The sequence below is a fragment of the Pseudomonas sp. UTLPPB19802 genome, assembly GCF_059730225.1.
This window is the reverse complement of the sequence record NZ_AP048545.1, coordinates 5,585,378-5,643,048: the sequence shown is the minus strand read 5'-3', so window position 1 is coordinate 5,643,048 and position 57,671 is coordinate 5,585,378. Positions and strand designations below refer to the sequence as shown.

Genomic DNA, 57,671 nt, shown 5'->3' with positions numbered 1-57,671 from the left:
TGCCCTGGGCAGAAACGTGTCGTTGTTGCGGATCGTTTCCAGCAAGCGCAGGACATCGTCGGCGCTGCCATACATACCGGCCCCTGCAGAAGGAAAGGCCTGTGGGGTGAAGACTCTTGATGGAGCGAACCGCACGGACACCCCAAACCCCTCCGGCATTGGCACGTCCAGGTTGTCGCTCATACGCAGAGGTTCCGGGCTGGCATTGACATAAGGCGTTGCCAGGCGTTCAGGCTCAGTGCTGACGAAACCGGTGTCGTGCAGACCCAGGGGTCCGGTGACCAGTTGCTCGACCGCTCGCGCCAGGGGTTCGCCGGTCGCACGCTCGATGGCGGCCCCCAACACATCAAGCGACAGCGAGTAGCGCCAGGCGCTGCCCGGTGCATAGAGCAGAGGCGCAGCGGCAAGCCGGCGCAGATTCTCATGCAGATCGAAATCGACCAGATCCATACCGTCGGAAATACCGAGCGTGTGATAGAGCGTGCCGAACTCTTCGGACAGGACATAACTCAGCCCGGCGGTGTGGCTCAACAGTTGGTGGATGGTCAGCACCGGTGTGCTGCCATCGGCCAGCTTCGGCGTGAAATCCGGTAGCCAGCGGGTGATCGGGTCGTCCAGTTGCATCCGGCCAGTGGCGACCAGTCGCAGCACGGCCACGGTGACGATGGGTTTGGTCACGGAAGCCAGACGGAACAGACTGTCCTCTCGCAAGGGTAGGTTCGCCTCGCGATCGGCCAGGCCATGGGCGCGACGATAGAGAACCTGGCCGTGCTGCGCGACGATGGCGACCGCTCCGACGATGCGCTTTTCAGTCAAGGCTGCTGCGAAGATCTGATCGAGCCGTGTGGGTAGCTTGGTCGCGTTGATGGTGTGCAGATGGTGTGAGGTGTTCATGGGGCGAGTCCTTTCGAAGAATGAATCCTGGCACCGTCAGCCCCATGCGGGTCTGCCGGCAACGTCTGAGTAGCCTTAGGGTTTCTTGTTCAGGGTACAGGAAAACGTGAGAAGTACCGCCGGGGGTAGCTCGGCGTTGGATCCGAATACGCTCGCAGCAACGGGGTCGAGGTCAGCATCTGCACCGTGGTGCTTTCACACAGTTTTTTGCACAGGAGGACGTGGCGTGAGGCCCTGTAAGGTACCACCGCCACAGCCATTACTCAGCAGCCAATATCCTTCACTAGCTTTCCGCGAACCGGCTTGAGCGCCGCCTGTTCAGCCGCCGACAACGTCGTCCAGACCTTCAGGCCGGATCGCTGCTCGATCTCTTCAACGGTGACCTGGTAGTTGCAGAAGTTGGCAGCCCGAGGCGTGTCCTGATCCATGATGAAGGCTGCAAATGTCCCCTGTGTTGGCGTGCTGTTGGTGAAGATGATCTTCCAGTAGCCGCTGGGGATGGTGTGCTGCTTGGTGGTGCTGGGAAGGGTACCGATGTAGCGCTCGTACAGCGTGCCGGTCAGCACGTACACCGAATCAATCCCCGCCTGCTTCACCAGCGTCCGTTCCTTGTCTTCCAACCGTGCCCAAGCACCTTGGTTCAGGTCACTCTTTTACGGGGTTATGTTGGACAGGTAGTTCAGCGTCTGCCAGTCACTGACGCCTGCCATGGAGGCGAGGTTCGCCTGGTGCCCGCGGTCGGTCTTCAGCGTTTCATTGGCCAGTTTGTAGTCCGCATCGTCCAGGGTCTCGCCAGCAGGAATGTCTGGATCGGTTTTCCAGTTGCGGGGGCGATTGGGGTAGGGCGTGTCCTTGGTGACGCGATACGCCACCCACTTGGCAAACTTGGTCTGCGCATCGTTGTTCAGCGTGTAGGCCGTCCTGACCAGCGTGACGTTGCTGCCGCCGGTAGGGCAGCCCACCGAGCAATTGTCGATCTGCGGCGCTGCCCCCGTGACCTGAGGCAACGGAGTAGGTGCTGACTCGGTAGGGCGACGCGTCTCAACGGTCGAACAAGCGCTGACCAGCGCCAGCAGCAGGTAGAGGCCGGCTTTCTGTAGATTCCGATTCACGATGAAGCTCCATTGACTTGAGATGCAGGAAACCATTCGGCGGTGCCCAGGACAGGGCTGCGCGATAGTAAACCAACATCGTCAGAATGTTGCCTGTCGGCGTGTGAGCAGGGGTGTCACATCAGCGGCGACCACCTATGGACCTTACCAGAGCTGCGACCCAGTCCTGGACTCCCGAGGTAAATACGGCGGCGCCTGTCCAGTTTGAACCACGCAAATGCCAAACGAGTCTGATAGAGTTCGTTAGTACCCCTAAACATAAAAACCACTCCGTAATTGAGACACCCGCAATGAGCACAGAACTGAGCGAGGAAGAAATGCGCCTGGCGCTTTTCGGTCCCTCCACTCCAGTCGCTGAACCAATCGTTTCACCAGTACCTGAAGTCGAGTTCAAACCAACACCGAAGCCGGTACCAGTTTCGGCGCCAACTGCTGCCTCCAAACGCCGCCCTACCTCAAAGCCACTCTCTCCGAAGCTGCGCGTGATCCTGCATGCCACGAAAGAGTTCGAAGGCAAGGTCGAGGTCCTCACCTATGACGCCAACACCCTGAGCACCTTCACGGCCGAGCAGGAGGCCAAGGCCGAAGCGAAAAAGAAGAGGTTTCGATATTTCGAAGTGGTGTCGATCAAGCCGGTATGACCGGAAGTCTATCCATCCGATGTTCCAGGGCAGAGAGTGTCCCTTCAGCCGATCCTTCAGGACGCAGTGCATTGCGCCCACAACAACCTTTCGGAGTTCCAGGGATGGCGAGACTTCCCCTTGTCGAAGTGGATTTGAGTCACGCGGCAAGCTCCGATGAGCTCCACACTCTCTTGAGCGAGGCTCTTGATTTTCCCGGATGGTACGGCTGTAACTGGGATGCCTTCTGGGACGCTATAACCGGCCTGGTCCCGATGCCCTTGAAACTGAAAATCTTGGGTTGGGAGCGCTTTTCCAAGCGTCTACCAAACGATGCCAGATTGCTCAAAGAATGCCTTGATGACATGCAGGCGCAATACCCTGACGAAGCATCTGACGTCGAGTTCGGTTGAACCGCTGGCAGCCCCACCTCGCCAAACATCATCATGTTCTTCATCACGTCCATTGGGAGCCCCTGTGGCCATCGACACACAAGCCATCTCTGTATTCCGCGTGCTGCCTCAGACTCGTCTCAACGAAGAGGCCTTCGATTACTACCCCGTCTGGTCGGAGCGCTACGACTACGAGGAGATCGATGACGTCGTGCGCTGGGGACTGGATCGGGACGAGGTGCTTCAGTTGTTTAAGATGAACGCTGTCGGCGGTGATCACTGCGTTTACACCCTACTGGAGTCCAATCCATTTCCGCCGCGGATGCGCCTGTTCGTGCGCGCCACGATCGAGACGGCTGACGGACGATTGCTCAAGGGCTACGTGGTGAATGAGGACGCATATTGCCTCACGATCTTCCATGGAGGTGAAAGCTTCCACTTCAGCACACATCCATTGCTGAAGGATTTGAACCAGCAGCACGAGAGGGCACTACTGGACTCCCTTGGTACAAAGCTCCAGGTCTTCCCCGTCAGGTACCACACCGACTTCAACGACACCGAGGGCCAATTGATTGCCGGGGCATTCCGATATGGCGGGCAGATCGATTCGGTCGTGTAGCGAGTCCGGGATGGAAGTCCATGGACCCTGCTGTCGGCATTCTGTAGCCTGCCTGGAGCATGGAACCGAACACGGACAACAGCCCCGCAATGAACCGCCTGACAATCGTTCAGCACATCTCCAAGTACATCACCGAGCCTTATCCGACGTTTGCCATTGATGGCCTGCCGTTTGAGGTCTGGCTACCACAGCAAGATCCGGATACGGAAATGGATCTGGTTAGCGCGCATTGGGGAGTCGATCTCGATCATGAGGTCGAGCTGATCTGGGATCGTAGCTATTCAACAGCTCCAGGCTGGAAAACGCTTGTTCCATTGCTGATATGCTCGGAGGATTTGGATTTCTGTTGTGCTGTCGTGGTGACAGAGCAAGTTGCGGATCAAGACCGCGTTCATTGGCAGCGGTTCGGGGTCGTGCGCAGCAGCATACGGGATGCTGACCCTGAGGTAGATTGGTTTGAGGGCGTACCTTCAGTTTCGTTCGAACGGGCGGAGTACATGAACGCCCTGAACAGTTTTCGCAAGGTCATCGGCCTCAAGCTCGACTGGTACGACTAGAGCGGTAGTTGTGAGGTTTTCTGCTGACATCCGATATACCGTTCTTTCTAAGCATACAAACGGTGGCAATCTACTAGAACGAGCAGATTTTTGTATGGGCTGGAGTTGATATCGGCTTAAAACATGAGCAAAAGTAATATTCAGGATTGCATGGCGGACATGCTAAGGAAGAACATGGAACGGCTTCATAATGAAAATGACCTTGAAGAGTTTCTACTGAAACAGCGCAATCGTAAAGTCACGATTATCTCTGCCTTTGCTTCTGGAACAGTGACGCTCTTGGAGTCTATCGCCACGGCCAACGACGTCGAAGTGATTGTCGGCACCATCAACGCTTTCACTTCACCGACGTTCATTGACGAAGCCAAGGAGTTTCTGAAGCAAAATCTCTGGGTCGATTTCCGGGGAAACGCCAGCATCCACTGGAAGCTTTACCTGATTTCTCCTAACAGGGTGGTGATTGGGAGTGCAAATTTTACTAAGCAGGGCGTGGGTATGGGACGAGATACCTGCGTGGTGATTACGAGTCGGGATCTGTACAACGACTATCAACATCAACTGGCAGTACTGAAGCAGGATAGTCAGGTCATGATGGCCGGATCTCCCGGCTTTGATGAAGCACTTGAGGCTCACCGCGCTCAGCATATCCGCAATCAGGCAGCTTTACAGATAGCGCAGCAGGCATCACGAAACGCTTCGGGAAAACGCGGGAGCAGGGTGCTCTCCTTCGAAGCTTGGGCAAAGCAGGGCTTTCTCACCATTCCGCTGTTTGTCTGGGAGGTGAAGCATATGCAAGCGGCTAAGGATGAGGCGTCCAGAATCATGCATGACCAAGATTCTGTAACCCGGCAGATCGCTGAAAGTAATAAGAAACGTACTGTTTCCGCAGTGCGTCCATACAGAGATTTCCTCACCGAGGAGAGCGGTGAACTGAGACCTCCGTTCGACCCTAATACTGTGGTGCTTGCAACAAAGCCGAACGGTGCGTACATGCGCTTCATGCAACTCGACGTCATTGTGAGAAGTGTTCAGTTCGGACTTGACTTCATGATCGAGCGCCGCAAAACACGGTACACCCAACCTTTCGAAATTACTCCTGCGATCAAAGCAGCCATCGTGCGTCTCATCAAGAAGGGGATGTGCAACAGCTATGCAGTTCCCGTCGAGGCGCTTCAGGCAGAGCTTTTCAATGGCTGAGTTGACCCTATGTCGCCGATAATCCTTCATGCATGAGTGACTCTAGCAACAGGTCTGATGCAGCATTGGGTCGGATGTCCGGATCTAGTTACATACTGCGGCAAGTTTGCGGATCCTGTCCCAGGAAACGATCGCCTTCTCTCTGAATGATGTCCCACTTCAGGATGCTTCTGCTAAGTCCCTGGTGCGGTCTTGGTCGCGTTGGCTGAGCAGACGACACAGTTTGTCGGGCTATGTTGGTAGATGGCGTCAAACGTCACAGAGTCCTCCATCACCAGAAACCTGTTCGCTTTCATTGGATTCTGCGTAGTGCTGAAGAAGGGCTACGAGTTCTAAAGCGAGAAGCCGTGTTCCGGCTTCCCGCTTTTCACGCGCCTGTGCGATCAGTTGCAGGCGCTGACCGCCTGTCCACCCAGGACCTGGTCCATCCTCAACTGCGCCAGCTCAATCAGGTGCACCACGCCCATCGCCACCTTGCGATTGGGGCCGGTCTGGTTGTCGGCGTTCTCATAGGCCGTGGCTGCGGCCGACTGCAGTATCGAATTGATGTCGACCAGAATTTCCTCCTGGTTCAGTGATGGGCACACGCACGGCGGTGTCGCAGCAGGCGGAGGAGGCGGCGGAGTGGGAGCCGGGCCTGCATCAGGACCCAGGTTGTAGTGGGACAGCGCCCGGTCGGCGATGCGGGAGTCGATGTTTGAGACGTTGGGTTTTGCTGGTGGATTGGGAGTTGCTTTGAACATGATTCGATAACTCCAAGTGCTTGATTGGGAGCTATCACCATCGCTGCTAAACGAGAGGTGGCAGCCGTACGCGGGTTAGCAGACCGGTGCACTTGGAAACCGGCGCGCCCGAAGACGCCCCGCGCACGACCACCATAAAGACGAGGACCGAAGAGAACCCTCTCAAGGTGGTGTTTTGCGCAATCTAAGTGCAAGACAGGCTGCTAAACCCGATCACTGATGAGCAGTGACGAGCCGAAGACTAGCGGTGGAGTTGGGCGCAAAACAAGCACTTGGAATTGTCTCGGAAATTTCACTCAAGGGAAAGAGAGTTGTCTTGCCGCTGACTGAATGATCCGCGTTTTATTGCTCTTGCTGCCAAATCGATTGTTATTTGGGAAAAGTCCTACAAGCCCCTGCAGGAACCCTCTGCCAAGCTGACCTGAGCGTCGTACCGAGAACCTGTACGGCGAGTGAAATCTCAATCAGGAGCTTCGAAGCATGGCTGCCAAAACGAAGAAAAAGGGACTTGTCTATCGGCTGGGCTACGCCTTTGGTTGGTGCTCTGGGCGTTACCTGCGGTGCGAGGAACCGGTGATCCGCTGGGCGCTGAAAAAAGGCATGCCCGCCACGTTGGCGAGCATTCTGTGTGGGGTAATCAGGTTGTCGTTGATCGGTGCTTTTCTGTACTTGGCGTTCTGGGCTGTGGTCGCAGTAATTTCCCTATTTGCAATAAAGGAAATGATTTCTACCGGATCTGAGGGTGAAGATGCAGGGGTAGTGGAAAGTTTTGATACGGATAATCTATTTCCTGATCCTTACTCTCTCGAAAATATTAATGACCCTGCATTTCACCGAAATAATAATTAGGCTACTTGCGGTTATTTTTCAGGGTTTTCCTCAGATTTCTTTCTACTATGTCCTTTCCTCTGCTGGCGTACAGCAGTGGATTACTCGCACCCTCAGCTAGACCCTTTAGAAATTGACCCGTTTGGAGACCTGCCCAGGTTAATGAGGTCATCCAGAGTGAAGGCATCAGAAGAAACATTGCTCCCATCACAATGCCCAGCAGGAAGTCAGCCTGTCCGTTGTTCAATCCCATCAACGGGTTCAGATTCGCGTGAGGCGAGTTAAGCCCGTAGAGAGCATTGAATATCGTGCTGTCTACCCATCGCGCCAGTTGGAACCAGAAGTCGACGAAAATCATTGCGAACTGCACCACCGAGACGGTGATTAGCACCTTCAGGTCGTAGCAGCCAAGCACCAGTGTCAACGGTATGCAGATCACTAGCGTCATCTTTAGCAGGGCCATTACCATTGGAAGTGCCTGGCGCAGCACATCCATCGCTGGCATGTTCGTCATTGTCCCTACCGTCGTCCCCACCGCCCCAGTCACCCGCGCCGCAAAGTCCGTAACCGAAGGACCAACCTGGCCGCCATAGTCGGTATAGACCTGACCCTGCGTCATCTTCTGGTTCGTCGGCGATATCACCTGCCGAATGATCGCGTCGTCCACCTTCTCCTTGCCGGCAGCGCTGGCCCAGCTTTCAAAGCGCTCCAGCAGGGAGCGGTCCACCTCGGCAAGCACCCGGTCTCTCAATCCCTTTCCCAGGTCATTCCACCACTGCTTGCACAACGGGTAGCCACCACCGTCTTTCGCCTGGGTCAGGCCCGCGTCCCGGTCCGCGTGGTAGGGCCATTCGGTCTTTGGGGTCTTGGAGTGATAGGTGTCGTAGAAGCCCGGCGTCTCCAGGAAATACCGCGAGCCAATCCAATTGATATCGTTGGTCTGTTCCTCGGTCAGGGGCGGGCGCTTCATGAACAGCTTCGCCCTGGAATAGCCGTAGCAGTCGTTGGTGAACTCGGACAGTTCCTGAGCCAGCAGCGGATTCTTCAGCCGGGCGTTGTTCACCTGCATGCGCATCTGCCGCAAGTCGGTCCCGCAGGGTATGGCCGCCACTGCGGCGCCGCTCACGGCCTTGGACATCGAGTGCACGAAGAACCACCAGAGTGGCACCTTCGCGCTCTGGTCGTTCAGGGTGGTGAAAGACTTGCCCCAGCCGGTGTCCTGGGGCAAGGGTTGCAGGGTCTGACACTGTTCCGAGCGGCTCTTGTCGTATTTCAGGGTACTCAGATCGAGGGTCAAAAAAGGCACCCCGGCAAACATGATCACGGCAGTCGCCAGCCACAGGCGGTGCTCGATTCTGGCGCTGGCGGCAAACGCCATATCGGCGCCGCCACCGTCCTCCCGAGCCTTGAACCACTCCTGGAACATGATCACCAGGAAGGGCAGTGCGAACAGCCCCGAACCGACCAGCACTTCCCAGATCCCGTTGCTGACCAGCCAACCCACCAGGGTCAGGTAGTACTCCAGGTAGTCGTTGGTATAGAGCGTCATACCAGCTCCTCCCACAGGGCCAGGCCCCGTACCAGCTCGATCAGCAGAATGCCCTGGGCAGCGGTGATTTCGGTCTTCTTCATTCTCTTGAGAACGACCGGCTGAACGCTGAGTGTCTTCCTGCGAAACCGGACCCAGCCCCATGCAACGAGACTGAACAAGACGATTCGGGCGAGCAGGAAGCACCAGTAGTTATGGACCTGCCACTCCTGCCATTCAGCGAGGCGCATGAGGGAGACGCCGCCGATAGTCACGAGGCTTCCCACCAGCAGACTGAGCAGACCGAGCACCATGGGCACGAAGACGATCAGGCCCAAGAGTTTGAGGTACTTGTGCGAGGTCATGTTCATGGCTTGACCGCCTGTGCGCGTGTGCGCCGCGAACAGGGGAAGTAATACCCGGCTTGCAGTGGCTCCCCGCCGCATTGGCACGATGGCCTAAAGGCGTGCACAGTAGCCTGCAGGAGCGGAGAACAGGTAGGCCTGATGCCATCTACCTGCGGCTGGTCCAGCGCTATCGGGGCGGCAGTTGAGATCGTGGATCGAGTGTGGGAGAGAGACATGTTGAGGCTCCTGAAAGAGAAGCCTCAAATCCTCCTCAGTACCTTGCCCCGTCGCAGCAGGAAAACTGGATCGTGGGAGGCGCTTTTGGCGAGGAGGTCATTGCCAGAACTTCATTCCTCTCAAATTCTATGGCTGTAGTGGCCCAAAACTCCCAGACACAGAATTGAGTTCATATCTGACTTCTGTAGTGGTTAGTGAGTTTTACGGCGCAGGCGCATCCCAATAGCCTTTGCGGATCAATAATGAGCCTTCCCGGTTTGCAGCTCCCCCATGGATATAGGCGCGAGACAGTCCTTGGTTGAAGGTTTCGCAACCTATCTCGATCTGTACGCAGCCGCTGCAGGAATTGCCGACGTCCGTGCAGACGGGGTCGAAGGCGCAGTTGAAGGCGAACATGCTCGCGTCGTCAAACCAGGACTGCAGGTAGTGCTGAAACAGTGTCAGCAGGCCCCCCGCGGTGTAGTTTTGGACTGACGACACGTACAGGATCACCGACAAATCCATGGGGATCAGGTATTCCTGAATGCTCTTGGAGTCGTACCCGGTATGACGTCGCGCAGTCAGCATGAGCGCATGGCTGATTGAGTGCAGCAGGTTGAAGGAGGCACCTTCTTCAGGATTGCGTGCCGGGATTTCCCGGGCTGCCTTGCCTGGCTGCATGGCCAAGACGTGATGATGTCTCAGCAGGTGAGCGTGACAGCGAGCTTTATCATCGAGTACGTCGTCACCCGGCGATTCGAGGTATGCCGAGTCGATACACCACCTGAGTACCTTGCGAGGGTCCAGGCGGATCCACAGGGCTTCAGTTTTCGCCGACATCGCGTAAATGGACGTTTTGCCTTTCATGCCTTCATCAACACGATCGGCAAAAGCATTGAGCACGACGGGAGGTGCTTCAGGGTTGATCGATGGTGTACTTCTCTCCCGCGTGAATCCCAGCGTGGCCAAGACCACTCGAAGATCAGGTATGTGAGTGATCGAGTCGATCCCGTAGCGTTTTTGTACGCTTTGCCACTGGGTTGCGAGTAAATCCTTTTGCGTGATATCTGTGGTTTCTTGGATCTCCTGCTCGATCGTCTTGCCTTGAACATCGTGGGGTAAGAAAACTGCTTCGAGTGTGCGCCGATTGCCGACTAACTCGATCATCGTGCTGAGCTCCGGGATGAGTTCTCGTACCGAACTGAAGCAGCCGGATGATGCGGCGAGCTTGCCCTCAATTTCGGCCACTTCCTTCCGCGCGGAGTCCAGCACGATAGCCATATCGTCGTCATCTGAGGCCATAACTTCGAACTTCGCGATGCTGAGCTTCTTTCTCTCCAGCAACGAACGCAGGGCCGCCTGTTCATCTGGATCACCAATGTTGGTCGATAGCAGCAGGGCGAGCCGCTGTTCCAGCTCGCGACCAGACATCCTTTTTAACAACGCGAGCGCCACGCCTTCGGAAACATCCTGGGCCAAGCCCTCTGCGCCCTCTGGCGCGTTTTGCAGGGATTGTAGAAGGCTTGCTATGAGCTTGCCCCGGTCTTCGCTTAATGCGATGTACTGAGTACTCTGGGCATAGAATGATTCACCACTGGTGAGAGGTGTGCCGCGCTTCTGAATCTCTGTGCCGAACAAAGCGCTGCAGGCAGGGCAATCGTCCTGGTATGAACCCGATAATTTCTCTCCGGTCTCCACATCGAAAAACGAAGAGTGGAAGAACGTGCCCGCATCCTTGTAACCGATGTTGCTGGATCGTCGGGCAGGGTGTGGGATGTGGACCGGGCTTGCGTACCCACAGCGATGCACTGAAACGTAAGGGAGCTGGATCATGTCTCCCGAGCAACCTCTTCGTTTGCAGGGGATAAAACTCCTGCCGTTGTGCTGTCTGATCCGGGACTGCATTTTGGAGAGCGTCCGCTCATCTGGTTCACGAGCATCGTAGAAGTCGAGCACCTTGCACCGTTTGCAGGTAAGGATCATCGGTGCAGGCGAGACAAAAATTTCAGACGGTGATTGGATTTCCAGTCGCTTCTTTTCCGCTGCGGTCATAATGTAGTGGTCTACTAACCCCGGACACCTTTTTAGGCGAGAATGATCGCCATACAGAGGTGTTCGATGAGCAGACAACGACGTACTTTCACCCCCGCCTTCAAGCGTGAGGCTGCCAGCCTGGTGCTCGATCAAGGCTACAGTTGCCCCGAGGCCGCCAGATCCCTCGACGTGGGTGAGAGCTTGTTGCGTCGCTGGGTCGCCCAGTTGCAACTGGAGCGCGGCGGCATTACCCCCACTGCCAAGGCGCTCACGCCGGAGCAGCAGACGATCCAGGAGCTTCAGGCCCGCATCAACCGGCTGGAGCTTGAGAAGAAAATCTTAAAGGAGGCCACTGCGCTCTTGATGGCCGAGGAACACGGGCGCAGACGTTGAAGTCGATTCGGCAGTTGGCAAGACACTACCCTGTTCAACTGTTGTGTTCGGTCTTCGAACTGCCCCGATCTTGTTACTACGCCCATCTGGCCCAGCGCCGTCGTATCGATGTGCGCCGAGTGAGCCTGCGCAGCCGCGTCAACGAGCTGTTCAGTCAAAGCCGTAGCTCAGCGGGTAGCCGCAGTCTCGTTGCCATGCTCCGGGATGAAGGCGTCGAGGTCGGGCGTTTCAAAGTCAGAAGATTGATGAAGGAGCAGGGTTTGATCAGCAAACAGCCTGGTTCTCATGCCTACAAGAAGGCCACGGTTGAGCGCCCCGACATTCCCAATGTCCTTGATCGGCAGTTCACCGTGGCAGCGCCGAACACGGTCTGGTGCGGTGACATCACCTATATCTGGGCACAGGGTCGATGGAATTACCTGGCCGTTGTATTGGACTTGTTCAGCCGCAGAGTGGTGGGCTGGGCGATGTCGGCCAAGCCTGATGCCGAACTTGTCATCCAGGCGCTCGACAGGGCTTACGAGATACGCGGCAGGCCTCATGGCGTCCTGTTTCATAGCGATCAGGGTAGCCAATATGGCAGCCGTAGTTTCCGCCAGCGGCTATGGCGTTATCGGATGAGCCAAAGCATGAGCCGACGAGGGAATTGTTACGACAACGCACCCATGGAACGGCTATTTCGTAGTTTGAAAACGGAGTGGGTGCCGACGGTGGGTTACATGACGACAGCGTTGGCTGAGCAGGACATCGGCCGCTACCTCATGCAGCGGTACAACTGGACAAGGCCGCATCAGCACAACGGTTTCGTACCGCCGGCGGTTGCGGAAGAAAAACTCAATTCTGTGTCCGGGAATTGTTGACCACTACACTCAAGCCAAGGCCGCCCAAGATCTGGATCAGCCCAAGTACGAACAGTGCGTTCGTGTTGGGGAAGAAAAATACAACCAAGGTAAACCCAAATCCGGGCAACGCGCCAACACGTGCGCCTATGAGTTCTTGAGCAACGGCGGACCCAATAAGCAAGGTACTAGATGGCGCAAGCTGCTTCCCGGAGCTTGTCGGGAGGGGACTTTCGTTGGCCCGTACGGAACTGACTGTTGCAATGGTTTCCCATTCGAGGACGGCCCCAAGGGCGTCGAGTGCAAGTTCTACTACCCAAAACCCTAGAAGAGGGCTGCTTGGCCGGCAGATAGCATCTATCGACCGGTTGTAGTGGTCAACAATTCGGACAAAGGATTGAGTTTTTCTTCCGCCGCCACGAGAGGCTGGCGCGTATATCCCTTCGAATTTTTAGCGAAAATTGTATAGGTATGACAGGCGATGACACTTGGCAGAAAAAAGCCCGACAACGTCGGGCTTAAGTGAAATACCGCTACAGTTCGAACCCAGTCATCCCTCAACCGGCTCTCCCTGCAGCGACAGGAGCAAATACGGCACTCCTTCAGGTGAATCAATAAGCCTCAGCGTCAGCGCCAGAGCACCTTCCTTTTGCTCTGGGGAGGACAAGTCAAAATCGACCTGCCTCGCCTGAGGATTCTGGTTGTGAGCTCTGGCCACCGCCTGGAACAGTCCCATCAACCGGCTCTCGTACGTCGAGCGCCGGCGATCGGCCGGATCCAGCAGCACCAGGTCCCACAGCTGTGCAGTAATCGCGATGCCATATTCCATTGCCTGGCCAGCGCGTTGTTTTTTCATCTGGGGCATCTGATTTCTCCATGATTGTGAGAAACCACCAGCCCCAACCGGGAAGTGGTTTCCCGGTTACAGCGACTTCAATTACAGCGTCAAGCGGTGCAGCAGGTAACGCCTGTGTTGGTGAGTGCCTGCTGGGCAAACCCTCGCCATCTGGGTGAAATCAGAAAGCCCCTCAATTCCTTGGCTTCCCGCCGGGCCATCCTGGCCGATTCATAAGCCTCCTGGCTCAAGTCCTGGTGCGCCTGCTCGTAGAGCGCCGCCATCTGCTGTTCGACTGCCCAAACCTCTGCAACCGTCCCACAGGGACGTCGCCAAACGATCCCCGATGCCCCAATGACACCGGACAGCACCCGTTGCACATCATCACCGGCACAGGTTATGGGCTTGCGCCGATAGACCCTGACCCGCGTGTCGTAGACCTCCACCGTGTAGGGATCAAACGATGCCACGGCACTGAGCTTCGGATACGCATGCAGCTCGTAGAAGCGCGATACACACAATGCAATCGCCTCCTCAAGCAACCCGCGATACCCGACCACATACTCACCGTGCACCTGGTAGAACCCCACATGGGGCTCGTCTTCCGGTAGACGCAGCACACCGGTACAGACAATCGTGAACTGTCGTTGAAACCGATCCAGCCGCAACGCCGAACCGGGTAGGTAAGGGTTGCGAATGAACGGAAACGGCAGCCGTAAAACATTCATAGATCTTTCCATGCAGCACTCCTAGGGGCGGGACGGACCTCGCCCCATAGGGCAAGGAAATCCCTATGGATGGATGTCAGGTTCAAGCCGCGGCCAGACACCGGCGCAGGCGCAAAGCACCCGAAAAGCAAACCGCCACAGCGATCAGCAGCCAGCACGACTCAGCAGCGAAGTGAGGTATCTGCCACACCACAAACCTGATGAAAAATCAGGGGGCAGGGCAGTGAGTGTTAGGTGGGCGTGCTGACCAGCAGCACACCCATTAAGTGAAAGCCGATGAACAACGAACCTCACGAGGGGCCGGCATCCGGATCAGCGAGTCAGCCCAGGGCCGACGAAGTCAAACGGGAGCGATCAGCGCTCGAAGGTACAACAGCAGGGCCTCGCGATTCTCCTGATTCAGAAACAGAATGCGGAGAGCACTTCGCCCGGCGGGGAGTGATCCCCGCGTGGGTGGTTACAGCAGAGTCTGCTAGTTGAGGTATTTCAATGCAGCGAACAACAAGGTTAGTCCAGCGGCAATCATGACGCCTGTGCGTAAGGTGATTGCGTTGTTGAGCTTAGCCATCTCTATATTCATGTCAGAACTGACTTTCGTGATGTCTGCCTTCAACTCGGAGCGTACTTCTGCAAAGTCAAAGCGAACCTGTGCAATATCACTTTTCAGCTCGAAACGAAGCTCTTTAAGCTCAGAGCGAACTGCCGCGATTTCGCCTTTCAGTTCAGTGCCGACGGATGCGATCTCAGTTTTCAGTTCGCTACGAACCTCCGTGAGATCGGCCTTGCTAGCAACGACAGTGGTCATTTCTTTCTCCAACGCATTCACGATAGCGGTTGCGTTTCGATGTGGCATGCCGCTATTGCGTAGCGCGCCGTAAAAAGCCGTTTCCGGTTTCATCAGACCTCCAAATTTCTATAGGAGGGCCCGCCCGTACGGGCGAGGCCCGTAGGGGGAAACATCATGTCCAGCATCGCTTCCACCGACCGCAATGGCTGTCGATTGGTCGCATCACTGGAAGCTTGGCGACCTGAGGATTGGATCATGCGCAATGGCGCATCGTAGCCCTTCAGATCCCAAGCTACCTTGCATGTGCCGACAATGTCAGCAGTTCGCCCCCACACAATGGATACCCCGACTACTGCCTGTCAAAGCTCCATCTGCAACAGTTTTTTTCCGGTGGAACTGACCTGTATGAGACCTGGAAAAGGACTGCATGTAGTTATCAGCTACAAGCGTAGGACGCATGCGGTAACTGCTGTCGGGCTCCGCTGCGTCTCCTGTGTGAAGTAGCTCTCACCAGCCCACTTCTCGATGCCGCACCGCTCTGGCTAGCCTGTTTCACCAAGAGGCTAGGCCAACGCGCAGGCGAAACGGGAAGTGGTACTTCCCGTCGCTCTGCAGTGTGCTGTCAGCCGGTGGCGCCGATGGCCTGCTTCTCCAGCATCGAGTCCATTCGCAGTTGTGCAAGTTCGATCAGGTGCACTACACCCATCGCTACCTTGCGGTTCGAGCCGGTCTGGTTATCGGCGTTCTCGTAGGCGGTGGCCGCGGCTGACTGCAGGATCGAGTGGAGGTCGAGCAGAGCGTCTTCGTGGCTCGACGAGGCCGGCGGCTGACTTGGTGGCGCAGTTGCCCTAGAGATGACTGACGCCGGCGCGGATTTCGATGTCGCTTCTGGCTCCAGGTCATAGTGGGAGAGTGCTCGATCGGCGATGCGTGGATCGATGGTTCCGGCCTTAGGTGTAGCCGGTGGATTGGGGGTGGCTTTGAACACGGTGTCGCTCCTGTGATGAGTGACTACCATCCACTGCTGTCAAACAGTAAGGGTGGCAGCTGTACGTAGGTTGACAGACCGGACACAGGATACCCGGCGCATCCGAAGATGCCCTGCGCACAGCCGCCATAACACCGAACCGCCAGCATAGGGAGAACGCCAGCAGGGTGGTTGGGGCTGTTTGTGCCTGTGTATTTCAGTCTGTCAAAACCGAGTCACCGCGTGGGCGATGACGTTCGGGAGACTAGTTCACTGGAATTGGCAGGCGCAAGCGCTCGGGATTTTCTAGGAAATTTCACTCAAGGGAAAGGGAGTTGTCTGGTCGGATGCTGAATGGGGCGGATGCGGTACTCGCGTGTCGCAGGCCTGTCCTCGACGAACCGCTATAGGCCCGTCCTGGGTCAACTACCAGGCCCACAGGCAGTTAATCGGTAGACTAGTCCAACTCCAGCATTGGATAATTATTCCGTGATTTACTTGCTATCTCGAAGGTAGCGGTCATGCCGTAGTTACCGTCCTCCACCACAAGATCAATCAGATCCGCATCGAGTGAGTGGCAGAATAACCCACATCGAGCAAGCCGGTGAGGGCGCCACGGGTGATCGGCATCGGGTTGCTGCCAGCTCTGGCCAGCTTCTCCGGCGTGGTGGTTTGGCTGCCAGCGGTCTCAGGTTGGCTTACCTTCTCATCGATCGGTCCGTGTGGTGCAATTGACGGATACGCGCTCAACGGGATGGCAACCATGATTCGAACGCTGGGCTATCGACTCTGTGATCGATGCGGGGACACGATCACCAATTACTGCCCGAACCTGGAGACACTCTACGCCACCGGGGTTTACCGCTCGGATAAACAAGCGCTGGTCGACGAGATCGTCAGGCTCGAAGGTGTCGAACCTGCCATCGTCTGGGAGTACGTCCGGCACCGAAGCGCTCCAGAGTGCAAACAGAAAGTGGCTCATTGCACCTTCTGCGGTGGGCAATTGAGAACCTGGAAGGCCAGGCAGTGCATGCATTGCTTGAGGAGCTGGCAATCACCTTCAAGCGTGCAGAACTCCACTACCTGATCGGAAGCACAAGACGGGAAGCTGGGCTCCCGCCCTACACTCGAGGAGCGTCAGCCATTGGCATCGACTATCTGCTTCTCCAATATCGAATCTATCCTCAGTTGTGCCAGCTTGATCAGGTGCACCACACCCATCGCCACCTTGCGATTAGAACCGATCTAGTTATCGGCGTTCTCGTAAGCGGTGGCCACGGCTAACTGCAGAACTGAATGGATGTCGAGTAGGGTGTCTTCGTGAGGCAACGAGGCCGGCGGCTGGCCCGGAGGATCTGCAGCATCGACAGAGACAGGCACAGGTGACGCGTCTGCTTCTGGGCCCAGCTTATAATGAGCCCGCGCCCGATCCGCGGATCAATGGTTGCGGTGCCAGTTTTTTGCGCTGGCGGATTAGGGGGGGCAGTTACATTGGCGGTGAAACACAGCAACCGCCGGGAAACAGTCTGATACCTCAGGCCTTTCTCTCAGAAGAGGGCGCCCCCACTCGAGGAAGTTGGGCTGTGGCTCGCAGGCTAGGTGCATGATCCTGCCTACTGGCAAGCCCCATAGGTGAAGAACGCGGATAGTGTCTCCAACTGCTGCGTCTCTGGAGCTGATCCAATCTATGCGGATGATCTCGACCAGGGCCACGGTTATGAACTTGATGGTACCGCCGACTGAGAGTGTCACAGGAAGTGCGCAGCGTGCAGTGTTTGGTGGGTGCTGTCGTCGCTAGCACTGCATAGGGAGCGCCGCTACTCTGATTCCAATATGCTACCTAATTTATAGCGTTTTAATCTATCAAGCCCCATGCGTTTGGAATTTTCGTCGGCTAAGATTGCGCCAGGGCCACTATTTTAATGGCGCTGCTGAGTTATGCTTGCATGGACGCTATCGCCAGTCATCGTATTCCCCTCGTGTTACTCATGCGTGATAGAGCGCCGTCGAAAAAGCCTTACCTGATTTATTCTAATTCTTGGTTTTTCCAGGGTTCTCCTCGATTTATTTATCTTTCCATGAGACTGCGCCACTAGAGAAAGGGTTGAGTCGTCGTGCGGGTAATGTCTGATGTGTGATTTTGGGGGTTGAGTATGTATTTCCCGTCTGATCCTAAGGTTATAAAGGAAATCTCTGATGATGAGATTTTGCGGCGCTGGAGCTTTTGGGTACCGATAATAATCGCAGGAGTCGTGGCGTATTTTATGCCGTTGATTTATGCCCCGCTCCAAGGGGTGTGGGATGTTTTTACTTGGCTGCCGAGTAAATTTTTTCCGGCAGTAGAGTCTTGGAGTAGTAAATCGTATTTCCCAGAAGTTACTCGATTTGTCTTCTCTTATTTCTCGTATGCTGTGATCTATTATGCGATCCTCTTGGCGAGGAATGAGAAATACGAAGACTCATTTGTCAATGTCGAAGGGTGCCTTAAGAGGCATGTGCGCCCGCTGCTTGTATTGTTTTTCTTTTCGCCAAGTGTTCTTTTGTTCTTTTTTTCGCTGCCGGCTGAAGAGAAGTGTCTGAATTTATGTATATATGAATCCAGGCCGCTTCAGGTGGGCTTTGCGTTCTTGTTGTCCTACGGTGTTGGATTTGGTTTGGCGTCGTTGTATTGGTGGCTTACGAATTTTTCTAAAATCCATTTACAAAAATAAAGGTCTTCATCATGGCTGGCCAGGCAATTGATTACTCAACGTTCGAACCGGATTGGTGGGATGGCGCTGGCGTTTCTGCGGAGGCTGTAAAAAATGGAATCGCAAGTGTTATTAAAAACTCTTATGGCGGGAGCATAACCCAAGCTACCGAGAAAGCGCTTGTAGAGGCTGCATACCAGAACTATCTGGCACAAAATGCATTGAAAGCCTCGGCAGCAGCTGCCAAGGATGCTTTGCAGTACGCAGACCTTCCAGAGTCGGCCTTGTACAAGAATGCTGTCGCCACCTCTAAGGCCTATGACGCTGTCGCAAAAAGTGCGCTCAACCAAGCAAGTCAGATTATGACAAATGCTAACGCCAATAGTGCGCTAGCTTCAGGCCTGACAAAATTGGCTTCCGCTCTTGGCCCGGCCATAAATATTGCTCAATTAGGTGTAGCTGCTAATACGGGAGATGCCTACGAGGTTGGCAAAACGGCTGTCACTGTATTGGCAGGCATGGCAGTGGGGGCGCTCGTTTCAGGTGCGTTAGCGGCAGCAGGAGTAGGGGCGGTTACTGCGGGTGTCTTCTCCATAATGCTTGGATTCGCAGCCAGTAAGGTCTGGGGATGGGCTTGGGACAATGGCGGGGCAGATGCCTACGGGATCCACCGTGGTGACGAATTCAGTTTCGGAAAATTTGGCAAAGATTTGACCTCTCTGCTTTCCTCTCTTTTTGATCAAGCCAAAAGTACCATATCCCCCCTGATATTAGATCTCGATGGTGACGGTGTCGAAACCATCGGAGTGAGTGCGGGCATACATTTTGACCACGATGGCAACGGGACCGCGGAAACGACTGGCTGGGTCGGTAAAGATGATGGTCTGCTCGTTTGGGATCGAAATGGTAATGGAAAAATTGATGATGGTACTGAGCTTTTCGGTAATTACTCATTACTTTCAAATGGTCAGCGGGCGACCAATGGATTTTCAGCGTTGGCCGAACTGGACAGCAACCATGATGGGAAGATTGATTCGAACGATACCGCTTTTTCGAGTTTGCAGGTTTGGAGAGACATCAATAGCGATGCAAAAGTTGATGCGGGTGAGTTGATCAGTCTGAGTGAAACCAATGTCTCTAGCCTGAACACAGCCTATAAAAATGGCACAGCGACAGATGCGCAGGGAAATAAGGCACTTCAGGTTGGGCAGTACACCGATGCAAACGGAGTCGTTCGTGGAATGAACGATATCTGGTTTTCGGTTGATCTGACCAATACGGTAGATGCTGCACCAGTGGCGATCTCCGGAGAGATCGCCGGCTTACCCGATTTTTCTGGACTAGGTAATGTAAGAAGCTTGCACCAAGCCCTGATGAGCGATACCTCTGGTGTCCTGGTGAGTTTGGTTAAACAATTGAAAGAGGATGTCTATTCTGCAAGTAGCAGTGGACTGATTGATCAGCTGATTTATCGCTGGAGTGGTGCCGATACCCATGCCCCGAATAGCCGCGGCGAGTATTTTTCAGACGCTCGCAAGCTGTATGCCCTGGAGGCATTCCTGGCTAAATCTTTCATTCAGGGAGCTGGCGCCAATGAGGGGCTGCCAGACCCGGGGCCCAATTCTGCTGAAGTACTGGTGAACGCCTATGAAAAACTGAGAAGTTATATTCTCGACTCTCTTATCCTCGACGTCAGGATGAAGCCCTATTTCCAAGCGATAAAACTCGATGCGTCTTCTACCGGCGGTGTATTGAATTTCGGCGCTGTTACGTCAACGTTTGAGCAGGCTTTTTCGGGTGCTTCGGGCACCTCAAGAGCACTCGTCGTTATTGATTTGCTGAAATTTAGAGATTATCCAGAAATCAGAGGGGTATTTCTGACTTCTGACTTGATGGACAGCTTTATTGGGCGTTTATCGAGCCTTGAGCGCTCAGATGTGCTTGCTCGCATGCCTGACCTCAGGCTGGGCTTTTCCGGTGACGATCGTTTGGTGGGTGCTAATGATAAAAATTACCTGCTAATAGGTGGGGCTGGTAATGACGAACTCGTGGGCGGAAGTTTGCACGATCGGCTTGAGGGCGGTGCAGGCAACGACACCCTGACAGGTGGTGCTGGAAACGATGTGTTGGACGGCGGGACCGGCAATGACGTTCTCAACGGTGGAAGTGGGGCGGACACTTACCTCTTCAGCCTCGGGAGTGGCCGGGACACGATCAGCGACGATAACGGCTATATCTCGGATACGGATGTCCTCAAGTTCGGCGCGGGCATTCTGGCCTCCGACCTGATCGTCAGCCGGGTGGGCATCAACCTGGTGGTCAGTCATCGCAATGGCCAGGACCAGGTAACCATCAACAATTGGTTCGCGGCGGCCAGTGACCGCTACCAGATCGAGCGCTTTGAATTTGCTGACGGAACTGTCTGGACCAGCACGGCCTTATCGAACGCCTTGCTCAACCAGGTAGGCGGCGACGGTGACGACGTGCTGACCGGCGTTGGTGCGGCATTCAAACAGTGGCTGTCGGGCGGTGGTGGCAACGACACGTTGACCGGAGGCGGTGGCGCCGATGTATTGGATGGTGGAACCGGCAACGATGTACTCAATGGCGGTGCGGGCGGTGACACATACCTCTTCAATCTGGGTGATGGTCGGGACACCATCAGCGACGATAACGGCTATGTACCGGATACGGATGTCCTGAAGTTTGGCGCGGGCATTGTGGCCTCCGACCTGATCGTCAGCCGGGTGGGCATCAACCTGGTCGTCAGTCATCGCAACGGCCAGGACCAGGTAACCATCAACAATTGGTTCGCGGCGGCCAGTGACCGCTACCAGATCGAGCGCTTTGAATTTGCTGACGGAACCGTCTGGACCAGCACGGCCTTATCGAACGCCTTGCTCAACCAGGTAGGCGGCGACGGTGACGACGTGCTGGCCGGCGTTGGTGCGGCATTCAAACAATGGCTGTCGGGTGGTGGTGGCAACGACACGTTGACCGGAGGTGGTGGCGCCGATGTATTGGATGGTGGAACCGGCAACGATGTACTCAATGGCGGTGCGGGCGGTGACACATACCTCTTCAATCTGGGTGATGGTCGAGACACCATCAACGACGATAACGGCTATATCTCTGATACGGATGTCCTGAAGTTCGGCGCGGGCATTCTGGCCTCCGACCTGATCGTCAGCCGGGTGGGCATCAACCTGGTGGTCAGTCATCGCAACGGCCAGGACCAGGTAACCATCAACAATTGGTTCGCGACGGCCAGTGACCGCTACCAGATCGAGCGCTTTGAATTTTCTGACGGAACCGTCTGGACCAGCACGGCCTTATCGAACGCCTTGCTCAACCAGGTAGGCGGCGACGGTGACGACGTGCTGGCCGGCGTTGGTGCGGCATTCAAACAATGGCTGTCGGGTGGTGGTGGCAACGACACGTTGACCGGAGGTGGTGGTGCCGATGTATTGGATGGTGGGAAGGGCAACGACATCCTCAACGGCGGAGCGGGTAGTGATACTTACCTCTTCAAGTTGGGGGACGGCCGAGACACGATCAATGACGACAACGGTTATGTGTCGGGCACCGATATCCTGAAATTTGGTGCAGGCATCCTTGCCGCAGATCTCTCTGTTAGCCGCTCGGGCGTCAATCTGGTAGTGAGCCATCGTAATGGCCAGGACCAGGTGACGATCAACAATTGGTTCGTGGCCAACAGTGATCGCTACCAGATCGAGCGCTTTGAGTTTGTCGACGGTACCGTCTGGACGAGCGCAGCAATCTCTACGCTCCTCCTTCAGTTGCAAGGAGGTGATGGTGACGATGTACTGACGGGTGTCGCCAGCTCACAGCCGCAATTCATTCGCGGGGGCGGTGGCAATGATGTCATCACGGCAGGGGCAGGTGCTGATCTCTTGGAAGGCGGCACGGGCAATGACATTCTTAATGGCGGAGCGGGTGGCGATACCTACCTCTTCAATCTGGGGGATGGCCGGGACATCATCAACGATGACAATGGCTACGGTTCGGGCACCGATGTACTTAGGTTCGGCGAGGGTATCCTGGCAGCCGACCTGATCACCAGCCGGGTAGGTAACAACCTGGTGGTGAGCCATCGCAACGGCCAGGACCAGGTGACCATCAACAACTGGTTTGCGGCCGCCAGTGACCGCTATCAAATTGAGCGATTCGAGTTTGCTGACGGTACCGTCTGGACCAGTGCGTCGCTGTCAAATGCGTTGCTCAACCAAATAGGAGGTGACGGTGACGACATGCTGACCGGCGTTGGTGCGGCATTCAATCAATGGCTATCAGGTGGGGCCGGCAACGACACCTTGACCGGCGGCAGCGGTGTCGACGTGCTGGACGGCGGTATTGGCAACGATGTGCTCAACGGTGGAGCAGGCAGTGACATTTACCTCTTCAAGCTGGGGGATGGCCGAGACACCATCAACGATGACAACGGCTATGGATCGGGTACAGATGTTCTGAAGTTTGCAGCCGGTATCCTCGCAACTGACCTTTCTGTCAGTCGCGTAGGGGCTCACCTAGTGGTAAGCCATCGCAACGGCCAGGACCAAGTAACCATCAACAACTGGTTCGCGGCGGCCAGTGACCGCTACCAGATCGAGCGTTTCGAGTTTGCTGACGGAACAGTCTGGACCAGCGCGACCTTGTCGAACGCCTTGCTGAATCAGGTGGGCAGCGACGGTGACGACGTGCTGACCGGCGTTGGTGCGGCATTCAATCAATGGCTATCAGGTGGGGCCGGCAACGACACCTTGACCGGCGGCAGCGGTGTCGACGTGCTGGACGGTGGAACCGGTAACGATGTGCTCAATGGTGGAGCGGGCAGTGACACTTATCTATTCAAATTGGGGGATGGCCGAGACACGATCAACGATGACAATGGTTATGGTTCGGGTACAGATGTTCTGAAGTTTGCAGCCGGTATCCTCGCAACTGACCTTTCTGTCAGTCGCGTAGGGGCTCACCTAGTGGTAAGTCATCGCAACGGCCAGGACCAAGTAACCATCAACAACTGGTTTGCGGCGGCCAGTGACCGCTACCAGATCGAGCGTTTCGAGTTTGCTGACGGAACAGTCTGGACCAGCGCGACCTTGTCGAACGCCTTGCTGAATCAGGTGGGCAGCGACGGTGACGACGTGCTGACCGGCGTTGGTGCGGCATTCAATCAATGGCTATCAGGTGGGGCCGGCAACGACACCTTGACCGGCGGCAGCGGTGTCGACGTGCTGGACGGTGGAACCGGTAACGATGTGCTCAATGGTGGAGCGGGCAGTGACACTTATCTATTCAAATTGGGGGATGGCCGAGACACGATCAACGATGACAATGGTTATGGCTCGGGCACAGATGTCCTGAAGTTTGCAGCCGGCATCCTCGCAACTGACCTTTCTGTCACTCGTGTAGGTGCCCACCTAGTGGTGAGCCATCGCAATGGCCAGGATCAGGTGACCATCAACAACTGGTTTGCGGCTGCCAGTGACCGCTATCAAATTGAGCGATTCGAGTTTGCCGACGGTACCGTCTGGACCAGTGCGTCGCTGTCAAATGCGTTGCTCAACCAAATAGGAGGTGACGGTGACGACGTGCTGACCGGCGTCAATGCAGCGTTCAATCAGTGGCTGTCGGGCGGGGCCGGCAATGACATTTTGACCGGTGGTAGTGGAGCCGATGTATTGGACGGCGGAACCGGCAACGATGTGCTCAACGGTGGGGCTGGCAGTGATACCTACCTGTTCAAGCTGGGGGATGGCCGAGACACCATCAACGACGACAATGGCTATGGTTCGGGTACTGATGTCCTGAAGTTCGGTGAAGGAATTTTGACTTCAGATCTTACCGCTAGCCGGGTGGGAAACAGCCTGGTGGTCAGCCACAAGAACGGTGCGGACCAATTGACCATCAGTAATTGGTTTTACGCGACGGATGGCCGTTATCGAATTGAGCGGTTCGAATTTGCAGATGGCTCACTGTTGACCAGCGACCAGATGACCGCCCGATCCAGTACAGCGGGAAATGACACTATCACTGGCGCGGTGACCAACGACCGGTTGCAAGGGGGGAAAGGTAATGATCTGCTCCAGGGCGCAGGGGGCTCTGATACCTACATCTTTGCAGCGGGTGATGGCCAGGATGTCATCAACAACTTCTCCACGACGCCAGGTGATGCTGACACCCTGGTCATCCAAGGGATCGCCGCAACGAGCCTCTGGCTGTCTCGGGATGGCAACAATCTGGTCATTGATGTGACAGGCTCGGATGATCGGGTGACGGTCAAGGATTGGTATCTTGGCGCTGCACAGAAGATTGATGTCATCCAAGCTGGAACAGGTGCCTTGTATGCCAATGCCGTCGATAACCTGGTCAACGCGATGGCCTCATTCGGAGCGCCGGCCGGGGGAGAAATTGCTCTGACCAACGACCAGCGCGAGCAACTGAACGCGGTGATTGCTGCCAACTGGCATTGACCAACATGCTAGTTGGGAGCAGAGGCAGGTATTCAAAGGTCGCTGGGCATCTCTCTTGTCCAGTGACCTCTGTGGCCGTTCGGTGTGGATTGTGAACAGGCTCAACGTTGCTTTTGTCGGAGAGTCCCTCCGCATTGGCAGGCTACTGCCGTGAGTCCCAAGTCTCAGTCGAAGGTGATGACCGCTGGGTTTGGATGCCTTCAACCGCCGCAGGAAATTGGTTTACCAGCACAACCCCTTGGTCCCCCTGATTCAGAAACACCAGGAAATCATCGCTTTCGAAGGTGATCTGGAATCCAACGAGCCGAGCGCCATGGTGACTGTGGGTGTCCATGATGCCTTCGACCTCATGAATGAGCTGACTCACCAGATGAACTGCCGATAGGCCCGCCAGCAGATCCTCATTTCTCCACGAGCAGATGGCGCCGGACTCAAGCTCAAAGGCTGCCGGTGTATCAAACGGCAAGGAATCGGCACCCACGCTTTCACCATCACTCAGCAGGTACATGGACACGATCTGTCCCTCGCTTTGCCACACCAGCGGGCCTGTGTCCGCCGGGTCTTTCTCGTCATTGAAGTAGTACTGCTGGTGCGAGAGCAGGTGAAGTCGCTTTCCCACCAGCAAACGGGCGCAGGCAAGATCCTGGATTGCTCTGGTGGCAGAGTAAGTGCAACGGCTGTGTGTCATTGGGGCGCGGGGTACCTGGAGGAGTGATGACGGATCATTATGTGCGAAAGCATGATTATCCAACTCACTCCTCGACGCCACTCCGGGCCTGGATAGCCTGTTTCACCAAGAGGCTAGGCCAACGTGCAGGCGAAACGGGAAGTGGTGCTTCCCGTTCCTTGGCAGCGTGCCGTCAGCCGGTGGCGCCGATGGCCTGCCTCTCCAGCATCGAGTCCATTCGCAGCTGTGCCAACTCGATCAGATGAACCACGCCCATCGCCACCTTTCGGTTCGAACCGGTCTGGTTGTCGGCGTGCTCATAGGCCGTAGCCGCGGCTGACTGCAGAATCGAATACACATCGATCAGGGCTTCTTCCTGATTCCCAGGTTCGTGCAGACGTCGCCAGTCCCTTCAGATGAGGGTGATTTCGAGCCCACATCCGGACCCAGGTTGTAGTGAGACAAGGCCCGGTCCGCGATACGCGGATTGATGCCTCCAGCATGGGAGGAGGGCGGGGGAGTGGGGGTGATTTTGAACATAGGGTGGTAACTCCCGATCGGTTTTGGGAGCCGTCACGTTCGCGACTAAACGAAGAGGTGGCAGCCGTACGCAGGTTAGTCGACCGGTGATCAGGAAACCCGGCGCACCGAAGTGCCCTGCGCACGGCCACCATAAAGCGGAGGCTGCAAAAAAGCGCCTCGTAGAAGGTGGCGCTGTGCGCCTGATCAAGCTGGCGGGCGACTAAACCCGGTCACTGAATTGGCAGTGACGAACCCGAGCCTAGCCCCGCGATCAGGCGCAAACAAGCGCTCGGGATTTTCTAGGAAATTTCACTCAAGGGAAAGGGAGTTGTCTGGTTTGGCGCCGAGTGGGCGAAAGCTGCTGATCGGGATGTCCGGTTTCATTAGACCACTACATCCTGCAGATGACCGGCAGGAACCGGCCAATAGCGGTCGCCCAACTGCTTCGCCCTCGCTTAAGGATCAGCCAAGTGATATACCGCGCTTGGGTCTAATGCATGACACAAACAGGCAGTCTCATGATGCGATTCTCAATTTATAGCGGATTGGTTTTGGTGGGCTACTCGGCGCTCGATTACGGAGATCCCCCGATGGGCGTTGCTTTTGGCCAATTCGAACCTGCCGATGGGTACGCAGCTATCCAGAACCAGTGCTCCACGAACCATCACGACCAGACCGTTCTGGATCTTTCTGTTCAGACCGAAGCGGGTCTGGTCATACCATGTGCAGGTCTGGCCATCCTGGATTACTCCGAAGAGTTCGCGCCACCGTGCATCGAAGTGAACATTTTCGGAATTCCACATTCGCTCTATGGCGAGCTGTTTCCTCAGCACGTCGACCTGTATGAGCGTCAATTCAGCTAATCGGAATGTCCCGCCGATGCCCGCTTTGGGTTGTGGACTCAACCGGCCATTAGCTGTCCTTCACGAAGGGCAGCTATGGGTCGATAGCGGCCCCTCAAAAACTATCAATGCAAATGTTTACTCAGCAAAACAGAACTCGGTCTGCGGAGTCGGCATCGTCGAGTTCGTGGCCCGAGGTCTGGCGCGACGGTCGTAAACCCGTGGCTCTTCACCTAATGAAATCTGCAGCCTCTGGAGCACTCCGGACTCTGCCAGCTCCGTCAGTTCCCGCTCTATCTGACTCACCAACCCCAAGATGGGCTCCCCAGTCTGCGCCCCCTGTGTGATCGCCATCAGCGTCAGCGGGCTCACCTTCAGCGGCACACTCAACGCGGTGATCATCTCCAGCGTCGGGCAGCACTGGCCCCGCTCCAGCTTCGAGATGTAGGTACGGCTGCTGACTTCAGCGAGTTTTTTCTGCGATATCCCACGCGTGGCACGCATGGCCTTGAGCACCGCAGCGAAGGTGGTTTTGAGTGACATGAATCGGTCCGTGAAAGAGGGCATTGCTGTGCCAGCCGGGAGGTTCGAACAACCGCTGCCAGCAGTCCAAAACCGTCAAAACTATCACGGCTCGATGACCGACCGCTTGAGCTGTTGTGCCGTGACGAAGAGGAGGGTATCTCCTGGGCAGAAACCTATCGACCCAACCCCGACTCGTCCTCCCGGCCAGCAACAGTAACAGCAACAGCACCAGCCGCCGATGCCCCGGCGCTCCACCCGCGACACCCAAGAAAAAGCCCGACAGAGTCGGGCTGAGGTGAGGGTCTTTCAAATGGCCAGGCGAGGCGCCTAGCCTGAGTGGTTATGCAGTAGCCTGTTCTCAATAGCCGCTGCTGTAGGGGGACGCCTCGGGCGTGCAGGTCACACCGGTTTGATCGAGAGCCCTGAGCACGAAGTTCTTCCATTTCAGCGAATCAAAGAACTTCTTCAGCTCTGCGGCTTCCCGGCAGATGCTTTTGGCGATATCCAGCTCGCCGGTGCAGGCCTGCTCACTCACCTTGCGATGAAACGTATCCAGCCAGATCTCCAGCTCGAAGATCGCATTCACAACGGCAGCAGGGCGGCACCAGACGATTTCTGCCTCCTCGACCGTACCCGAGAGGATACAGGTAGCGCCCTGAGCCGAGGCTTGAGCGGTGGGTTGGTAGGCCTTGTCCGCGGTGTAGTAGACCTCGACACGATGCGGTTCAAACGAGGAACCAGCCTTGATCTGCGGGTAGGCATACAGGTCGAGAAACTTCGAGGTACAGAGCCTGATGGCATCCTCGATCGAGCTGCGGTAGCCCAGGATGTATTGCGCTTTGACCTCGCGACATCCTACGCCAGGGTCATTGAGTGGCAGCCACGTCACGCCTGAGCAGACGATGGTGAACTGCTTGTGAAACGCATCCAGCCGCAGAAACGAGTGGGGTGCGTAGGGGTTACGAACAAACGGGTAAATGAGCTGCAGAACGTTCAGTAGTTTTTCCATGATGATGCTCCTGATTCACGAAGGCGAACACGGAGAACCTCTCGCCCGGCGGGAGAGGAGTCCCCGCGCGGATGGGTTGAAACAGTCGGTTAGCTTGGGCAGCCCAGGTTCAGCACGATCACTGCACCGGCCACTGTTGCCAGGGTCATGAACGACAGCAGCTGTACGATCAGCCAGCCATTCAGGGCACCCAGCTTGGTGTCGATCTTGCGTAGCCTGTAACACAGCGTCGAGGTGTCGATATGAAGCCGTGACAGGTCGAAGATGGCTTGAGAACGAAGCATGGAAATATCCAGCTTCAGCTCATCGAGGTGCTGGGCAATGCAAGCCATGCTGGCGCAGCATGAAGGTGGTTCGTCCTCCATGGGCTCACCTGCATTGAGTAGGTTTTCCTTACGGCCATCGGTCGCGATCCGCGCCGGGTGGCATTTCACATCCTGTTTCATCAGACTTCCAGATTTCATAGGGAGGGTCTGCCCATACGGGCAAGACCCGTATAGGGGAAACAACAGAACAGCAACGCTTCCATCGACCGCAATGGCAGTTGATTAGTCGCATCACTGGAAGCTTGGCGACCTGGTATTGGACCCTGCGCAATGGCGCAGCGTAGCCGTGAGGTCCCAGCTACCTTGGCATGTTGCTGACAAGGCCAGCAGTACGCCCCTGCACAATGAATACCCAACCCCAAGGCTGTCAAAGCACCCACTGCAACAAGCTTTTGCCGACGCTGGCACCGTGTATGAAATCAAAACTTTCCCGTCGCGCTACCGCCTCAGCGGATGCAGGAACCCCTGCCTCGCACCGGTCAGGCATCGCTGAATGGGGTCGTCCTCAGTGAGCCCATTCGAGGTGAATGGCCTCATGGCTTTGCACTTCAGTTGAAATTCATCGTGCCATTCCGCTGGCGCCGCTCTCAGCTGTGAACCATCGACGGGCACCCACCCAGCGGCCAGCAGCCTCACAGCAGGTGCCCGCTTTTCGGCAGCGGCGCGCCGCGTCGTCCTACGGATAGACCTGGGCCCAGCAACTACATATTCATGGGCAACACCACAATCGAGTAGCAGGAGCGAGCGGTGTTCGATTTCAGGAACCGTTCTGGCACTCCCTGGAGGCGCTTGCGATCTGCTCATCCATCAGACCTGTCGCGCCTTGCTGCGACAGTGATTACAGGGAGTACCGCACATGCACTTGAGTTTTGATCACACCGCTGGCGAGACCTGCCAGATCCTGCTGCACATCAACGTTGAGTCCCTGCGACGGGACGGCTTTCTGCTTGAGCTGGCCGGCTTTGTCGACGCCTTGCCAGGCGTCGATATCCTCAACGTCGAATTCGGCACCGGCAGTGAGCACGGTGCTCACCCAACGACCCCCTTTGCGTGAAGCACACCGGCCCGCTCGCGGCCCTCACCTGACCATGGAGTGGTTTCCTATGCACCCGCTGAATCTGGCTGTCGCCTTTCAAGTCATGAGCAACATCAAGAACGGTCAACTGCGCAATTGCCTGGCCATGGGGTTTAAGGAACGGGACCTGGAGGCCCTGAGTGATCCCCGTTGCGTAGGCGCGCTGGTGAACTCACCGGCGCCCTGGTTCACACTGCTGGTGGACAGCGATATCGTCCAGCGCGTCCTGGCCCATGCCAGGGGTACCGAAGAGGAAGACCTGATTCGCCGAGCGCTGTATCTAGGTGCCAGTTCTCCCATGCTCCAGCAGATATTCGGGCTGCCTCCCAAGGAGGTCGCCATTCGCCGAACAATGCTCGGCATCGAGTACCGCAAGGGCCGCTGGCGCCAGGTCAGCTTCGATGAAGAAATGCGCCTGTGGGGGCATTGGGCGCTGATATCGAAAGAGCAGGGCACCAACCCTCAGGACCCACGCTCGGTGCTGCTGGCCGCGATGCTGATGGCCGAGCGCGAGCCGACCCTCAACCTGGCCATGATCTGGAACCAACTCCAGTACTGGATTACTGAAAAACTGGTGTAGGTGTCGGCAGAGCGCGCCAGCATCAGGTCGCTGGCACTGACCCAATAAAACCACCGGCTCACCTGGAAGGGTGAGCCAATTCTTCTCAGAGTTGTCTGTTCGAGGCCTGATAACGGGCGGCAAGCCAGTGCTGCCAGCGAGCTGTGCGCCGATGGAGGGTGGAGGGCAATGGTCAGCTATGCAACAGTGGTGAGGGGCATCAGCGTGTAGCCGTTGAGTCCTGCTCTGGAGCGTGACGAGTTCTTCCCCAAGAACCTTCTGAACATCAGGAAACGGACCGCCAGAGGCGCTTCTGTGATTCTTGATTTTATGAGCATCCTTGGCTGCTTCCTAAGGAGGCGGGGGTACTGCTCATGCTGTCGTCGAGATTCAAGCGAAGCCACCGACGGAACTGAAGTCGGCTGAGCATGGTGGGTCTTCATCACCGCACCTTCAGTCGCCGGCAGCTGCGGTCCTGCAGCCACCGGCCTGCGGCACTCAGTTGGCCGCAGATGCCTGTTCAAGCAGTGCTTCTACCACGGTTCGTGAAAGAGCCACTGAATGGATCATCCCCATAAGCAGATCTCGCTCGAAGCCCTCCAGTCGCGGACAGATTTCATCGGCGTTCAGCTCGGCGCATCGGAGTAACTCCGAAACCTGGTTCAGCGCGACCTGGGCTGTGACACCTGGTTGAACAGAGAACAATGACGGTGCGAAGGACGTATCAGGTTCGACAGTCTTGAAGGCTGTCGTGGTGAGCGTATCGAGCAGAATCGGCGCCTGGCTATCAGGTGGTGCCGATTGAATCTGCGCCAGTGATTCATGCATGACCTTGCGCAGGTAGGCGGCTTTTTCTTCGAGACTGGATGTTATGCAGGGTGGTGGGTCGGGGGTGACTTTCTTGACCATGGTGAATCTCCTATTACGTTCAGGGGACTCCTCCACTCTCGCTGCGACACAAGGGTGGCGAGCTGTACGCAGGTTCGCAGACCGGTGAATAGGAAACCCGGCAGGCATAAGCCTCCTGCGCACAGCCCGCCATGACGCGGACACAAAAAAGCCGCTTTCGCGGCGCTGTGCGCCTATTCATCGCCGGGCTGCGAAACCCGCATCGCTGAATGTGCAGCGACCCTCGGACTCTAGTCACCACCGTAGACGCACACAATATTCTCCCATGCCCATAACACGTAGGAAACCGGTGTATTTTCGGAGGGCCATTTCGAGTATTTCCAAGTATTACGAAATTGACTTGTAACACGCGCTGACATAGCGTGCTCGCCCGCGAGGCCGCTATGCCCCTTGACCCTCCCTACGGGCCCCACAAAAGGACTTGTTCATGACCCGCAGGTATTGCGTCTGGTTGATGGTGTGCTTGACGCCTGTCAGTGTGCTGGCAGCTCAACTGGAATCGCTCCCATCTGACCGCGCCGAACTGATGTCGGTTTATCGCGAGGCGGTCTTGAACAACTCTGAACTCAAGGCTGCCCGGGCCGGCTTCGAAGCACAACAGGAAGCGATTCCACAGGCACGCGCCAACCTGTTGCCGGCAATCAATACCAGTGCAACGATCGAGTCGACTCGGCTGGAGCGCGATGCTCCCGAACTGACTCGAGCCCGCAGTGGGACTACCTACCAGGCCAACCTGAGGCAGCCGCTGTTCCGGGCGGATGCCTGGTATGGTCTGAAGGCCGCCAAGGCCAGTGTCTCCCAGGCCGCTATTGAGTTGTCAGCGACTGAGCAGGAACTGATCCTGAAAACCGCTGAGACTTACTTCGAGACATTGCGTGCCTCTGACACCCATGCTGCGGCGTTGGCTGAAGAGGTGGCCTTCAAGCAGCAGATGGAACAGGCCCGCGGGCGTCTCAAGGGCGGTTTGGCCAGCATCACCGACGTGCTCGATGCAGAGGCCGCCTACGACAATGCCCAAGCCAACCGGGAGCTGGCGGCGCGCAAGGTCGATGATGCCTTCGAACAACTGGTCCACCTGACCCATCACGACTACACCAGCATCGAAGGGATTGAGCATCAGTTGCCAGTGCTGACACCGGTTCCGGCCGACGCCAAGCAGTGGGTCGATGCGGCAATGAAACAGAACCTCAAACTGCAGGCCAGTGACATGGCCGTTGAGTCGGCTGAACAGGTGCTCTCCCAGCGCAAGGCTGGGCACGCTCCGACACTGGATGCAGTGGCCTCCTACCGCAAGGGCGACAACGATAGCTTCGGCTACAGCAACCCCAGTGACTTTGGTCGGGACGGTTATCGTGACAACGTCACTCAAAGCTCGATTGGCTTCGAGGTCAATTTGCCAATTTACAGCGGTGGCCGAGCCAGTTCCCAGGCGCGGGAGGCTTACAAGAAGTTGAGCCAGAGTGAGGAGCAGAGGGAAGGTCAGCGCCGGGACGTGGTGCTCAATACCCGAGGGTTTTATCGTGCCGTCAACTCGGACATCGAGCAGATCCGGGCCCGGAAGAAGACCATTCTGTCGGCCCAAAGCTCGCTCAAAGCCACCAAGGTCGGCGCTGATATTGGCAGTCGCAACACGGTAGACGTGCTCAATGCCCAGCGGCAGCTGTTCACCTCGGTCCGCGACTACAACAACGCCCGATACGATTACATCCTGAACAACCTGCGTCTCAAACAGTCGGCTGGCACGCTCAGTCCTGCAGATCTGCAGAGTCTGGCTCAGTACTTGAAGGCGGACTATGACCCACAGCGCGATTTTTTGCCGCCTGAAATGGCCAGCTCAAGGCCGGATTCGCAGCAGTTTTTAACCCCCTCGTTCAGACAGTAAAGGCCTCTAAAAAGGGGCTTAATCAATCTTTTTGCGTGTCAAGTGAAATATTGTTTTGAAAATGACATCGCTGATGTCGTTTTGCCCTTCCTCGGATGAATCTGTCCGCATATGATTTCTCTGCTCCGTATTTTTCGGGGTCATTCAGGCTTGACGCTTTTAGCAAGGACGCAGTTGTATGCACGAACAAGGCGAGGGGGCTGCCCGGTCCTCAGATGCGGTTGATACTGGCCTTGCGTGCCTGGTCATGCTGGCAAGATTTCATAACGTTGCTGCATCGCCTGAACAGTTGGCCCATGAGTATCTAGCTGAAGGTCAGCGCTTTTCGAAGCCGGAAATACTGCTGGCTGCCAAGCAGTTAAAGCTCAAGACCAAAGCTGTTCGCACCAAGGCTGAACGCCTTTCCCAAACGCCATTACCCGCCATTGCCTGTTCGAACGACGGTAGCTTTTTTATCATCGCGCGCGTTGACCAGGAAAAGACACTGGTTCACGACCCTCTCCAGCAGCGCCCAACCGTGTTCAGTACCGAGGAGTTGCAAGCTCGCTGGACGGGCGAATTGATCCTGATTCAGTCAGCCTCCTCGCAGGCTGGCGAGGTCTCGCGCTTCGATTTCACCTGGTTCATTCCTGCCATCGTCAAGTACCGCAAGCTGCTGGGCGAAGTCTTGCTGGTGTCGTTGGTGCTGCAAATTTTCTCCTTGCTGACGCCATTGTTCTTCCAGGTGGTGATGGACAAGGTGCTGGTGCACCACGGGCTCACCACCCTTGATGTTGTGGCCATCGGCCTGTTGGGCATCATGTTGTTTGAATCGACGCTCAGTGGCCTGCGCAGCTACGTGTTTGCCCATACCGCCAGCCGGATCGACGTCGAACTCGGGTCACGGTTGTTCCGGCATCTGGTGACCTTGCCCCTGGCGTACTTTCAGGCAAGACGGGTAGGTGACTCGGTAGCTCGTGTGCGAGAGCTTGAGAACATTCGCAGCTTCTTGACGGGTAATGCCATCACGCTGCTGCTGGACGTACTGTTCTCAGTCGTTTTCATCGCGGTGATGTGCTTCTACAGCGGCTGGTTGACCCTGATCGTCGTGGTGTCATTGCCGTTGTACTTCATCGTGTCGTTGTTCATCACGCCGCTGCTGCGTGCCCGGCTGAACGAGAGCTTTGCCCGCGGCGCCGAGAACCAGTCCTTCCTTGTCGAAACCATCAATGGCATCGACACCGTCAAGTCCATGGCTGTCGAGCCTCAGGTCACTCGTAAGTGGGACAACCAACTGGCGGCCTACGTGTCGGCTGGTTTCAAGACCCAGACACTGTCCACCATCGCCAACGAAGCTGTTTCGCTGATCGGCAAGCTGGTGACGGTGGCGACCTTGTGGCTGGGCGCGCGCTTAGTGATCGACGGGCAACTGTCAGTAGGCCAACTGGTGGCCTTCAACATGCTGGCCGGCCGCGTGGCTCAACCGATCATGCGCCTGGCGCAGTTGTGGACCAACTTCCAACAGACAGGCGTGTCGGTCCAGCGCCTGGGCGATATTCTCAATAGCCGTACCGAACTCTCGCAGGCCACGCGCAGCGCGCTGCCTACGCTCAAGGGACGCGTTGAGTTTGATCAGGTGCATTTTCGTTACCGCCCGGAAGGCTCTGAGGTACTGCGCGGCGTTAGCCTGGTGATCGAGGCCGGGGAAGTCATCGGTGTGGTGGGGCGCTCGGGGTCGGGCAAAAGTACCCTGACGCGCCTCTTGCAGCGACTGTATGTACCGGAGCGTGGGCGCGTGCTGGTCGACGGCATGGACCTGGCGTTGGCTGATGTGTCCTCCTTGCGCCGCCAGATCGGGGTGGTGCTGCAGGACAACATGCTGTTCAACCGAAGTATTCGCGAGAACATTGCCCTAACGGATCCCGGTGCGCCTTTGGAGGCTGTCATGCACGCCGCCAAAATGGCTGGCGCCCATGAGTTCATCCTGGAATTGCCTGAAGGTTACGACACCGTGGTAGGCGAGCACGGCGCCTCCCTGTCCGGCGGACAGCGTCAGCGCGTGGCGATCGCCCGAGCCCTGATCGGTAACCCCCGCATCCTGATCTTCGACGAAGCCACCAGTGCCCTGGACTACGAATCGGAGCGGATCATCCAGCAGAACATGCAGGCGATCTGCAAGGGGCGGACGGTGATCATCATTGCGCATCGGCTGTCTGCGGTGCGCGATGCCAACCGCATCATTGTCATGGATCGTGGGCAAATCGTGGAGCAGGGCAGTCATGCCGAACTGCTGACTCATCAAGCTGGGCATTACTCGCGTCTGTACCGTTTGCAACAAGGATAAGTTGTCATGAGTCAAGCTTCAGCAGGGCGTGAGCTGTTTCGGCGGTATCGCAGTGTCTGGAAACAGGCGTGGGCGCAACGCAAGCTGCTCGACGCGCCCAAGCGTCTTCCCCATGAGGTCCAGTTTCTGCCGGCAGCGTTGGCGTTGCAGGATCAACCGGTCCATCCCGCGCCGCGTTACATCCAGTGGGTCATCATGTCGTTTGCCCTGTTGGCCTTGCTCTGGTCCATCTTCGGCCAGATCGATGTTGTGGCCACGGCGACCGGGAAGGTTGTTGCCAGCGGTAAGAGCAAGACGATCCAGCCGAGTGAAGTGGCTGTCGTTAAGTCCATCAAGGTGCACGACGGACAGGTGGTGAAGGCGGGGGAGGTGCTGGTCGAGCTGGACACCAGCGTCACGGGCGCTGACATCAAACGCCTTCAGAGTGAGTTGCTCGCGGCGCAGGTGGACACTGCACGTGCGACAGCGTTGATTGAGTCTATCCAGACGGGCAAGGAACCTGGCTCTTTGGTAGGGCGCATTCCCAAAGCTGCCCCTGAGCAGGAGATGGCGGCCCAACGATGGTTACAAGGCCAGTACCTGGAACTGCGCAGCTCGATGGAGCAGATCGATGCGGAGATTGAACAGCGTTCCGCCGAGATCCAGTCCACCAAGGCAACGTTGGCCTCCTTGCAAAAGACGCTGCCGATCGCTCGCCGCTTGGCCGAGGACTACCAGCAGATGCTGGAGCAGCAGTACGTGCCCCGCCATGCCTACTTGGAAAAGCAGCAGGCTCTCCTGGACCAGGAGCGGGATCTGGCCGTGCAGCAATCGCGTCTCGCCGAGGTTGGGGCCTCGAAAAAAGAAGCCGAGCGTAGGCGGTCGGTACTGCTGGCCCAAACACGGCGCACGATGCTGGACCTGCAACAGCAGTCGGAACAGAAGGCGGCGTCACTCACCCAGGAGCTCAACAAGGCCGAGCAACGCGATCACTTGATGAGCCTGACCGCTCCTGTGGACGGTACCGTTCAGCAATTGGCGGTGCACACCATTGGCGGCGTGGTGACCGCGGCGCAGCCGCTGATGGTCATTGCTCCAAGTGACCAGCCAGTGGAGGTCGAGGCGATGTTCGAGAACAAGGACATTGGCTTTGTGCGACCTGGGCAACCGGTCACCGTGAAGGTTGAGACCTTCACTTTCACCAAGTACGGAACGGTGGATGGTGAGGTGGTGAGCGTTTCCAGCGATGCCATTGAGGACGAGAAGCGAGGGCCAATCTATAGCAGCCGTATTCGCTTGCTCAAGGATAAGGTCAATGTGCAAGGGAAAGAGGTTTTGCTGTCTCCCGGCATGTCGGTGACGGCGGAGGCGAAAACGGATAAGCGGCGCGTGATCGAGTACTTCTTGAGTCCTCTGGAGGCCTATGCGAGTTCAAGTTTGAGCGAGCGATAATCGCACTGTGCCGGTTTCTCCGATGGGGGTTTGATACGAATGGATGAATGTGCGCGATCAAAAATATTTTCTCAGATTCTCTTAACGGTAGCACTTTTTTTGTGTGGCTCGAAGGTGTTTGGTAGCTGTGAATTTTACTTTGATAGTGGTCCGAAGGTAGTGTTCAAAGGGGCGGATGCGGAGTGCAAAAAAAATTAGATTTAATGGGGCTGTTTTGACGTTTCATATTAACTATCCAGGCGGGGAAGTGTTGAGTAGCAGGGCCATTAATGGTTCTGCGGTTGTTGTCCGTGTGCGCAAAATGTCGAGCGACTTGATTCGTGGTGATGTAGGTATTAAATACATGTCGTTGGCTTCCAGTCTTGACGGTGTTGAGTTTTACGAGGCAAGAGATAGGAAGCTATTCAGGTTCAAGGGCGTAGATGGTCAGTGGGTGTATGTTGGTGGAGGTGATGTTAGCGAGGGTAATAGGGCGTTTCAGGGATTAGAAATTCTTTATCAATTTTCAAGGGGGTATGCGGATTTCAAGGCCGTTGATGATTTTGTGTTGGGCGTGTTGACTTCAAGAGTAGCCAGTAAGAATTAATGGAGTGAATGATGGCTTTGTTGGATTTGACTGCGTCGCAGTTGGGGGAGTTGAATCGCTTGCAATCGATCGAGGTGTACCCGGAAGCTTATTTGTATATGAGAAATCTTGTTGATGCCCAAGCATCAATTGCGCCGGATGGAGACACATCAACTGCATTGCTTGAGCTCCCAGATTGGCTGGCTGTTGCTATGATCGCCAAGGTAAATGAGCCAAGTATCCGCAATAATTTTAATCGTGGATCCTCAATGCTTGCGGCTGCCTCGCAAGGTCGCACTTTAACGGATGCAGGCTTTCAGCTTTCGTCTAACTCTATTCCGAGAAAAGCTCTTGATCAAGTTGTCTCGAGTAAGGGGGGCTGAGTTCGGTACGATCATTGAGGCGGATGTACAGCCAGCAGTTCAGAGGTTGCATCTAAAAGAATGCGGTTGGGCTAGTGCTTTAGGCGGGTTAGTAGCTGGCTGAGGGTTGGATCTGTAGGGTATGCGCTGAGTGATGTTTAAAAAATTTTGATTGATAGGTGAAGTTATGGATCTGGTTTTCGTGGGGTGTGTGCTGTTGGTGGGTGGGGTTGGGATTTTGTTATATGTAGCTAATATTTTTGGATATTCGCGAAAAATTAGAAATAGGATCGAGGGTCTAAAATCAGGGCGAGAGTTAAGTCAGCAAGAGAAACAAGAGCTTATTTATTATAAAATAACAAAGTGGTCGCGGTTTGTAGGTGTTTTTTGTACTCTTGTCGGTTTTTTGATTTTGCTTTTTTTGTATTTTAAGGGGTGAAATTGATGAGTGCTGCTGAAAATATTGAAAAAGCGACGAATGCAGTCCAACTTGTCTCAGGTATCATGGGGGATAAGCTGGGTGGGCCTTGGGGTAAGGCGTATGCGATGTTTGTTTCTGGCCAGGGTGGGCTGGTCGGCAGTTTTTCAAAACTCTTTGATAAAATAGATGACGGTACGGCTACAGGCAGGGATGTAGCGGGTGTAATATATGATGTTGCTTCGGTTACTGCTGGTTTTGGTGTAATCGCTGGGCTAGCGAGCCCTTGGGTTTTAGCTGCCGTGACCGTTGCTGGTGTGGGCTTATTTTTATATGATGCGGTTCCGGTAGCTTACAATTGGTATATGGAACATCGGGATGAGGCGGCAAAAAATGGTGCTAATAATCCGTTCATTCCAAATGATCCGTTAGTACTCTCTGCTTATGAAAATTTTGCTGCTGGTTTTTCACCTCTTTCAGGTGTTGGTGAAAAGGTAAGTAGTAATTTTGTTTCTGCGCTGAATTTCATTCCTCGTGCTGATCCTCTTGCGTTAGACCTAGACAGCGATGGCATTGAAATTGTTTCTGCTAACTCTGGTGTAATATTTGATTTTGATGGTGATGGTGTCAAGACCGGGACAGGGTGGATTAAGGGCGATGACGGATTCCTGGTTCTTGATAGAAATGGTAACGGACAGATTGATAATGGTCGTGAGCTGTTTGGCGTAGACACCATCAAGTCGGACGGCACCAAAGCCCGTAATGGTTTTGATGCGCTGAGTGATTTGGATAGTAATGGCGACGGCATATTTAATGCCCAAGATACCGAGTTCGCGAATGTTCGCGTGTGGCAAGATAAAAACCAAGATGGTATCTCTCAGGCAGATGAACTAAAAAGTCTAAGCGAGCTACATATTCAGTCAATTAGCTTGGCATCGACTGAGTCCAACCAGAATTCTGATGGCAGCATCATCAGTGCTACTGGCACCTTTACTTTTGCTGATGGACATACTGGCACCGTAAATGGTAACCAGAGCCTTGCAGCGAACCTCGACCTGGCATCAAACCCATTTTATCGGGAATTCACTGACAAGATTTCTTTAAATGAGGCAGTCAAGGCGTTGCCTGACATGACCGGCTCTGGTGCAGTGCGAGACCTGCGCGAAGCATCGATGCAGAGCAATCAGTTAAAAGCAACATTGGTGGCATACAGCCAGGCACAAAGCCGTGACGAACAATTTGGCTTGATCGATCAGTTACTTGCAGATTGGGCCAAAAGCTCAAATTATTCGAATCTGGATAAGCGCATTGACGCCCTTGATACTGGAAATATCGACGTACGTTTTCAGTATTCATGGGAGGTCAGCGGGACTACGCCAACAGCCGGACAGCAAGCCATGCGGCAACTGTTGGAGCGAATCAAGGTATTAGAGGTTTTTAATGCCCAGAATTTCTTTAATTTTCATTCTGGGGCAGTTGTTAACGACTATTATCAACTGTCGATGACCTTCGGAACTATAAATGGAGGTGGTCTGATCTCCTCCGTGGATGGAGTTGCAACTGTTACGGAGGCAAATCTTGGATTGGATATAAATCAGACCTATCTGATCAATCAGGCTTATGAGGAACTGCGTCAGTCAGTCTATACAGGTTTGCTTTTCCAGACCCGCTTGAAACCGTACATCGACAGCGTCGAGATGAAGCTGGAGGGCGGGACGCTGAGTATGGACTGGTCTCCTCTCAAAGCGGTTTTTCTGGAGCGGTCCGCCGTATCTTTGACCGGCGCCTTTGAAGAGTTTCAGGATCTGGTGCAAAGCCCCCTGATATCCGGCGAAGTCAAAAATCAGATCATCTCCGACGTGGGGCTCTGGCTCAAGGACGGTAGGCTGGATGTTGTCGGTTCAGAGGGAAATGACAAGATAACCAGTATCGAAGGTTATATCAGCATTTTGCAAGGTATGGGCGGTGATGACACGCTCATTGGTGGCTCTGGCAATGACCAGCTAGATGGTGGGGATGGCAATGACAGTCTGGCTGGAGGCCTTGGCAACGACTCCCTAGTTGGTGGCGCCGGCAATGACACATTGGAAGGCGGCGATGGTAACGACATCCTCAACGGCGGATCCGGCGACGACACGCTCAAGGGCGGATACGGCAACGACATCATGGCCGGCGGCACAGGAAACGATGTGCTGATTGGCTCCACCGGCAATGATATCTACCTCTTTGAGTTGGGCGATGGGCAGGACACCATCTATGAAGCAGAATCCATGTGGACCACGGACGTATTGCGTTTTGGCGCTGGCATCCAGGCTTCGGACATTCAGGTCAGTCGAGACGGCGTGAACCTGGTATTGCAGCACAGCAATGGTCAGGACCGCGTCACGATCGCGAACTGGTTTTTGACGGATTATGGCTTTAGCAACTACTACCAGGTAAACCGTGTTGAATTCGCCGATGGCACCGTGTGGGGGCAGCAAGAGCTCACTGCTGCGGTCCTGACGGTTTATGGTACCGAAGGTGATGACACCCTCAGCGGTATGGATCATGTCAACGATGATCTTCGTGGTCTGGGCGGCAACGACACCCTCTATGGATTGGGAGAGGATGATCGTCTGGACGGCGGAGACGGCGACGACAAGCTCTACGGTGCTCAAGGCAATGACGTGCTCGAAGGCGGTGCCGGCAACGACATCCTGGAGGGCGGGGAGGGCAATGACACCCTCAGTGGTGGGTCAGGCAACGACACCCTGGAAGGCGGAGATGGCAACGACATCCTCAGCGGCGGTTCAGGTGACGACACCCTCAAGGGCGGCTACGGCAACGACATCATGGCCGGCGGCACAGGGAACGATATCCTGATCGGTTCAACCGGTAACGATACCTACCTCTTTGAGTTGGGAGACGGTCAGGACACCATCTATGAAGCGGAATCCATGTGGACCACTGACGTGTTGCGTTTTGGCGCTGGCGTCCAGGCCTCTGACATACAGGTCAGTCGAAACGGCGTAGACCTTGTACTACAGCACAGCAATGGTCTGGATCGAGTGACGATCGCGAACTGGTTTGTGACGGATTATGGCTTTAGCAACTACTACCAGATTAACCGTGTTGAATTCGCCGATGGCACCGTGTGGGGACAGCAACAGCTCAGTGCTGCGCTGCTGACTACTTACGGAACCGAGGGTGATGATTCCCTAAGCGGTATGGATTATCTCAACGATGATCTTCGTGGCCTGGGCGGTAACGACACTCTTTATGGCTTGGCAGGCAACGACCATCTGGATGGCGGGGCCGGCGACGATAAGCTCTACGGTGGTCAAGGCAATGACGTGCTTGAGGGTGGGGCCGGCAACGACATACTGTACGGTGAAGAGGGGTATGACACCCTCAGTGGCGGGGATGGTAACGACACGCTGGAGGGTGGGGATGGCAATGACACCCTCTACGGCGGCGCAGGTGACGACATGCTTAAAGGCGGGTATGGCAGCGACATCATGGCCGGTGGTACAGGCAACGATGTGCTGATCGGCTCTACTGGCAGCGATACCTATCTCTTCGATCTGGGGGACGGACAGGACATCATTTATGAAGCGGAGTCGATGTGGACCACGGATGTGTTGCGTTTCGGTGCTGGCATCCAAGCGTCGGACATTCAGGTCAGCCGAGACGGTGTGGATTTGGTGTTGCAGCACAGTAACGGTCAGGATCGGGTGACGATCGCGAACTGGTTTGTACCGGACTATGGCTTCAGCAACTACTACCAGGTGAGCCGTATTGAGTTCGCCGATGGCACCCAGTGGTCTCAGGCGAAATTGACGGCGGATACCCAAGTCAGTACTTCGACCGTCACCGCGAAAGATAATGAGGGTGTCAGTCAGTTTTCAAGCTTAAGTAGCGACGCAGATATGGAGAGGCAGACCAACAGCCTTGTTGACGCTATGGCAGGGTTTGGAGTCCCTGCGGGCAGCCTGACAAGCTTTGGTGTAAGCCAACCGTCGCAGCTTGATGCAGTGATTGCTGCAAGCGCGAGCTAGTGATCCCCAGCAACAGCGGTCGAGCACTTCGGTTCTTGGCCGCTACTGCTGGTGCTCAACGCGCAGTTCTGAGAAAACCCTTCTTGCATCTCCATTGAGTCAGGGCACTGAGCGGCTTCGACAGTACGGTAGCCTCTGGCAAAACACCTTGTAACGCCCTGGCAGTTCGAACTCCACACCCGCAACGGTACATTTGATCAGCAGCCCTCGCTGCATGACTGACCAAGGCAAGGAGTGCCTGCGTATGGTGTATGAGCGATTCCCCGTCGTCATTGACGGCAAACCCTTCTCCACGACGTTCCAGGCCAAGGACGAGTTCGCCAGCGCCTGGAAGGCCGTGCTCGAAAAAGCCTACGGCCGCACCCACGCCATCTGTCGCTGCCCCGGCAAGGGCGAACGCAAACTGGCCATCAAGCGTCGTGACGACACCGATGGCTTTCACCTGGCCCGCTTCGCCGGCACAGGACCTGAACACGCCAACGAGTGCCGCTTCTATGCCCCCGCTCCTGAACGTTCAGGCCTGCAGGGCTATGAGGTGGGTGTGGTCGAGGAGGGCGATGACGGTACCCTGCGGGTTCGTCTGGCCCGAGGCCTGATTGAGTTACCCGCCAGGGTAGGCGGCGCTCGCGACGATCGTCTTCAACAGCATTTCAGTGGTACCCGCAAGCGCACCATGACGCTTCTGGGGCTGCTCTGCCTGCTATGGCAGGAAGCCCGGTTGAACATCTGGTACCCCGCGATGGAGGGCAAGCGCAACAGCGCACAGGTTCATGGCCTGCTACGAAAAACTGCTCGGCGCATCAAGGCCAGTCGAGTGGCCCTCGACGAAGTGCTGGTGGTATGTGCGACACCCAACTCCCGTGCTGAGACGGCCAACAGGGCTGTGGCGCGGCAAGTGAGCAAGGCGGGGCGCCGGGCCCTGGTGATCTCTCCATTGGCGCGCTTTGATGCCGGCAAGTACGGTGCCTCGATGTCCAAGCTGCCCTTGGCGGGGCCTTATGGCATTCCGTACCTGAGCATGGCGCCTGAGGTCTGGGAGGACGCCCTGAAACGCTTTCATACTGAGATGGGGCTGTGCCCATCGACAACAACCAAGTCGAGAACCAGATACGGCCATGGGCACTCGGGCGCTCGAACTGGCTGTTTGCCGGGTCGCTGCGCAGTGGTAAACGGGCGGCTGCGATCATGAGTTTGATCCAGTCGGCGCGCATGAATGGGCATGATCCGTATGCCTACCTCAACGATGTGCTGACACGACTGCCGACACAGCGGGCCAGTGAGATCGGGCAATTGCTACCGCATCTGTGGGTACCGGCCTGACTTACGCAAGGTGAGTTGGGCGGACGCTTACGAACTATCGCCTGGCCTGCACGCTGATGAACGCCCGCAAGAATCACTATCAGGGCGTCCTGGATCCGTTCGAGGTCGAGGAGGGATGGTTTCGCCTTGAGCTGGTCAGCTACCAGGTCGTGCCAGGCGAGGATCTAGATGTCGAGATTGAGGCACGCGTGCGCGCCACGATTGATCGCCTGAAGTTGAATGACCATGATTGCCTGAAGGTCCGTGAAGAGTACGCCACGGCCTATTTCGACGGCGAGATCTCACTGGACTATCTGCGCCGGCGTGCGCCGTTCCTGGCAATGGAGCTTGAGGCTCAGGGTGTGATTGCTCCTAGGCAGCAGGGAGCTCAGTCAATGCTGTGCGAGTGACCACTTCCTGAGGATGTGGCCGGTCTGAGTCGCTCGCATGCGATAGGAGCACATTGTTCAAAGGTAGCATTCGACTGCGTGGGTGCAGGCGCAAACGGAGCATCTAAGACGTAAGAAAATATGGATATTGTCTATGGCGAGAGTTGATCTGAATGTTCCGTTTTCCCAAAAGGACTTGGCGAAATCACTCGGTGCGCGTTGGGATCCGCAGGCGAAAGTCTGGTATGTGCCTGACGGGGTTGAAATCGGGCAGATGGAGCGATGGGTGCCCCCACCCGATAAGTCAGAGCTGGAGCACCAGCCCGAATTTAGAACCAGATCACCTTACTACTACGTTATGGAGTCGATATCCGATTGTTGGAAATGCTGTGCCCCGACACGCGTGTTCTCATTCCGGCTTCCTGACGAATACGAACAGTTTCATGACATTGAGGAGTACGAAGATCCTCAGGTGTTCACGCTGACCAGTAACCTGGGTCAGTGGAAAAGCCGAGGCTACGGAGGCACGGTGTCTGACGTCGGCAGCCTATCTCCTCAAGTACTGAAGCGGATTCGCCAGTTCACAGGGATCTTTAGGCTGGACTACAGCAAAATGGCTGGATGTCGTTACTTCATGAATCACTGCCAGCACTGTGGTGCGAAGCTTGGGGACTTCTACATGCATGCGGAACCCGGTGGTGCCTTCGTCCCGATGTCTCCAGAGCAAGCCGGCAAAATCACTCTCCACAGAATCAACGAGCGCTTCGATGCAAATTGCGGTGTCGGATTTGCAACGCAAGACTTCATGGAGTGGATGCAGGTCAGAGAGTAAGGCGGCCCGTTTCGGCGATGTGCTCGGCTGATATCGCGCAGAAGAAGTGGAGGACAATTTGCTCTGCAACTGCACGAACCTCCGGTGCCTGAATGACACCTTATAAAAACCACGTTCACCTGGTCCTCTGGCAGACTCCGCACACCCGTACAGGCAATCGTGAACTGTCATTGGAACCGATCCAGGCGCAATGCTTGTCACCGCCAACGCAAATATGACCCCTGGGCCATCATGGCGGTTTTGAACTGCCGAGATGTTGACCCAGGAGCAGTCAGTACAATCGCCCGTCAGGGCATGGGCATCAAAACCATCGCGCACACGCTGGGTTGTCGCGCAACACCGTGCGCAAGTACCGACGTGGCGAGGCCGAGTCGCCGCGCCATACAGGGCGGGAGCGCGTCCGGAGAGGCTTGGCCCATCAAGGTCTATCTGCAAGAGCGCGTGGAAGCGCCCCTGCCGCATTGGATTCCTGCGACGGTGTCGTTGCGTGAAGTCCAGGAACAAGGCTGCACGGGCGGCATCAGCCGACTCAAATCCTACCTGGCGCCGTTCAAACGTCCGCGTCAATAAGCCCGCAAGCAGGCGACGCCAGTGTCAAGCTCTACGGGCGCCGCCGTATCAAACGGCAAGGCCTACACCAGTGGGTAAGCCGGTCCAAACAACTGCTGCGTGATCGTTTTGAACCAATCCTCGGAGAACAAGGCTTCCCGCGTCAGATCGTCCTGCGAGGCATCCTGTGCGGTCAGTCCACCGGACAGTTGGATGATGCGGTTGTTGGATGCATCCAGGCCGTAATGGTGGGCGATCGAGATCGCGTAGTTCGGCTCCAGCAGGCTGAAACAGGCGTTCATGTAGTGGGGGGGCGGCGCTGGGTTGCCGGCCGCCTCGGTTGCGATCGCGAAGGCGCAGACCTTGGCCTGGGAGGCGGCAGAGAAGGCTGACTTGGGCATGGTCGCGGCATCGCAGGCGTCGCCTACGACATACACATTCTTCATCAGTGCCGACTCCATGGTGGCCTTGTTCACAGGGCACCAGCCACTTTCATGGGTCAGGCCGGACTGGGTCAGCATGTCTCCGGCATGTTGAGGCGGGATCAGGTTACAGACATCGGCAGTAATGGTTTCACCGCTCTCAAGTTTTACCTGCCGTCGCTCAACATCGACACTGATGACCTTGCCACCGTGGTTGCCGCTAATGCGTTCAATCAAGCTGCCCGGTGTGCCGGAGCCGTACAAGCGCTCCCAGCCTTGCTGGAAGAGTGGCTGCTTCGAGAAAGTCTCGCTTGCATCTGCAATGATGAGTTTGGCTTTGGGTTTGTGGGTTTTCAGGTAGTGTGCCACCAGGCTTGCGCGTTCATAGGGACCTGGAGGGCATTTGTAGGTGCCAGCAGGGGTCGTGAGTACGAACACGCCGTTATCTGGCATCGTGCTCAATTGCGACTTGAGGGCGTTGAATTGCGCTTCACCTCCCCAGGCATGAGGAACCTTCAGTGTATTGTTCTCAGATAACCCTTCGATGTCCTTGTAGCGGAACTGCACGCCTGTGGCGACGATGATCTTGTCGAAGGTGTATGAGCCACCTTGCTGCGTGAGCACCTTACCCGGTTCGATGGCGCTCACCCTTTCCTGAACCCAGCGCACGCGGTTAGCCCAGTTCGTGTAATCAAAGCGCAAGTCGCTATCGGGCCGCATCGCGCCCAATGCCTCATTGGATTTGAAGCAGGTGTGATAGTCCCGGCTGCTTTCCAGCACGGTGATATGGGTGTTAGGCATGAGCTCAAGCAGGTAGCGCGCGGCCATCAGCCCTCCAACGCCGGCACCGACGATACCGATCCGCATACCGGCTCCCGTGCTAGAGGGGCTGGCAAAGGTGTAGCTGGCCGCAATGCTGCCAAGAATGGAGGCCAGAAAGGTGCGGCGGTTGAAGTTGAATGATGAGGTCATGTTCGGTTGGAAACTCAGAGAATGGAGAGAAGGAGCTCGGCCTTGGTTTCGAGCTGGGCAGAGGTGGGAGCGCTGTTCAGCAGTTGGCTGGCCAGTTGGCGGATGGTGGTCGCCTTGAAGAGGGCCGATGCGTCCAGTTGAACGTCGAACAGGTCGCGAATCTGGGCAATGATGCGGATGGCCGTCAGCGAGTAGCCGCCCAACTCGATGAAGCTGTCGTTCACGCCAATGGGTTCCACTTTCAGCACCTTGCACCAGATACGCTGCAGCACCTGTTCCAGCGCCTGCTCGGGGGCTACGTAGCGCGCACTCAGGCTGGGGCGTCCGCCGGGCGCGGCTGGCAGTGCTGCTCGGTCAAGCTTGCCGTTGCGCGAGCGAGGCAGTTCGTTCAGCCACAAGTAGGCGCGAGGAAGGGCATAAGCTGGCAGGTGCGAGTACATCCAGTCTCGCAACTCGATCTGCGTCACCTCCGGCTCTGTACCACAACTGACCAGATAGGCGACCAAGCGGTCGTCGGAGTCCGCCTGATGGACCACTGCCGCTTCGGCAATACCGGGGTGGGCGCGTAGCCGGGCCTCGACTTCTTCCAGCTCAAGGCGGTGACCGGCGATCTTGACCTGGCGGTCACCACGTCCCAGAAAGACCAGAGCGCCTGTTTCATCGAGCAGAGCGCTGTCACCGGTGCAGTACAGGCGCCCCCCGGCGGCATCCGGCAAAAAGGCTGTCGCCGTCATGACCGGTTCGCCGACATAGCCCAGGCTTACACCTGCGCCGCCGATGTAGAGGGTACCAATGCTGCCTTGTGGGACGGGATCAAGCTGATCATCAAGCACAAAACAGGTCGTTGCCGTAATCGGTGCGCCAATGGTCTGTTTGTTCGGTTCCAAGCGTGCCACGGTCGACCAGATGGTGGTTTCGGTGGGACCGTAGACGTTCCAGGCCTCGTCCGCGACCTGGCACAACCATTCGCCGAGTTGAGTAGGCAGGGGCTCGCCCCCTACCAGCACCTGGGTTTGTGGTGTGCGCTGCCATCCCCTCAGGCGCAAGGCCCCCCACAGTGAAGGTGTAGCCTGAATGACGGTCTTGCCCGTGGTGTGTTCAGTCATCTGGTAGGCACTGGGCGTCAGGGCCTGCTCTCGGGTCAGAACTTGCAGCATGGCGCCGCTGACCAGCGGCAGACCGAATTCGAGCAGGCTGATGTCGAAGCTCAGCGCCGAGGTCAGCATGACCCGGTCACCCGGTCGGGTGCCGAGTAAGGCGCGAAAGTGCAGCAGCACATTCGTATAATTGCTATGGGTGACTTCGACGCATTTAGGTGTCCCTGTCGACCCTGAGGTATACATGCGGTAGGCGGGCAGCCCCGGGTCAATCGCCAACTCAAGGCCAGCCGGCACGGAGCGTGCCTCATCTTCCAGGACTTGAAGGCTCTCCCATGGATGCGAAGGCACCCGGTGGGCGTTGTCCTGGTGATCCATCACGAACGATGTGTCTCGCAGGATGTGAGCAAAGCGCGGCGGTGGGTCCTGGGCATCCAGTACCACGAAACACGCACCGGTGCGCAGCACGCTCAATATGGCCACCGCCAGGTCTGCACCGCGGGGCAGCAGGAGCCCTACTACGCTGCCGGGACCTATGCCTCTACTTGAGAGCGCTGAGGCCAGTGCGCAAGAGCGGGCGGCCAGTTGGCGGTAGTTGAGCAGGCCATCAGATGAGCGTATGGCCTGAGCCTCGGGGTTCAACCGGACTTGCTCGTCGAAAAGACTCAGCACGTTGCATGGGCGGGACTCAACCGGTGTATCGCCGATCAATACTGACGGACGTAGCTGCGTGAGCTCCAGCAGCGTTGGCAGGGGGGCGTCGATGCTGTTGGCCAGTGAGTTCAATGCACCCTGGTAGCATTGCGCTGCCTGCTTGGCCCGTGCCTGGCTGAAATGGCGTGTATCAAAAGCGAGGGTGTACGAAATCTGTCCAGTGGTGGGCTCGACGTTGAAGCTAGCCGTCAGCGGAAAGCTCGTGACCTCGTGCGCAAAACGATCGTGTTGCACCAGTGCCGGCGTGGCAGCAATGCGGTTGTGAAAGTTGGTGAAATAAAACAGGGAGTCGGATAGACGTTCCACACCGGCTTCGCGTTGAATTTCGGAGAATGGCAGTCGCCGGTGACTGAAGGCTTCGCGCTGTTGCTGGCCAATGCGCTGAACGAGTGTGCGCCACGTCTCGTTGGCAACCGTCGCGCGTACCGGTAGGGTATTGATATAGAGCCCGACGGCACGCTCTGCATCTTCCTCATCCAGGCGCACGTTAGTCACGTGGCAGGAGAGAATCTCCCGTTGTCCTGTCAGTAGGCGCAGCGCCACCAGGTGGGCGCTAAGCAGCAGCACGGCCAAAGGCTCACGGGATTGGCGCGTGGCCTCGTGCAGTGGTGTATGGAGCAATCGAGCCGGTAGCGTGACGCAGTGATGCCAATGGGACTGGGAGCCATTACTCTCCTGTGGCGCGGCACCCTGCGGTGCCAGCGGTGTGTGGGGGGCATCGGCTAAGTAGTTGCGCCAGTACGCACGCGTCTCGGTAGAACGCAGGGCGGCCTGCTCCGCAGCGACGAAGTCACGGTATCGGCTGGCGGGTGGTGCAAGGGCGACCGGGCGTCTTTCGACCAATGCTCGGTAATCAGCAAACAACTCCGTATGGATCTGCTGGTCACTCCAGCCGTCCATGATCGCATGATGGAAACTGACACTGAATTGAATGGTCTGCTCATCCAGCCGGTAGGCCTGCATGCGCAGCAACGGCAGCGATCGTACGTCAAAGCCGATCTCGCGCTGCTGGAGTATCCATTGCTGGATCCTGAGCTGTTGTTCCTCTGGCGACAGCGCCGACAGGTCTTGGCATTCAAGCACGTTCACGCCCTGTGACCAGACGTGCTGTACCCCACCGCCCTCATGGGTAACATCGAAGGTTGTGCGCAGCCCAGGATGGCGGGCCACAAGCTGGCGCGCCGCCTGCTGCAGACAGGCTTCATCCAGTTGCAAGCCGAGGCGGTAGCTGAAGATATCGTGATAGCGCCCGTCCACCTCGTTCTGGAAAATCATACCTATTTGCAGGTGCGAGATGGGGAAGCTTTCCTCGATACCGGCCGCAGACGGCGGGTTGGAGGCAGTTGAGGTGGAACCCGATGAGGCAGGGGGCTGCTCCAGCGGGGCGATGGCCGCTGCCAGATCGCGCAGCACCGGGTATTCGAACAGGTGCTCGACTGAGAGCATCAGCCCTTGTTTACGAGCCTCGACGGCGACCGTTATGGCCCTGATCGAATCACCGCCTTCGGCGAAGAAGTGGCTGGATGGGCCCAACTCGGGTGTGCCGAGCACTTGGCTCCAGATGACGGCCAGCACCGACTCGTGACCTTGAGCGAGTTCGTCTGTGGTGGGGCGATCGGCCTCCTCCAGATGGGTCAGCAGCCAACGTTCGTCGATTTTGCCCTGAGGTGTGCAGGGCAAGTGATCGATGATCACGATACGGTTGGGTAGCATCAGGACCGACAACTGAGTGGCCAGCCAGGCATGAAGATCGCGTACCTGGACCGCTGCGCTGATCGTTACCGCGCAGACGATGGTCGGTTCCGCCTGCTCGGCCATCGGCCGTGCAAAGGTGTGGCAGCCCGAGACGGCCGGGTGGCGTAGCATCTGCGCGCTGATTTCGCCGGGCTCGATGCGGACGCCATTACGCTTGATCATGTCATCAAGCCGGCCGAGGTAGACATGATGGGCGCTATCCGTCTGCCTCACGCGGTCACCGGTCCGGTAGAGCCTCGTCCCCGGCGAGTGGGCATGGGGATGGGGCAGGAAGCGCTGTGCGGTTTCTCGGGGGTTACCCAGGTAGCCTTGAGCCAGCTGTTGCCCTGCAATATAGAGTTCGCCCTCTGTACCAGGCGTAACAGGCTGTAGTTTGGCATCAAGGACAAACAGCTCGGTGCCGGGTGTTGCCGAGCCGATGGAAACCGGCCCCTGCACCAGCGCGTCAGCGGGCTCGCTGTGAACACAGCAGCCGACGGTGGCTTCCGTGGGGCCGTATTCGTTGTGCACGATGGACGCCGAGCGGCGCAGCGAAGGTGGCAGCATGGCACCCGATAGGGCCGCGCCTCCCACGACCACGTGATCTGGCCACTGCAGCGGCTGTGGGGTCAGTGATTCCAGCGCTTTGATGCCCTGCAGGTGGGCGGGGGTCAGCTTGATAAATGAAAGGGGTGTTTCAGTCGCTAACAGACTGTAGAGCGTCTCCAGTGAGCACGGATCGGGCGCGAAACGGATCGTTTCACCGGCGAGCAAAGGCAGCCAGAGGCACGTTTGGGTGAAGTCGAAGCCCAGTTCCGAGTGCACGAGGGTGCCGCCGTGTTTGTCGCTGGCGTAACGGGCGCTTGCCCAATTCAGGTATGCGGCGAGAGCGCCATGGCTGACAGCCGAGGCCTTAGGTACACCGGTCGAGCCGGAAGTGAACAGGATGTAGGCAACCTCGGCAGGGTCAGGCTGGTGAGCACTGTGCTGATCGTCTTGGAGGGCGGACACGGGAAGGGTCGATGGTACGAGCACCGCAGGCCAGTCAGCCGTGCCATCGCTCGGTAAGTCGGTGCATACGAGCAACTGCACGCCTGCGCGCCGACATCCGTCACTCACCCGACTGCTAGGTGCATCGCCCGAGAGTGGCAGTACGGTGCCGCCGACGCGCCAGACGGCGAGCCACCAGACGATCCATGGGATACCGCGGCGTAATTGCAGGGCCACAGTGTGGCCGGGGCGGACATCGTGGGCACGCAATGAGGCGGCGGCCGCTCGGACGGCCTGGTTCAGTTGGGCATACGACAGGGGCGTATCCTGAGCCAACAGCGCGGGTCGGTCCGGATGTTCGAGAGCCCAACGTTCCACGGCTATGCCGACATCGTGGCCGCTGGCCAACGTCGCGCTTGCAGGGGCCTGCCATGGATACGAACCCAGGCGTATGCCTGCGGGCATGGCACCCGCCTGCAGCAATTGGCCCAAGTCTGCCGCCGCAGCGGCCAGTTGTGTTGCACTCAGCCCTCGTCCGGTCAGGAGCAGTTGTCCAGGCTGCGTCACCTCAAGTTGCAACAGGGCATGTGAGGGCGGGGTTTTGAGTTCAGCGGTGTTCACAAGCATCCCGGCGAAGTGTTGGGGCAGGGGACAGGCTGGGATGAACAGGAATGGCGATTCACGGTGAGCGTGCTTGAGTGAGCAATCAAAATGATCCGTACAGGCGATATCGCTCTCCACCTGCTTGGTGATGACAGCGGCCGCTTGCTGGGCATCAATGCTCCAGTCGACGTTGAACGGCAGGCGTAACAGGCGACCGATGGGGCCGACCAGATCTGCGTCTTCGGCAAACCGAGCACCGGCAGCGAAATAGTCCGACACAACCTGGCTGCGGCGTGCCCAATGCGACAGGAACAGTACCCAACGTGCAAATAGCCAGCCTTCGCTGACGACGGATGGGCAGCTCAATGCAATGCGTTCAACGGCCTGCCGAGCGCCCATCGCCGATACTTCTGCGCTCAGATTTGCCTGCCTGGCTGCCCAATAGTCGGTGCCTACCGGGTCGAGTAGCAGGGCGTGGTAGCCCTCTGACAGGTCGGCATATTGAAGGACCAGGCTGGTCTCAGGCAGGGCTACATCCAGGTAGCGGTCGGAGAGCCGTTCAAGCAGGGTGGCAACCGACCAGGGGTCTGCACTCCAGGCGCTGACGCTCAGCTCAAGCACACAACCTTCTTCAGTCTCATGCAGGGCGATAGCGAAGGGTAATCCTTGCGCAGGCTCTGGGAGGCTCTGCGGTAAGACCGCAAGCGGCACGTGGGCCGAGACCCGTTGTACAGGTTCGCCCCCCTGCGCTGAGGCATGCACGGTAGTGCGTAGAATTTCATACCGCTGCGCCACGGCATTGAAGGCGTCCAGCAGGCGCTCCCGCTGCAGCCTGCCGGGTAGGTTCAGACGGGCCACGTAGTGCTGCGCTTGCCTGTCGCGGGTCCAATGTGCCTGTTGCTGAGGCGACAACGGATAGCCAGGCGATGCCTCTTGCTGATCGCTGTTCATGTCGTTGGGGATCACACTGTTCATTGAGGCTCCGTGCTAGCGGATCGTTTGACCCATCATCAGCCTGACATCGCGTGGGCCTTCATAAGCGCAACGACCGTGCGCCATCAGGAGGTTGTCGATGATCAGAACATCGTCCTTGTTGAGCAGCAGTCGGCGCTCGCACTGTGCGTAAGCGGCGCGTAACTGTGCCAATTCATCTTCTTCAATTGGCGTACCGTCCCCGTAGAAGGATCGATTGGGTAGGTAGCCTGCTCCGTAGAGGTCCCGGATAGAGCTGCGTACGGCGTTGTCCAAGCTGCTTTCATGAAAGAACAGCGCATGGTTGAACCAGCAGGCCTCGCCAGTGATCGGGTGTGTAGCGATAGCGCTGGCGGTACGAGACAGGCTCAGGTTGCTCGGCGAATGCCAGTTGACCCCATAGCCGGCATCGCGGCAGATCGTATCGACTTGCTCTTGCTGTTCGCACTGGAAAACGTATTGCCAAGGCATGCCCAAGGGTGGCCCCAGTTCACGCCTATACAACACACCCCGCTCTTCGAATTTCTTGCGCAGCGCTGGCGACAGTTGAGCCAGTATGGCGCGGGAGTCCGCGAGCAGATTCTCGCCTCCGCAGAGCGCTGGTGAAGCGCACCAGAAGAACAGTGTTCCCGGCCATTGCTGGGCGTAGGCATTCTCGTTATGCAGGTCTATACGCTGGTGGGCCGGGTGCTCTGTGGCGGTGTAGAGCTTCTCGCCGAGACTGGTGCGGGGTGTAGAGCGCTCGGTGTAGTTGAGCAGCTCACCGCACAGACCGAGGGCCAACTGCTCCAGTTCTTGAGCGCAGACGCCGGTGAAACCTCTGAGCAGCACTGCACCGTGGCGGCGCAACTGCGTTGTCAGCTGCGCTCGCGCCTCAAGGATTGCACTTGCCAGTGAGACGTTACCTCGGCACGGTTGAAGGCATGGCACGGGGCATTGGTCATCGACCTCCATGAGCTGAAGCGTCTGCTGCGCCAACCCAGCAGGCCGGCGTCGCGCGCTTTGCAGGTGTGCGAGCAACGCCGAGGCGGGCTGGCGCTGTGCTGATGGCACGCGCTCAGCTCGCCGCGTGGCCAGGGCTTGTCGTTGCTGCTGGATATCGTCTATGTATGCCAGTCGCGAGAGCACACTGAGAAAGTCATCCCAGAGTGCCAGCATGGCGTGCTCTGAATGACAGGTCGCGTCAAACACCAGGCTTCCCGAATAACCCACGGCATCGCGCTGCAGGTTGATCAGGATGCCGAACTTGGCCTCGCTAGGGGCGAGCCTGCGTTCTTCGATGACCAGACCGTGCGGGTTTTTCACTGGCGAGTGCGTGTCATTGAGAACGAACTTGATATCGAAATGCGGTGCCAGGTGCGTTTGTCTCGACTGACGCCATTGCGACACAAACCACTCATAGGGGTAGGCCTGATGGCTGAATGCATCCGTCAGTTGGTGTTGGCAGGCTTTTACGATTTGGCCGGCATTTCCCCTTTCGGGTAGGCGCATCGGCAACAGCAACTGATTTACCATCATGCCGGCGATCTGCTCGAACTCGGGGCGTTCGCGGTTGCGCGCGTCCGTTGCGATCATCACCGGGTGACCCGTCTTGGCATCTTCCAGGGCCAGACAGAGCGCGGTGATCAGGACGCTGAGTTCGCCGACGGTGTGCTGTTGGGTCAACTGGTCGACCACCTGCATGGGGCGCTCGGTGATGGCAATGGGCAAGTGCCCCGCCACTCGTGCTGGCGCTGATGAAGCCTGGGCCGAGGTCTGGATCTCGGATGAGGCACGACAGTGGTTGGCCTGTTCAGCCCAGAAGGCTGCCAGGTTCTCTCGCCGACTTGCCAGGTGCCTGGCCTGCCAGTCGGCGAAGTCTACGTACTGCCAGGAGGCTTGGGTGTGCTCGAGGTTTTCGCCCGCCTGCAGACGGCCATAGTCGCGTAACCATTCACCTAGCACGAGCCGCAGGGTCGCGCCATCGCTCACAATGTGATGCATGACAAGGCACAAGCAATAGGTGTCGGCGTGTGTGTCCAACAGCAGGGCGCGTATGACCCGGCCGTTTTCAAGGTCGAAAGGTTCGTCGATAAAGTGGCGCAGTACCTGCTCGAGCGGCGCCTCACCGGCAGTCGCGACATGAAAGTCCGGTGTCAGATCCTCGCACCAGCGTTGCCGGTACTCACCCTGCTCGAAACGGTAGGCTGTGGTGAAGATTCGGTGGCGTTTCACAAGGGCTTCGAACGCTTGCCTGAGCGCAGATCGTGAGAGGGCGCCATCGATGTTCAACACCACATGATCGTGGTAGGCACGCGTTTCACCCCGCCCTTGTACAATGAGCATCGCGCGCTGCGCCGACGAAACCGGGTAGTCCTCGCTGCGGGCGACCTTGACCAGTTCGGTTCCCTGTGAGCGTGCCTTCGCGGCTTGCAAGGTTCGATGGTGGCCGATGAGCGTGGGTGCGCTGTAGAAATCACGCAGCGAGACTTCAGCGCCGAAGTGAGCGTTGGCGCGACCGAGCAATTGCAGGGCGATGAGTGAATTACCACCGGCGTGGTGGAAGCTGGCATGACCGTCGAATTGGGGGAGTGCCTCCTGCCATAGACGGCGCAATGTCTGGAATGCAGTGCGCTCCGAAAGGTTGGTGGGTTCTGCATACGGGGATGATGTTCCCTGCACACACCGTTGCCGATACAGAGCCTGCAGTTGCTGCGTATCAACCTTCTGACTGGTGGTCAGCGGAAGCTCGCAAAGGCAGATGATGTCATGGGGTAGGGTGCCGAGCTCCCAGAGGCCCGACAGATGGTTTAGCACCTCTTGGGCCAGTGTATCGCTGGCCTTTTCCCTGGGTACCACGAAGGCGACAAGGGTAGAACCCACTTGCGTCCCGTTGGTGTTGCAGGCGAGCACATAGGCGTCGACGATCGCTGGATGGCGCACGAGTGCATCGCGCATCGCGGACAACTCGACCCGGTGACCATTGATCTTGAGCTGCGAATCCTGGCGGCCCATGAAGATCAGTCGGCCGTCCTGGTCCATGACGGCGCGGTCGCCTGTGGCGTAGAGTCGTGCGCCTGCTGGTCCGAACGGATCAGGCAGGAAGGCGGTCGCCGTTTGTGCCGGTTTGCGCCAATAGCCTTGCGCAACGCCTGCACCTGCAATGTACAACTGTGCCTCAACACCCTGGGGTACCGGCTGCAATTGGTCGTCGAGCAGGTAGATTTGCACGCCGGCCAGCGGGGTGCCAATGCTCACGGTGCCATTGCGCCGTGCGGGTATAGGGCAGCAGGTGGCCCAGATCGTTGCTTCGGTGGGGCCATAGAGGTTGGCAAATGGTGCCCCGCAAGCCCTACGCATCCGCCGCAGCAGGCTTTCGTCAAGTGCCTCGCCGCCGACAGCCCAAAAAGTGAGGTGCTCCAATGCAGGTGGCAATTGCCCGTCTTGTTGAAGCAGCAGCCTCGCGGCAGACGGTGTGCATTGCAGGTGAGTGGCCGGCGGATGGGCAAGGTTGGCAGCTTCAGGTTGATCAGCCTTGCGCGCGTTTGCCAGTCGTTCCAGGCTCGTCGTGACCTTTTCCAGGGGCAGTCCAAAATCGATGAGGCAGGCCACTTCGTCCACGCCCAGGCGATAGAGTTGACGCAGACGCTGGATGGCGGTGTGTTCACCACAAACCAGACTGCGGTCATTGATCAGTCGTTGCGTAGCCGCTTCAATCAGGTGATCCTGTGAGTGGATCTCCACGTGAGGGGCCAGGCTTCGCAGTGCGTCACTTGCACCGGCCAGATAACGGGCCAGTAGCGGGTGTGCTGTCTCGGTGGCGTCAGCGTCGTCCAGGCCGATGTAGGTATGCAGCATCAACACGACCCGCCCTGGCGGTACGTCGTCACCTTGGCAGGCTTGCCATGTCCGGCGATAGCATTCGATGTTGCGAGCCAACTGCTCGATATCCTGTTCCAGCAAGTGGGTCAGGATATCCAACCCTTGCTCGGCAGCGGCTTCGAATTGCTCTGGGCGGTTGGAGATTGTCATGGACAAAGGGATATCGGCCAACGGGGCGATCGGCAGGCTCGCGTCGAAGTAGCGGCCGTCAGGGTCGTGGTAGGCAACTGACTGACCGTGCCATAGCGCTCTTAGCTCATGGATTTGCTGCAGGCGCGTCTCCACCCGCTCCGAAATCGGCCGATGGGCCAGAATGAAGTCAGCCGGGTTCCAACCGCAGGCGAGCGACAGGCCTGCCCGGCCACCTGATAGGCGCCAGACGCTGGACCAATCCTCGGCGAGTCGGACGGTGTGCTGCAGCGGTCCGATCACACTACCGGCTCGGATGGCGATGCGTTGTGTCAGGGCGGCCAGATGGGTTGCGGTCAGTGCAGGATTGGAGAAGAAACCACCGAAGGCGGTGAAATGCCGTTCCGGTGTCCACAGCGTGGCAAAGTCGTTACGGTCCCCCCACTGTGCTGTCTGTTGCAGCAGCGCCAGATGATCTGACGGTGTGTAGTCATGGGTCGAGCCAAAGTAGAACAGGCCTAGCGCAGGCAGTTGACCGGCGGTGCCTGGCACCTGGCTCGACGGCCTTTGGCACAAGGCTGCAAGCGAGCCCACTCGGACTCGCAAGCCCCGGCTCATGGACCACAGCAATTCCAGCGTCGAGATGTCGAAGGACAAGCTGGAGACAGCGAGCCACACATCACCGGGTGAATGCGTAATGCGGCGGTCCATCGCACTACAGAAAGCCTCCAGGTTGCCGTAGGAGACCACTACACCCTTCGGTCTGCCGGTTGAGCCTGACGTGTAGAGCAGGTAGGCCGGAAGGTCGGGGCAGGGCGGCGTTGCCAGCCGATCGT

At 57.0% G+C, this 57,671-nt stretch carries 39 protein-coding genes and 4 pseudogenes (2 of these 43 running past the window's edge); 23 read left to right on the top strand and 20 right to left on the bottom strand.

Going from position 1 to position 57,671, the window contains the following annotated elements; translation table 11 throughout:
- Window positions 1-894, bottom strand: the 5' portion of a protein-coding gene (locus tag AC6I6U_RS24285; RefSeq protein ID WP_497878548.1) for a serine hydrolase domain-containing protein. Its footprint begins 276 nt before the window's first position; the window shows 894 of its 1,170 coding nt (coding positions 1-894); the start codon lies at window positions 892-894; its stop codon lies beyond the left edge, outside the window.
- A gap of 263 nt (window positions 895-1,157) precedes the next feature.
- A pseudogene (locus tag AC6I6U_RS24280) lies at window positions 1,158-1,856 on the bottom strand (DNA/RNA non-specific endonuclease).
- A 440-nt stretch (window positions 1,857-2,296) separates the two neighbouring features.
- Here AC6I6U_RS24280 and AC6I6U_RS24275 point away from each other — a divergent pair.
- The 5 genes from AC6I6U_RS24275 to AC6I6U_RS24255 all read left to right on the top strand — a co-directional run bounded on the left by AC6I6U_RS24275 (window position 2,297) and on the right by AC6I6U_RS24255 (window position 5,391).
- Window positions 2,297-2,647 (top strand): hypothetical protein, encoded by a 351-nt coding sequence (locus AC6I6U_RS24275; RefSeq protein WP_497878547.1) that lies wholly within the window; start codon window positions 2,297-2,299, stop codon window positions 2,645-2,647.
- A 104-nt stretch (window positions 2,648-2,751) separates the two neighbouring features.
- Window positions 2,752-3,039 carry a barstar family protein gene (locus AC6I6U_RS24270; protein ID WP_497878546.1) on the top strand — a complete coding sequence of 96 codons (288 nt, stop codon included), beginning with the start codon at window positions 2,752-2,754 and terminating at the stop codon, window positions 3,037-3,039.
- Window positions 3,040-3,103: 64 nt separating this feature from the next.
- Window positions 3,104-3,637 carry a hypothetical protein gene (locus AC6I6U_RS24265; protein ID WP_497878545.1) on the top strand — a complete coding sequence of 178 codons (534 nt, stop codon included), beginning with the start codon at window positions 3,104-3,106 and terminating at the stop codon, window positions 3,635-3,637.
- Window positions 3,638-3,726: 89 nt separating this feature from the next.
- Entirely contained in the window at window positions 3,727-4,194 is a 468-nt protein-coding gene (locus AC6I6U_RS24260; RefSeq protein WP_497878544.1) for a hypothetical protein, read from the top strand.
- A gap of 123 nt (window positions 4,195-4,317) precedes the next feature.
- Window positions 4,318-5,391, top strand: coding sequence for a phospholipase D family protein (locus tag AC6I6U_RS24255; protein WP_497878543.1), 1,074 nt, complete (start codon window positions 4,318-4,320; stop codon window positions 5,389-5,391).
- 383 nt (window positions 5,392-5,774) lie between these two features.
- On the opposite strand, the gene AC6I6U_RS24250 is transcribed toward AC6I6U_RS24255, so the two are convergent.
- Window positions 5,775-6,134 (bottom strand): DUF6124 family protein, encoded by a 360-nt coding sequence (locus AC6I6U_RS24250; protein WP_497878542.1) that lies wholly within the window; start codon window positions 6,132-6,134, stop codon window positions 5,775-5,777.
- A gap of 480 nt (window positions 6,135-6,614) precedes the next feature.
- Between AC6I6U_RS24250 and AC6I6U_RS24245 the strand changes: the two genes are divergently transcribed.
- Window positions 6,615-6,983, top strand: coding sequence for a DUF3742 family protein (locus tag AC6I6U_RS24245; protein ID WP_497878541.1), 369 nt, complete (start codon window positions 6,615-6,617; stop codon window positions 6,981-6,983).
- 1 nt (window position 6,984) lies between these two features.
- On the opposite strand, the gene AC6I6U_RS24240 is transcribed toward AC6I6U_RS24245, so the two are convergent.
- The 3 genes from AC6I6U_RS24240 to AC6I6U_RS24230 form a co-directional block, all read right to left on the bottom strand.
- The gene (locus AC6I6U_RS24240) at window positions 6,985-8,511 is read right to left on the bottom strand and encodes a conjugal transfer protein TraG N-terminal domain-containing protein (protein ID WP_497878540.1); all 1,527 of its coding nucleotides are present in this window, start codon (window positions 8,509-8,511) and stop codon (window positions 6,985-6,987) included.
- A complete protein-coding gene (locus AC6I6U_RS24235) occupies window positions 8,508-8,861 on the bottom strand; it encodes a hypothetical protein (protein ID WP_497878539.1) in 354 nt (117 codons plus the stop codon). The genes AC6I6U_RS24240 and AC6I6U_RS24235 overlap by 4 nt, the downstream gene beginning before the upstream one ends.
- A gap of 414 nt (window positions 8,862-9,275) precedes the next feature.
- Window positions 9,276-11,105 carry a hypothetical protein gene (locus AC6I6U_RS24230; RefSeq protein ID WP_497878538.1) on the bottom strand — a complete coding sequence of 610 codons (1,830 nt, stop codon included), beginning with the start codon at window positions 11,103-11,105 and terminating at the stop codon, window positions 9,276-9,278.
- A 66-nt stretch (window positions 11,106-11,171) separates the two neighbouring features.
- Here AC6I6U_RS24230 and AC6I6U_RS24225 point away from each other — a divergent pair.
- Window positions 11,172-12,340, top strand: a protein-coding gene (locus AC6I6U_RS24225; protein ID WP_497878537.1) for an IS3 family transposase whose coding sequence is annotated in 2 segments (ribosomal slippage) — window positions 11,172-11,433 and window positions 11,433-12,340 — 1,170 coding nt in all. Because the reading frame shifts where the segments join, the coding sequence is not laid out codon by codon here.
- A 529-nt stretch (window positions 12,341-12,869) separates the two neighbouring features.
- On the opposite strand, the gene AC6I6U_RS24220 is transcribed toward AC6I6U_RS24225, so the two are convergent.
- The 5 genes from AC6I6U_RS24220 to AC6I6U_RS24200 form a co-directional block, all read right to left on the bottom strand.
- On the bottom strand, window positions 12,870-13,184 hold the full coding sequence (locus AC6I6U_RS24220; RefSeq protein WP_497878536.1) for a hypothetical protein: 315 nt from the start codon (window positions 13,182-13,184) through the stop codon (window positions 12,870-12,872).
- An 80-nt stretch (window positions 13,185-13,264) separates the two neighbouring features.
- Window positions 13,265-13,882 (bottom strand): hypothetical protein, encoded by a 618-nt coding sequence (locus tag AC6I6U_RS24215; protein ID WP_497878535.1) that lies wholly within the window; start codon window positions 13,880-13,882, stop codon window positions 13,265-13,267.
- 472 nt (window positions 13,883-14,354) lie between these two features.
- A complete protein-coding gene (locus AC6I6U_RS24210) occupies window positions 14,355-14,780 on the bottom strand; it encodes a hypothetical protein (RefSeq protein WP_497878534.1) in 426 nt (141 codons plus the stop codon).
- 511 nt (window positions 14,781-15,291) lie between these two features.
- Window positions 15,292-15,657, bottom strand: a complete 366-nt coding sequence (locus tag AC6I6U_RS24205; protein ID WP_497878533.1) for a DUF6124 family protein — start codon at window positions 15,655-15,657, stop codon at window positions 15,292-15,294.
- A 534-nt stretch (window positions 15,658-16,191) separates the two neighbouring features.
- Window positions 16,192-16,401 carry a hypothetical protein gene (locus AC6I6U_RS24200; RefSeq protein WP_497878532.1) on the bottom strand — a complete coding sequence of 70 codons (210 nt, stop codon included), beginning with the start codon at window positions 16,399-16,401 and terminating at the stop codon, window positions 16,192-16,194.
- A gap of 1,388 nt (window positions 16,402-17,789) precedes the next feature.
- Between AC6I6U_RS24200 and AC6I6U_RS24195 the strand changes: the two genes are divergently transcribed.
- Together AC6I6U_RS24195 and AC6I6U_RS24190 are read left to right on the top strand one after the other, a co-directional pair.
- Window positions 17,790-18,347, top strand: coding sequence for a hypothetical protein (locus AC6I6U_RS24195; protein ID WP_497878531.1), 558 nt, complete (start codon window positions 17,790-17,792; stop codon window positions 18,345-18,347).
- 11 nt (window positions 18,348-18,358) lie between these two features.
- Entirely contained in the window at window positions 18,359-24,820 is a 6,462-nt protein-coding gene (locus AC6I6U_RS24190) for a beta strand repeat-containing protein (RefSeq protein ID WP_497878530.1), read from the top strand.
- 142 nt (window positions 24,821-24,962) lie between these two features.
- Here AC6I6U_RS24190 and AC6I6U_RS24185 read toward each other — a convergent pair whose 3' ends face one another.
- A complete protein-coding gene (locus AC6I6U_RS24185) occupies window positions 24,963-25,508 on the bottom strand; it encodes a hypothetical protein (RefSeq protein ID WP_497878529.1) in 546 nt (181 codons plus the stop codon).
- A gap of 172 nt (window positions 25,509-25,680) precedes the next feature.
- Window positions 25,681-25,845 carry a DUF6124 family protein gene (locus AC6I6U_RS24180; RefSeq protein WP_497878528.1) on the bottom strand — a complete coding sequence of 55 codons (165 nt, stop codon included), beginning with the start codon at window positions 25,843-25,845 and terminating at the stop codon, window positions 25,681-25,683.
- A 682-nt stretch (window positions 25,846-26,527) separates the two neighbouring features.
- Here AC6I6U_RS24180 and AC6I6U_RS24175 point away from each other — a divergent pair.
- Complete coding sequence (locus AC6I6U_RS24175) at window positions 26,528-26,872, top strand: hypothetical protein (RefSeq protein ID WP_497878527.1); 345 nt, start codon at window positions 26,528-26,530, stop codon at window positions 26,870-26,872.
- 117 nt (window positions 26,873-26,989) lie between these two features.
- Here AC6I6U_RS24175 and AC6I6U_RS24170 read toward each other — a convergent pair whose 3' ends face one another.
- From AC6I6U_RS24170 to AC6I6U_RS24160, 3 genes are all read right to left on the bottom strand, one after another.
- Complete coding sequence (locus tag AC6I6U_RS24170) at window positions 26,990-27,394, bottom strand: helix-turn-helix domain-containing protein (RefSeq protein WP_497878526.1); 405 nt, start codon at window positions 27,392-27,394, stop codon at window positions 26,990-26,992.
- Window positions 27,395-27,734: 340 nt separating this feature from the next.
- Window positions 27,735-28,385, bottom strand: coding sequence for a hypothetical protein (locus AC6I6U_RS24165; protein ID WP_497878525.1), 651 nt, complete (start codon window positions 28,383-28,385; stop codon window positions 27,735-27,737).
- Window positions 28,386-28,474: 89 nt separating this feature from the next.
- On the bottom strand, window positions 28,475-28,831 hold the full coding sequence (locus AC6I6U_RS24160; protein WP_497878524.1) for a hypothetical protein: 357 nt from the start codon (window positions 28,829-28,831) through the stop codon (window positions 28,475-28,477).
- Between the two features lie 736 nt (window positions 28,832-29,567).
- On the opposite strand from AC6I6U_RS24160, the gene AC6I6U_RS24155 reads away from it, so the two are divergent.
- Complete coding sequence (locus tag AC6I6U_RS24155; RefSeq protein ID WP_497878523.1) at window positions 29,568-29,765, top strand: hypothetical protein; 198 nt, start codon at window positions 29,568-29,570, stop codon at window positions 29,763-29,765.
- Window positions 29,766-29,814: 49 nt separating this feature from the next.
- Window positions 29,815-30,366, top strand: coding sequence for an STY4526/YPO1902 family pathogenicity island replication protein (locus AC6I6U_RS24150; RefSeq protein ID WP_497878522.1), 552 nt, complete (start codon window positions 29,815-29,817; stop codon window positions 30,364-30,366).
- Between the two features lie 477 nt (window positions 30,367-30,843).
- Here the strand turns inward: AC6I6U_RS24150 and AC6I6U_RS24145 are convergent, their stop codons facing one another.
- Window positions 30,844-31,254, bottom strand: coding sequence for a DUF6124 family protein (locus tag AC6I6U_RS24145; RefSeq protein ID WP_497878521.1), 411 nt, complete (start codon window positions 31,252-31,254; stop codon window positions 30,844-30,846).
- 427 nt (window positions 31,255-31,681) lie between these two features.
- On the opposite strand from AC6I6U_RS24145, the gene AC6I6U_RS24140 reads away from it, so the two are divergent.
- From AC6I6U_RS24140 to AC6I6U_RS24090, 11 genes and pseudogenes are all read left to right on the top strand, one after another.
- On the top strand, window positions 31,682-33,136 hold the full coding sequence (locus AC6I6U_RS24140; RefSeq protein ID WP_497883093.1) for a TolC family outer membrane protein: 1,455 nt from the start codon (window positions 31,682-31,684) through the stop codon (window positions 33,134-33,136).
- A gap of 178 nt (window positions 33,137-33,314) precedes the next feature.
- Window positions 33,315-35,459, top strand: coding sequence for a type I secretion system permease/ATPase (locus AC6I6U_RS24135; RefSeq protein ID WP_497878520.1), 2,145 nt, complete (start codon window positions 33,315-33,317; stop codon window positions 35,457-35,459).
- A 6-nt stretch (window positions 35,460-35,465) separates the two neighbouring features.
- The gene (locus tag AC6I6U_RS24130; RefSeq protein ID WP_497878519.1) at window positions 35,466-36,890 is read left to right on the top strand and encodes an HlyD family type I secretion periplasmic adaptor subunit; all 1,425 of its coding nucleotides are present in this window, start codon (window positions 35,466-35,468) and stop codon (window positions 36,888-36,890) included.
- 214 nt (window positions 36,891-37,104) lie between these two features.
- The gene (locus AC6I6U_RS24125) at window positions 37,105-37,476 is read left to right on the top strand and encodes a hypothetical protein (RefSeq protein WP_497878518.1); all 372 of its coding nucleotides are present in this window, start codon (window positions 37,105-37,107) and stop codon (window positions 37,474-37,476) included.
- Between the two features lie 11 nt (window positions 37,477-37,487).
- On the top strand, window positions 37,488-37,838 hold the full coding sequence (locus AC6I6U_RS24120; protein ID WP_497878517.1) for a hypothetical protein: 351 nt from the start codon (window positions 37,488-37,490) through the stop codon (window positions 37,836-37,838).
- A gap of 423 nt (window positions 37,839-38,261) precedes the next feature.
- Window positions 38,262-42,272, top strand: a complete 4,011-nt coding sequence (locus AC6I6U_RS24115; protein WP_497878516.1) for a calcium-binding protein — start codon at window positions 38,262-38,264, stop codon at window positions 42,270-42,272.
- A 214-nt stretch (window positions 42,273-42,486) separates the two neighbouring features.
- A pseudogene (locus AC6I6U_RS24110) lies at window positions 42,487-43,110 on the top strand (DUF1173 family protein); the annotation flags it as partial.
- A 227-nt stretch (window positions 43,111-43,337) separates the two neighbouring features.
- Window positions 43,338-43,592, top strand: a pseudogene (locus AC6I6U_RS24105) (transposase domain-containing protein); the annotation flags it as partial.
- Between the two features lie 56 nt (window positions 43,593-43,648).
- A complete protein-coding gene (locus tag AC6I6U_RS24100; RefSeq protein ID WP_497878515.1) occupies window positions 43,649-43,981 on the top strand; it encodes a hypothetical protein in 333 nt (110 codons plus the stop codon).
- Between the two features lie 133 nt (window positions 43,982-44,114).
- Window positions 44,115-44,792 carry a DUF5710 domain-containing protein gene (locus tag AC6I6U_RS24095; RefSeq protein WP_497878514.1) on the top strand — a complete coding sequence of 226 codons (678 nt, stop codon included), beginning with the start codon at window positions 44,115-44,117 and terminating at the stop codon, window positions 44,790-44,792.
- 253 nt (window positions 44,793-45,045) lie between these two features.
- Window positions 45,046-45,350, top strand: a pseudogene (locus AC6I6U_RS24090) (IS21 family transposase); the annotation flags it as partial.
- Between the two features lie 74 nt (window positions 45,351-45,424).
- On the opposite strand, the gene AC6I6U_RS24085 reads toward AC6I6U_RS24090, so the two are convergent.
- The 3 genes in view from AC6I6U_RS24085 to AC6I6U_RS24075 are tightly spaced (at most 14 nt apart) and all read right to left on the bottom strand, a layout consistent with a single transcriptional unit that may run on beyond the window.
- Window positions 45,425-46,735 (bottom strand): FCSD flavin-binding domain-containing protein, encoded by a 1,311-nt coding sequence (locus tag AC6I6U_RS24085; protein WP_497878513.1) that lies wholly within the window; start codon window positions 46,733-46,735, stop codon window positions 45,425-45,427.
- 14 nt (window positions 46,736-46,749) lie between these two features.
- On the bottom strand, window positions 46,750-52,848 hold the full coding sequence (locus AC6I6U_RS24080) for an amino acid adenylation domain-containing protein (protein ID WP_497878512.1): 6,099 nt from the start codon (window positions 52,846-52,848) through the stop codon (window positions 46,750-46,752).
- A gap of 12 nt (window positions 52,849-52,860) precedes the next feature.
- Window positions 52,861-57,671: the 3' portion of a MupA/Atu3671 family FMN-dependent luciferase-like monooxygenase gene (locus AC6I6U_RS24075; RefSeq protein WP_497878511.1), read on the bottom strand. Its footprint extends 1,798 nt past the window's final position; the window shows 4,811 of its 6,609 coding nt (coding positions 1,799-6,609); its start codon lies beyond the right edge, outside the window — the gene reads right to left on this strand; the stop codon is at window positions 52,861-52,863.

Excerpts from the sequence above, each read along its gene's own strand:
- AC6I6U_RS24275 (WP_497878547.1), top strand. The coding sequence starts at position 2,297 with ATGAGCACAGAACTGAGCGAGGAAGAAATGCGCCTGGCGCTTTTCGGT.
- AC6I6U_RS24270 (WP_497878546.1), top strand. The coding sequence starts at position 2,752 with ATGGCGAGACTTCCCCTTGTCGAAGTGGATTTGAGTCACGCGGCAAGC.
- AC6I6U_RS24260 (WP_497878544.1), top strand. The coding sequence starts at position 3,727 with ATGAACCGCCTGACAATCGTTCAGCACATCTCCAAGTACATCACCGAG.
- AC6I6U_RS24255 (WP_497878543.1), top strand. The coding sequence starts at position 4,318 with ATGAGCAAAAGTAATATTCAGGATTGCATGGCGGACATGCTAAGGAAG.
- AC6I6U_RS24250 (WP_497878542.1), bottom strand. The coding sequence starts at position 6,134 with ATGTTCAAAGCAACTCCCAATCCACCAGCAAAACCCAACGTCTCAAAC.
- AC6I6U_RS24245 (WP_497878541.1), top strand. The coding sequence starts at position 6,615 with ATGGCTGCCAAAACGAAGAAAAAGGGACTTGTCTATCGGCTGGGCTAC.
- AC6I6U_RS24240 (WP_497878540.1), bottom strand. The coding sequence starts at position 8,511 with ATGACGCTCTATACCAACGACTACCTGGAGTACTACCTGACCCTGGTG.
- AC6I6U_RS24235 (WP_497878539.1), bottom strand. The coding sequence starts at position 8,861 with ATGAACATGACCTCGCACAAGTACCTCAAACTCTTGGGCCTGATCGTC.
- AC6I6U_RS24230 (WP_497878538.1), bottom strand. The coding sequence starts at position 11,105 with ATGACCGCAGCGGAAAAGAAGCGACTGGAAATCCAATCACCGTCTGAA.
- AC6I6U_RS24220 (WP_497878536.1), bottom strand. The coding sequence starts at position 13,184 with ATGCCCCAGATGAAAAAACAACGCGCTGGCCAGGCAATGGAATATGGC.
- AC6I6U_RS24215 (WP_497878535.1), bottom strand. The coding sequence starts at position 13,882 with ATGAATGTTTTACGGCTGCCGTTTCCGTTCATTCGCAACCCTTACCTA.
- AC6I6U_RS24210 (WP_497878534.1), bottom strand. The coding sequence starts at position 14,780 with ATGAAACCGGAAACGGCTTTTTACGGCGCGCTACGCAATAGCGGCATG.
- AC6I6U_RS24200 (WP_497878532.1), bottom strand. The coding sequence starts at position 16,401 with ATGGTTGCCATCCCGTTGAGCGCGTATCCGTCAATTGCACCACACGGA.
- AC6I6U_RS24195 (WP_497878531.1), top strand. The coding sequence starts at position 17,790 with ATGTATTTCCCGTCTGATCCTAAGGTTATAAAGGAAATCTCTGATGAT.
- AC6I6U_RS24190 (WP_497878530.1), top strand. The coding sequence starts at position 18,359 with ATGGCTGGCCAGGCAATTGATTACTCAACGTTCGAACCGGATTGGTGG.
- AC6I6U_RS24185 (WP_497878529.1), bottom strand. The coding sequence starts at position 25,508 with ATGACACACAGCCGTTGCACTTACTCTGCCACCAGAGCAATCCAGGAT.
- AC6I6U_RS24175 (WP_497878527.1), top strand. The coding sequence starts at position 26,528 with ATGATGCGATTCTCAATTTATAGCGGATTGGTTTTGGTGGGCTACTCG.
- AC6I6U_RS24170 (WP_497878526.1), bottom strand. The coding sequence starts at position 27,394 with ATGTCACTCAAAACCACCTTCGCTGCGGTGCTCAAGGCCATGCGTGCC.
- AC6I6U_RS24165 (WP_497878525.1), bottom strand. The coding sequence starts at position 28,385 with ATGGAAAAACTACTGAACGTTCTGCAGCTCATTTACCCGTTTGTTCGT.
- AC6I6U_RS24160 (WP_497878524.1), bottom strand. The coding sequence starts at position 28,831 with ATGAAACAGGATGTGAAATGCCACCCGGCGCGGATCGCGACCGATGGC.
- AC6I6U_RS24155 (WP_497878523.1), top strand. The coding sequence starts at position 29,568 with ATGCACTTGAGTTTTGATCACACCGCTGGCGAGACCTGCCAGATCCTG.
- AC6I6U_RS24150 (WP_497878522.1), top strand. The coding sequence starts at position 29,815 with ATGCACCCGCTGAATCTGGCTGTCGCCTTTCAAGTCATGAGCAACATC.
- AC6I6U_RS24145 (WP_497878521.1), bottom strand. The coding sequence starts at position 31,254 with ATGGTCAAGAAAGTCACCCCCGACCCACCACCCTGCATAACATCCAGT.
- AC6I6U_RS24140 (WP_497883093.1), top strand. The coding sequence starts at position 31,682 with ATGACCCGCAGGTATTGCGTCTGGTTGATGGTGTGCTTGACGCCTGTC.
- AC6I6U_RS24135 (WP_497878520.1), top strand. The coding sequence starts at position 33,315 with ATGCACGAACAAGGCGAGGGGGCTGCCCGGTCCTCAGATGCGGTTGAT.
- AC6I6U_RS24130 (WP_497878519.1), top strand. The coding sequence starts at position 35,466 with ATGAGTCAAGCTTCAGCAGGGCGTGAGCTGTTTCGGCGGTATCGCAGT.
- AC6I6U_RS24120 (WP_497878517.1), top strand. The coding sequence starts at position 37,488 with ATGGCTTTGTTGGATTTGACTGCGTCGCAGTTGGGGGAGTTGAATCGC.
- AC6I6U_RS24115 (WP_497878516.1), top strand. The coding sequence starts at position 38,262 with ATGAGTGCTGCTGAAAATATTGAAAAAGCGACGAATGCAGTCCAACTT.
- AC6I6U_RS24100 (WP_497878515.1), top strand. The coding sequence starts at position 43,649 with ATGAACGCCCGCAAGAATCACTATCAGGGCGTCCTGGATCCGTTCGAG.
- AC6I6U_RS24095 (WP_497878514.1), top strand. The coding sequence starts at position 44,115 with ATGGCGAGAGTTGATCTGAATGTTCCGTTTTCCCAAAAGGACTTGGCG.
- AC6I6U_RS24085 (WP_497878513.1), bottom strand. The coding sequence starts at position 46,735 with ATGACCTCATCATTCAACTTCAACCGCCGCACCTTTCTGGCCTCCATT.
- AC6I6U_RS24080 (WP_497878512.1), bottom strand. The coding sequence starts at position 52,848 with ATGAACAGTGTGATCCCCAACGACATGAACAGCGATCAGCAAGAGGCA.